Annotated in this window: 48 protein-coding genes and 1 riboswitch (1 of these 49 running past the window's edge); of the genes, 28 read left to right on the top strand and 20 right to left on the bottom strand. The window is 66.7% G+C overall.

The features are described from left to right. On the top strand, positions 1 to 145 hold the 3' portion of the coding sequence (locus ACZ6YI_RS01955) for a hypothetical protein (RefSeq protein ID WP_465777189.1). It extends 65 nt beyond the left edge of the window; only the last 145 of its 210 coding nucleotides appear in the window; its start codon lies off the left edge, out of view; its stop codon occupies positions 143 to 145. A 28-nt stretch (positions 146 to 173) separates the two neighbouring features. On the opposite strand, the gene ACZ6YI_RS01950 is transcribed toward ACZ6YI_RS01955, so the two are convergent. Next, positions 174 to 584, bottom strand: a complete 411-nt coding sequence (locus ACZ6YI_RS01950; RefSeq protein ID WP_465777188.1) for a cupin domain-containing protein — start codon at positions 582 to 584, stop codon at positions 174 to 176. Positions 585 to 844: 260 nt separating this feature from the next. Here ACZ6YI_RS01950 and ACZ6YI_RS01945 point away from each other — a divergent pair, with 260 nt between their 5' ends. The 12 genes from ACZ6YI_RS01945 (at position 845) to ACZ6YI_RS01890 (ending at position 12,691) form a co-directional block, all read left to right on the top strand. Further along, the gene (locus ACZ6YI_RS01945; RefSeq protein WP_465777187.1) at positions 845 to 1,297 is read left to right on the top strand and encodes an SUF system Fe-S cluster assembly regulator; all 453 of its coding nucleotides are present in this window, start codon (positions 845 to 847) and stop codon (positions 1,295 to 1,297) included. Between the two features lie 14 nt (positions 1,298 to 1,311). Next, positions 1,312 to 2,772, top strand: a complete 1,461-nt coding sequence (sufB, locus tag ACZ6YI_RS01940) for a Fe-S cluster assembly protein SufB (RefSeq protein ID WP_465777371.1) — start codon at positions 1,312 to 1,314, stop codon at positions 2,770 to 2,772. A 3-nt stretch (positions 2,773 to 2,775) separates the two neighbouring features. Beyond that, positions 2,776 to 3,183: an ACT domain-containing protein gene (locus ACZ6YI_RS01935; protein ID WP_440323935.1), complete on the top strand. Its 408-nt coding sequence runs from the start codon at positions 2,776 to 2,778 to the stop codon at positions 3,181 to 3,183. Positions 3,184 to 3,203: 20 nt separating this feature from the next. Further along, complete coding sequence (sufC, locus tag ACZ6YI_RS01930) at positions 3,204 to 3,989, top strand: Fe-S cluster assembly ATPase SufC (RefSeq protein WP_465777370.1); 786 nt, start codon at positions 3,204 to 3,206, stop codon at positions 3,987 to 3,989. Then, complete coding sequence (gene sufD, locus ACZ6YI_RS01925) at positions 3,986 to 5,311, top strand: Fe-S cluster assembly protein SufD (RefSeq protein ID WP_465777186.1); 1,326 nt, start codon at positions 3,986 to 3,988, stop codon at positions 5,309 to 5,311. The genes sufC and sufD overlap by 4 nt, the downstream gene beginning before the upstream one ends. A gap of 15 nt (positions 5,312 to 5,326) precedes the next feature. Further along, on the top strand, positions 5,327 to 6,574 hold the full coding sequence (locus ACZ6YI_RS01920; protein WP_465777185.1) for an aminotransferase class V-fold PLP-dependent enzyme: 1,248 nt from the start codon (positions 5,327 to 5,329) through the stop codon (positions 6,572 to 6,574). Positions 6,575 to 6,672: 98 nt separating this feature from the next. Continuing rightward, a complete protein-coding gene (locus tag ACZ6YI_RS01915; protein WP_465777184.1) occupies positions 6,673 to 7,206 on the top strand; it encodes a GNAT family N-acetyltransferase in 534 nt (177 codons plus the stop codon). After that, the gene (locus ACZ6YI_RS01910) at positions 7,203 to 7,517 is read left to right on the top strand and encodes a non-heme iron oxygenase ferredoxin subunit (protein ID WP_465777183.1); all 315 of its coding nucleotides are present in this window, start codon (positions 7,203 to 7,205) and stop codon (positions 7,515 to 7,517) included. The genes ACZ6YI_RS01915 and ACZ6YI_RS01910 overlap by 4 nt, the downstream gene beginning before the upstream one ends. Positions 7,518 to 7,686: 169 nt before the next feature. Further along, a complete protein-coding gene (locus ACZ6YI_RS01905; protein WP_465777182.1) occupies positions 7,687 to 9,384 on the top strand; it encodes a type IV secretory system conjugative DNA transfer family protein in 1,698 nt (565 codons plus the stop codon). Positions 9,385 to 9,490: 106 nt separating this feature from the next. Further along, a complete protein-coding gene (locus ACZ6YI_RS01900; protein WP_465777181.1) occupies positions 9,491 to 10,039 on the top strand; it encodes a hypothetical protein in 549 nt (182 codons plus the stop codon). Positions 10,040 to 10,048: 9 nt separating this feature from the next. After that, entirely contained in the window at positions 10,049 to 11,833 is a 1,785-nt protein-coding gene (locus ACZ6YI_RS01895) for a phospholipase effector Tle1 domain-containing protein (RefSeq protein WP_465777180.1), read from the top strand. A gap of 78 nt (positions 11,834 to 11,911) precedes the next feature. Further along, positions 11,912 to 12,691, top strand: coding sequence for a lysostaphin resistance A-like protein (locus ACZ6YI_RS01890; protein WP_465777179.1), 780 nt, complete (start codon positions 11,912 to 11,914; stop codon positions 12,689 to 12,691). A 7-nt stretch (positions 12,692 to 12,698) separates the two neighbouring features. Here ACZ6YI_RS01890 and ACZ6YI_RS01885 read toward each other — a convergent pair whose 3' ends face one another. Further along, on the bottom strand, positions 12,699 to 13,463 hold the full coding sequence (locus ACZ6YI_RS01885; protein WP_465777178.1) for a MipA/OmpV family protein: 765 nt from the start codon (positions 13,461 to 13,463) through the stop codon (positions 12,699 to 12,701). Between the two features lie 141 nt (positions 13,464 to 13,604). On the opposite strand from ACZ6YI_RS01885, the gene ACZ6YI_RS01880 reads away from it, so the two are divergent. Genes ACZ6YI_RS01880 through ACZ6YI_RS01865 form a run of 4 tightly spaced genes read left to right on the top strand, consistent with a single transcriptional unit; the run spans position 13,605 to position 17,632 of the window. Further along, positions 13,605 to 14,312, top strand: coding sequence for an MtnX-like HAD-IB family phosphatase (locus tag ACZ6YI_RS01880; protein WP_465777369.1), 708 nt, complete (start codon positions 13,605 to 13,607; stop codon positions 14,310 to 14,312). Beyond that, positions 14,309 to 15,712, top strand: a complete 1,404-nt coding sequence (locus ACZ6YI_RS01875; protein ID WP_465777177.1) for an aspartate aminotransferase family protein — start codon at positions 14,309 to 14,311, stop codon at positions 15,710 to 15,712. The genes ACZ6YI_RS01880 and ACZ6YI_RS01875 overlap by 4 nt, the downstream gene beginning before the upstream one ends. Before the next feature lie 17 nt (positions 15,713 to 15,729). After that, positions 15,730 to 16,794 (top strand): GNAT family N-acetyltransferase, encoded by a 1,065-nt coding sequence (locus ACZ6YI_RS01870; RefSeq protein WP_465777176.1) that lies wholly within the window; start codon positions 15,730 to 15,732, stop codon positions 16,792 to 16,794. Then, complete coding sequence (locus tag ACZ6YI_RS01865; RefSeq protein WP_465777175.1) at positions 16,769 to 17,632, top strand: arginase family protein; 864 nt, start codon at positions 16,769 to 16,771, stop codon at positions 17,630 to 17,632. The genes ACZ6YI_RS01870 and ACZ6YI_RS01865 overlap by 26 nt, the downstream gene beginning before the upstream one ends. 86 nt (positions 17,633 to 17,718) lie before the next feature. Here ACZ6YI_RS01865 and ACZ6YI_RS01860 read toward each other — a convergent pair whose 3' ends face one another. Then, positions 17,719 to 18,732 carry a YeiH family protein gene (locus ACZ6YI_RS01860; RefSeq protein WP_465777174.1) on the bottom strand — a complete coding sequence of 338 codons (1,014 nt, stop codon included), beginning with the start codon at positions 18,730 to 18,732 and terminating at the stop codon, positions 17,719 to 17,721. A 94-nt stretch (positions 18,733 to 18,826) separates the two neighbouring features. On the opposite strand from ACZ6YI_RS01860, the gene ACZ6YI_RS01855 reads away from it, so the two are divergent. Next, positions 18,827 to 19,705: a LysR substrate-binding domain-containing protein gene (locus ACZ6YI_RS01855; RefSeq protein ID WP_465777173.1), complete on the top strand. Its 879-nt coding sequence runs from the start codon at positions 18,827 to 18,829 to the stop codon at positions 19,703 to 19,705. Here the strand turns inward: ACZ6YI_RS01855 and ACZ6YI_RS01850 are convergent. From ACZ6YI_RS01850 to ACZ6YI_RS01830, 5 genes are all read right to left on the bottom strand, one after another. Next, entirely contained in the window at positions 19,698 to 20,687 is a 990-nt protein-coding gene (locus tag ACZ6YI_RS01850; protein WP_465777172.1) for a diguanylate cyclase domain-containing protein, read from the bottom strand. The genes ACZ6YI_RS01855 and ACZ6YI_RS01850 overlap by 8 nt on opposite strands. Next, positions 20,684 to 21,253: a chemotaxis protein CheB gene (locus ACZ6YI_RS01845; RefSeq protein WP_440323965.1), complete on the bottom strand. Its 570-nt coding sequence runs from the start codon at positions 21,251 to 21,253 to the stop codon at positions 20,684 to 20,686. Before ACZ6YI_RS01845 ends, ACZ6YI_RS01850 begins: the two co-directional genes overlap by 4 nt. Then, the gene (locus ACZ6YI_RS01840) at positions 21,250 to 22,089 is read right to left on the bottom strand and encodes a CheR family methyltransferase (protein ID WP_465777171.1); all 840 of its coding nucleotides are present in this window, start codon (positions 22,087 to 22,089) and stop codon (positions 21,250 to 21,252) included. Before ACZ6YI_RS01840 ends, ACZ6YI_RS01845 begins: the two co-directional genes overlap by 4 nt. Before the next feature lies 1 nt (position 22,090). Further along, positions 22,091 to 25,750 (bottom strand): response regulator, encoded by a 3,660-nt coding sequence (locus ACZ6YI_RS01835; protein WP_465777170.1) that lies wholly within the window; start codon positions 25,748 to 25,750, stop codon positions 22,091 to 22,093. Between the two features lie 97 nt (positions 25,751 to 25,847). Continuing rightward, complete coding sequence (locus ACZ6YI_RS01830) at positions 25,848 to 26,753, bottom strand: lysostaphin resistance A-like protein (protein ID WP_465777169.1); 906 nt, start codon at positions 26,751 to 26,753, stop codon at positions 25,848 to 25,850. A 134-nt stretch (positions 26,754 to 26,887) separates the two neighbouring features. Here ACZ6YI_RS01830 and ACZ6YI_RS01825 point away from each other — a divergent pair, with 134 nt between their 5' ends. Continuing rightward, entirely contained in the window at positions 26,888 to 28,549 is a 1,662-nt protein-coding gene (locus ACZ6YI_RS01825; RefSeq protein WP_465777168.1) for an FAD-dependent oxidoreductase, read from the top strand. 88 nt (positions 28,550 to 28,637) lie between these two features. Here the strand turns inward: ACZ6YI_RS01825 and ACZ6YI_RS01820 are convergent, their stop codons facing one another. Together ACZ6YI_RS01820 and ACZ6YI_RS01815 are read right to left on the bottom strand one after the other, a co-directional pair. Beyond that, entirely contained in the window at positions 28,638 to 30,242 is a 1,605-nt protein-coding gene (locus tag ACZ6YI_RS01820) for a peptide chain release factor 3 (protein ID WP_465777167.1), read from the bottom strand. Between the two features lie 48 nt (positions 30,243 to 30,290). Next, positions 30,291 to 31,307: a cysteine synthase A gene (locus ACZ6YI_RS01815; protein WP_465777166.1), complete on the bottom strand. Its 1,017-nt coding sequence runs from the start codon at positions 31,305 to 31,307 to the stop codon at positions 30,291 to 30,293. Positions 31,308 to 31,491: 184 nt separating this feature from the next. Next, positions 31,492 to 31,607, top strand: a riboswitch (SAM riboswitch). Positions 31,608 to 31,693: 86 nt separating this feature from the next. Here ACZ6YI_RS01815 and metX point away from each other — a divergent pair. The 3 genes from metX to ACZ6YI_RS01800 are packed head-to-tail and all read left to right on the top strand — an operon-like array spanning position 31,694 to position 34,988. Next, positions 31,694 to 32,728: a homoserine O-succinyltransferase MetX gene (metX, locus tag ACZ6YI_RS01810; RefSeq protein WP_465777165.1), complete on the top strand. Its 1,035-nt coding sequence runs from the start codon at positions 31,694 to 31,696 to the stop codon at positions 32,726 to 32,728. A gap of 2 nt (positions 32,729 to 32,730) precedes the next feature. Then, positions 32,731 to 33,927: a cystathionine gamma-synthase gene (gene metB / locus ACZ6YI_RS01805; protein WP_465777164.1), complete on the top strand. Its 1,197-nt coding sequence runs from the start codon at positions 32,731 to 32,733 to the stop codon at positions 33,925 to 33,927. Further along, positions 33,924 to 34,988, top strand: coding sequence for a homoserine dehydrogenase family protein (locus ACZ6YI_RS01800; RefSeq protein ID WP_465777163.1), 1,065 nt, complete (start codon positions 33,924 to 33,926; stop codon positions 34,986 to 34,988). The genes metB and ACZ6YI_RS01800 overlap by 4 nt, the downstream gene beginning before the upstream one ends. Positions 34,989 to 35,066: 78 nt before the next feature. Here the strand turns inward: ACZ6YI_RS01800 and ACZ6YI_RS01795 are convergent, their stop codons facing one another. After that, positions 35,067 to 36,734, bottom strand: coding sequence for an APC family permease (locus ACZ6YI_RS01795; protein WP_440326928.1), 1,668 nt, complete (start codon positions 36,732 to 36,734; stop codon positions 35,067 to 35,069). A 158-nt stretch (positions 36,735 to 36,892) separates the two neighbouring features. Between ACZ6YI_RS01795 and ACZ6YI_RS01790 the strand changes: the two genes are divergently transcribed. Further along, a complete protein-coding gene (locus tag ACZ6YI_RS01790) occupies positions 36,893 to 37,273 on the top strand; it encodes a hypothetical protein (protein WP_331645574.1) in 381 nt (126 codons plus the stop codon). A gap of 86 nt (positions 37,274 to 37,359) precedes the next feature. On the opposite strand, the gene ACZ6YI_RS01785 is transcribed toward ACZ6YI_RS01790, so the two are convergent. Beyond that, positions 37,360 to 38,742, bottom strand: coding sequence for an L-serine ammonia-lyase (locus ACZ6YI_RS01785; protein WP_465777162.1), 1,383 nt, complete (start codon positions 38,740 to 38,742; stop codon positions 37,360 to 37,362). Positions 38,743 to 38,818: 76 nt separating this feature from the next. Here ACZ6YI_RS01785 and ACZ6YI_RS01780 point away from each other — a divergent pair, with 76 nt between their 5' ends. Beyond that, positions 38,819 to 39,043 (top strand): glutaredoxin family protein, encoded by a 225-nt coding sequence (locus ACZ6YI_RS01780; RefSeq protein ID WP_465777161.1) that lies wholly within the window; start codon positions 38,819 to 38,821, stop codon positions 39,041 to 39,043. Positions 39,044 to 39,204: 161 nt separating this feature from the next. On the opposite strand, the gene ACZ6YI_RS01775 is transcribed toward ACZ6YI_RS01780, so the two are convergent. From ACZ6YI_RS01775 to ACZ6YI_RS01755, 5 genes are all read right to left on the bottom strand, one after another. Next, positions 39,205 to 40,551 (bottom strand): DUF697 domain-containing protein, encoded by a 1,347-nt coding sequence (locus ACZ6YI_RS01775; RefSeq protein ID WP_465777160.1) that lies wholly within the window; start codon positions 40,549 to 40,551, stop codon positions 39,205 to 39,207. 3 nt (positions 40,552 to 40,554) lie between these two features. Continuing rightward, on the bottom strand, positions 40,555 to 41,115 hold the full coding sequence (locus ACZ6YI_RS01770; protein WP_465777159.1) for a YceI family protein: 561 nt from the start codon (positions 41,113 to 41,115) through the stop codon (positions 40,555 to 40,557). Then, positions 41,112 to 41,696 (bottom strand): cytochrome b, encoded by a 585-nt coding sequence (locus tag ACZ6YI_RS01765; protein ID WP_440326936.1) that lies wholly within the window; start codon positions 41,694 to 41,696, stop codon positions 41,112 to 41,114. The genes ACZ6YI_RS01770 and ACZ6YI_RS01765 overlap by 4 nt, the downstream gene beginning before the upstream one ends. Beyond that, complete coding sequence (locus ACZ6YI_RS01760; protein ID WP_465777158.1) at positions 41,680 to 42,309, bottom strand: YceI family protein; 630 nt, start codon at positions 42,307 to 42,309, stop codon at positions 41,680 to 41,682. The genes ACZ6YI_RS01765 and ACZ6YI_RS01760 overlap by 17 nt, the downstream gene beginning before the upstream one ends. A gap of 103 nt (positions 42,310 to 42,412) precedes the next feature. Beyond that, positions 42,413 to 43,867 (bottom strand): GTPase, encoded by a 1,455-nt coding sequence (locus ACZ6YI_RS01755; RefSeq protein ID WP_465777157.1) that lies wholly within the window; start codon positions 43,865 to 43,867, stop codon positions 42,413 to 42,415. A gap of 156 nt (positions 43,868 to 44,023) precedes the next feature. Between ACZ6YI_RS01755 and ACZ6YI_RS01750 the strand changes: the two genes are divergently transcribed. After that, the gene (locus ACZ6YI_RS01750; protein ID WP_465777156.1) at positions 44,024 to 47,479 is read left to right on the top strand and encodes a hybrid sensor histidine kinase/response regulator; all 3,456 of its coding nucleotides are present in this window, start codon (positions 44,024 to 44,026) and stop codon (positions 47,477 to 47,479) included. A 10-nt stretch (positions 47,480 to 47,489) separates the two neighbouring features. Here ACZ6YI_RS01750 and lptG read toward each other — a convergent pair whose 3' ends face one another. Continuing rightward, positions 47,490 to 48,587 (bottom strand): LPS export ABC transporter permease LptG, encoded by a 1,098-nt coding sequence (gene lptG / locus ACZ6YI_RS01745; protein ID WP_465777155.1) that lies wholly within the window; start codon positions 48,585 to 48,587, stop codon positions 47,490 to 47,492. Then, the gene (lptF, locus tag ACZ6YI_RS01740; RefSeq protein WP_465777154.1) at positions 48,587 to 49,690 is read right to left on the bottom strand and encodes an LPS export ABC transporter permease LptF; all 1,104 of its coding nucleotides are present in this window, start codon (positions 49,688 to 49,690) and stop codon (positions 48,587 to 48,589) included. The genes lptG and lptF overlap by 1 nt, the downstream gene beginning before the upstream one ends. Positions 49,691 to 49,787: 97 nt before the next feature. On the opposite strand from lptF, the gene ACZ6YI_RS01735 reads away from it, so the two are divergent. Further along, positions 49,788 to 51,275 (top strand): leucyl aminopeptidase, encoded by a 1,488-nt coding sequence (locus tag ACZ6YI_RS01735; RefSeq protein ID WP_465777153.1) that lies wholly within the window; start codon positions 49,788 to 49,790, stop codon positions 51,273 to 51,275. A gap of 9 nt (positions 51,276 to 51,284) precedes the next feature. Further along, entirely contained in the window at positions 51,285 to 51,707 is a 423-nt protein-coding gene (locus ACZ6YI_RS01730; protein ID WP_465777152.1) for a DNA polymerase III subunit chi, read from the top strand. A 193-nt stretch (positions 51,708 to 51,900) separates the two neighbouring features. On the opposite strand, the gene ACZ6YI_RS01725 is transcribed toward ACZ6YI_RS01730, so the two are convergent. Continuing rightward, complete coding sequence (locus tag ACZ6YI_RS01725; RefSeq protein WP_465777151.1) at positions 51,901 to 54,657, bottom strand: valine--tRNA ligase; 2,757 nt, start codon at positions 54,655 to 54,657, stop codon at positions 51,901 to 51,903. 79 nt (positions 54,658 to 54,736) lie between these two features. Here ACZ6YI_RS01725 and ACZ6YI_RS01720 point away from each other — a divergent pair, with 79 nt between their 5' ends. After that, the gene (locus ACZ6YI_RS01720) at positions 54,737 to 56,650 is read left to right on the top strand and encodes an ATP-dependent DNA helicase (protein WP_465777150.1); all 1,914 of its coding nucleotides are present in this window, start codon (positions 54,737 to 54,739) and stop codon (positions 56,648 to 56,650) included. The last annotated feature ends 112 nt before the right edge of the window (positions 56,651 to 56,762 follow it).

Below are 56,762 nucleotides of genomic sequence, written 5' to 3'. Positions count from 1 at the left end.
CCGCGCGCGCCGCCGCGCATGGTTTGTCGAAGACCCGATCGCCCAGCTCGGCTTCCGGACTGCCGAAGACCTTGTCGCGGCTGGTGAAACGCGCCGCCTGATCGCCATGATCCAGGCCATCCGCGCTCATGAGCGGGGGCGCTGAATAAAGATCTGTCATAGCCATCGCTCGCTTACTTGTCGGGAGTCGTCAGCTTGCTGTCGCCGCTATCCGCGACAAAGACGGCGAGCAGCTTGGCCGGCTCGGTCGCGCTGCCGTTCCGGCTGACCTGGTGGTGCGACCCGGGTGTCTCGTAGAAGCTCTCGCCGGCCTTGTAGGTGCGCTCACCACCGCCGTTCACTTCGCTGACGATCGTGCCGGACACCACGTACGCATAAATAAATGCCGAGCCCGCGTGGTGGTGAGGGGCTGAGGCGGCGCCGGGTGGGTAGGTGACCTCGACGGCGGTGAGCTTCTTTCCGGGCACATTCGGGAGATCGTGCGAGAAGTTCACGCTCACCTGTTCGCTGGGTGCGGCAGGGGCGGCCGCCATGCCGGCGAAGGGGAAGAGGAGGGCGAGCAAGGCGAGATGGGGGAGTTTCATGGGAGGGCTCCTGGTGGGAGACGCCAGCATGCGCCGCAGTGAAGTGCACCGGAAAGCACCAAAATCCTCGCAAATCGCTGTACCAAGACGGCGCCGCCTCGTGGGAGCGCGCTTGCGCGCGATACAGGCCGCGGCAAGCCCCATCGCGCGCAAGCGCGCTCCCACAGCCCGGGTGGCCGCGCGCCGCCGCCCGCTGCATTGCAAAATCGGGTCGGAAACAGTACCATTTTGGTCCGGTTTCCCAATTCCCCCTTCCGCCGATGCTCCGCGTCAGCCGACTGACCGACTACGCCACCGTGGTGATGACCGTCATCGCCACCCACCCCGCCGACGTTCTGAGCACTGCCCAGATCGCCGATGAGGCGCGCCTGGAGCTCCCGACGGTGTCCAAGCTGCTCAAGCTGCTGGGGCACGCCGGCCTGGTGGAGTCGTTCCGCGGCGTGAATGGCGGCTACCGCCTGGCCCGGCCGGCGGAAGCGATCAGCCTGGCGGATATCGTCGAGGCGCTGGAAGGGCCGATCGGGCTTACCGAATGCAGCATCGCCCAGGGCCATTGCGACCGCCAGTCGCAGTGCGGCGTCAGCGGAAGCTGGCGCTCCGTCTCCGGGGCCATCGATGGCGTGCTGCGCGGTATGACCCTGGCACAGATGCTGGCCGGGCGCCCCGTGGCGCCGGCGAAGGGCGCGGCCGATGCCGCGCAGGCAAACGCATGAACGAGAGCGAGAACATGACACGCGACGTGGCAGACCCGGTGCGCGATAACGCCGAAGTCGTAGAGGCACTCAACCGCCGCTACGAAGCCGGCTTCGTCACCGATATCGAGTCGACCAGCCTCCCGCCCGGCCTCAGCGAGGACATCGTCCGCCAGCTGTCGGCCATCAAGGGTGAGCCGGAATGGATGACGGAGTGGCGCCTGGCCGCCTACCGCCACTGGCTGACCATGCCGGAGCCGGACTGGGCCAAGCTGGATATCGGCCCCATCGACTACCAGTCGGTCAGCTATTACTCGGCGCCCAAGGCGGGCCCGAAGTCGCTGGATGAGGTGGATCCGAAGCTGCTCGAGACCTACGAGAAGCTCGGCGTGCCGCTGCATGAGCGCGCGAAGCTTGCCGGCGTGGCCGTGGATGCCGTGTTCGACTCCGTGTCGGTCGGCACCACGTTCCGCAAGGAACTGGCTGAAGCGGGCGTGATCTTCTGCTCGATGTCCGAAGCCATCCGCGAACATGGCGACCTCGTGCGCCAGTACCTCGGCAGCGTGGTTCCGGTCGGCGACAACTACTTCGCGGCGTTGAACTCGGCGGTCTTCTCCGATGGCAGCTTCGTCTTCATCCCCAAGGGCACGCGCTGCCCGATGGAACTGTCGACCTACTTCCGCATCAACGCCATCAACACCGGGCAGTTCGAGCGCACGCTGATCGTGGCCGAGGACGACAGCTACGTATCGTACCTGGAAGGCTGCACCGCGCCCATGCGCGACGAGAACCAGCTGCACGCGGCCGTCGTCGAACTGGTCGCGCTGGATCGTGCGCAGATCAAGTATTCCACTGTGCAGAACTGGTACCCCGGCGACGAGAACGGCGTCGGCGGCATCTACAACTTCGTGACCAAGCGCGGCGATTGCCGCGGCGTGTCGTCGAAGATCAGCTGGACCCAGGTGGAAACCGGCTCGGCGATCACCTGGAAGTACCCCAGCTGCGTGCTGCGCGGTGATAACTCGGTCGGCGAGTTCTACTCGGTGGCGCTCACCCACCACCGCCAGCAGGCCGATACCGGCACCAAGATGATCCACATCGGCAAGGGCACCAAGTCGAAGATCGTGGCCAAGGGCATCAGTGCGGGGCGCAGCTCCAACAGCTACCGTGGCCTGGTCAAGATCGAGAAGGGTGCGGATGGCGCGCGCAACTACACGCAGTGCGACTCGCTGCTGATCGGCAAGAAGTGCGGCGCGCACACCTTCCCGTACATGGAAGTAAAGAACCCCGGCGCGATCGTCGAGCACGAGGCCACCACCTCGAAGATCTCCGACGACCAGCTGTTCTACTGCCTCTCGCGCGGCATCGGCGAGGAAGATGCCGTGTCGATGATCGTTGACGGCTTCTGCAAGCAGGTGTTCCGCGAGCTGCCGATGGAGTTCGCCGTGGAAGCCAAGAAGCTGCTCGAAGTCTCGCTTGAAGGGGCGGTGGGCTAAGCGATGGGTATCGTTGGCTCCGCCCCGGCCCCGACCGACCTGCGTGCGCTGCTCGCCGCGCTGGATCCGGCCGTCGATCCGGTACCGAAGCGTTTCATCCACGTGTCGCACGATCGTGCCCGCGAGCGCATGGCCGATGCGCTGATGATGTTCCGCGAGGACGAGGGCACCACGCTCATCGTCGACGTGACCGAGGACGACCGCAGTGGCGATCGCATGCTGTGGGCATGCATCACCCTGCGCGTGCAGTCCAGCCTGACCGCTGTCGGCATGATGGCCGCCGTTTCCGCCGCGCTCGCCCGGTGCGGTATTCCCTGCAACCCCGTTTCCGCGTTCCTGCACGATCACATCTTCGTGCCGTGGGACCGCCGCGACGAAGCGCTCGATGCGCTCTCGCACCTGACGCCCTGATGGACAGCACCGCCATGCACATGCTCAAGATCGAAAACCTCCATGCCCGCGTCGAAGGCAAGGAGATCCTGAAAGGCCTTTCGCTCACGGTGAACCCGGGCGAGGTGCACGCCATCATGGGCCCGAACGGCGCGGGTAAATCCACGCTCGGCAACGTGCTCTCGGGTCGCGATGGCTACGAGGTGACCGAAGGCTCGGTGACCTTCGACGGCCGCGACCTGTTCTCGCTGGAGCCGGAAGAGCGTGCCGCGGTCGGCCTGTTCCTCGCCTTCCAGTATCCGGTCGAGATCCCTGGCGTTAACAACACCTACTTCCTGCGTGCCGCTCTCAACGCGCAGCGGAAGTTCCGTGGCGAAGACGAGCTGGATTCCATGCGCTTCCTGAAGCTGGTGCGCGAGAAGCTGAAGATCATGCAGATCTCCGACGAGCTGCTGCACCGCGCGGTCAACGAAGGCTTCTCCGGTGGCGAGAAGAAGCGCAACGAGATCTTCCAGATGGCCGTGCTCGAGCCGAAGCTCGCCATCCTCGACGAAACCGATTCCGGCCTCGATATCGATGCGCTGAAGCAGGTGGCCGAGGGCGTGAACGCGCTGCGCTCGGCGGAGCGCTCGTTCATCGTCGTGACCCACTACCAGCGCCTGCTTGACTACATCGAGCCCGATTTCGTCCACGTGCTGGCTGGCGGCCGCATCGTCGAAAGCGGCGACAAGAGCCTCGCGCTGAAGCTCGAAGCCGAGGGCTATGCCTGGCTCGCCGACAAACACCCGCACCTGCGCAAGGCCGACCTTGCCGGGGAGCCGGCATGACCAGCTCGCCGTCGCCGTTCGTGCGGGCGGCGCTGGATGCCGCCGCCGGCGTGCCCGCCACGGGCATCGCCTGGCTCGACGCAGCGCGCCGCGAAAACCTCGAGGCGTTCGCCGAAACCGGCTTGCCGGAAGGGCGTAACGAAGCCTGGAAGTACACGCCGCTGCGTGCGCTCTCGCAGCGCGCCTTCGCGCTTACCGATGCCGGCGTAGCCGCGTCGGCGGATATCGCGCCTGCGTCGTTCGCGTTGCCGGGCGTCGATGGCGCGCGGGCGGTGTTCGTGGATGGCGTGTACCGCGCCGATCTTTCTTCGCTGGATGCCGGTAGCGGTGTCGAGCTTCTCCCGCTCGGCGGGGCGCTTGCCTCCCATGCGGAACCGTTGCGTTTCGCCCTGGCCAACCGTTACCGCCGCGGCGCTGCCGATGCGTTCGCCCACCTCAACGCCGCGCTCGCCAGCGACGGCGTGGTGCTGCGCGTGGCCGACGGCGTGACGGCGACGAAGCCCGTCCACATCGTCCACGTCACCAGTGGAGTGCAGCCGGAAACGGCATGGCACGCACGCGTGCTGGTGGAAGTGGGGAAGGGCGCCTCGCTCGACGTCGTCGAACACTTCGTTGCCGCCGGCGATGCCGTGCAGCTCGGCACGGTCGTGGCGGATCACGTCGCACGCGAAGGTGCGAAGCTGGGCCTCGTGATCCTGCAGGATGCATCTCCGGCCACGACCCTCGTGCGTCGAGGCAACGTCCGCCTGGATGCCGAGGCACATGTCACCGTGCATGCACTGGAACTGGGCGGCGCGCTGGTTCGCCACGAACTCACCGCCGAGGTCCTCGGTGACCGCGCGCGCTTCGATACGCGTGGCGTGTTTGCGCTGGCAGGCCGCCAGCACGTGGATACGCAGCTGGAAGTGCACCACAAAGCGCGTGACACCGCCTCCGAAGCGCTGTGGCGCGGCATTGCCGACGGTCGCTCCCGCGGCGTCTTCCGCGGCGCCATCGTGGTGGCCGAAGGTGCCGACGGCACCGATGCGTCGCTGAGCAACAAGAACCTGCTGCTCTCGGGTTCGGCCGAGATCGACACCAAGCCGGAACTCGAGATCTACGCTGACGAAGTGAAGGCTGCCCACGGCGCTACGATCGGCCAGCTCGACGAGCGCTCGCTGTTCTACCTGCGTTCGCGTGGTATCCCGCTGGTGGAGGCGCGCAGCCTCCTTACCCTGGCCTTCTGCCGCGCCGCGCTCGAGTCGCTGCCGAACGAAGCCTTGCGCGAGCACCTGGGCGAGCTGCTTGTCGCCCACCTGCCGACCAGCACCGCCAACGATTAAGTCCGGAGCCAAGCCATGAACGCCAGGGCCGAGACCGCCCCCCTCCCGCTCGACGTAGAGCGCATCCGCGCCGACTTCCCGCTGCTCTCGCGCACGGTGCACGGCAAGCCGCTGATTTACTTCGACAGCGCGAACACCTCGCAGAAGCCGGTGTCGGTCATCGAGGCGGTCGATCGCCACTATCGCGAGCACAACGCCAACGTGGCGCGCGCGGTGCATACGCTGGGCGAAGAGGCGACGGCGGCTTACGAGGGTGCGCGCGACGCGCTGGCACGCTTCATCAACGCGCCCTCGCGCGATGAAGTGATCCTCACCTCGGGTACGACCCAGGCGATCAACATGGTGGCGTACAGCTACGCGCTGCCGCGCCTGAAGCCGGGCGACGCGATCGTCACGACGGTGATGGAACACCACGCCAACATCGTGCCGTGGCAGCTCGTCGCCGAGCGCACGGGTGCGACGGTGAAGGCGGCGCCCATCGATGAGAAGGGTGAGCTGATCCTCGAGGAGTACTTCAAGCTCCTTACGCCGGAAGTGAAGCTCGCCTGCGTGGGCCACGTATCCAACGTGACCGGCACGGTGAACCCGGTGCGCGAGATTGCCCGCGAATGCCGCAAGCGCGGCATCCCCTTGCTCGTGGATGGTTCTCAGGCCGCCCCGCACCGCAAGGTGGATGTCCAGGCGCTGGGTTGCGACTTCTACGCCATCACCGGCCACAAGATGCTGGCGCCCACGGGCACCGGCGCGCTGTGGGCGAAGCGTGAGCACCTCATGGCGATGCCGCCGTTCTTCGGCGGTGGCGAGATGATCCGCGAGGTGCGTTTCGAAGGCACCGTGTTCGCCGACCCGCCGCACCGCTTCGAAGCGGGCACGCCCAACATCGCTGGCTTCGCTGGCATGTCGGCCGCGATCGATTACCTCGAAGGCATCGGGTTCGACCGCCTGAAGGCGCACGAGCAGGACCTGCTTGCCTATGCGACCGAGGCGATCTCGGCGCTGCCGGGCGTCCGTATCTTTGGCCAGGCGAAGGAGAAGGAGCCGGTCATCTCGTTCCTGCTCGAAGGCGCCCATGCCAATGACATGGCGACCCTGCTGGACCTGCAGGGCGTCGCCGTGCGCTCCGGCCACCATTGCGCGCACCCGCTGATGCAGTGCTTCGGCGTCCCCGCGACGCTGCGCGCCTCGCTGGCGTTCTATAACACCCGCGCCGAAGTCGACCAGTTCATCGACGCCGTGGGCCGGGTCCGCAAGCTCCTGCTCTGACGGCCCGCCAATCGCGCGCAAGCGCGCTCCCACTGGCGGCCGTGCCCGTGTGGGAGCGCGCTTGCGCGCGATACTGTCCCGGCGCCTAAAATGCGCCCATGACCCCGAAACACACCTTCCGCACCGCCACCCAGGCTGATGCCTCCGTTATCGCCAGCCTCGTCGAATCCGCCTACCGCGGTGACGCCAGCCGCGCCGGCTGGACCACCGAGGCCGATTTCCTCCACGGCCGCCGCACGGACGTCACCGAGATCGAAGAGCTCCTCACCGGGCCGAACGGCCGCTTCGTGCTGTTCGAACGGGACGGCCTGGTCGCGGCCTCGTGCTACATCGAGCGCCAGGACGAGATCTGCTACTTCGGCATGTTCTCCGTGCACCCCCCGTTCCAGGGCACCGGCATCGGCCGCCTGGTGATCGAGGAAGTCGAGCGCATCGCCGTCGAGGAATGGGCGTGCACGCGGGTCGAGATGACCGTGATCGATATCCGCGACGAACTCATCGCCTGGTACGAGCGCCGCGGCTACGCCCGCACCGGCCGCACGAAGCCCTTCCCGTATGGGGATGAGCGCTTCGGGCTGCCGCAGCGCGACGACCTGCGTTTCGAGTACCTCGTGAAGGAACTCCGGGCGTGAACGGCTGGGTCAAGGTCGGCACCCGCAGCGAACTGCTGCCTGGCGAGTTCAAGGTGGCCTGGGATGGCGATACGGCCATCGCGGTCTACAACATCGATGGCGACCTTTACGCCATCGAGGACGTCTGCACCCACGATGGCGGTGAACTGGCCGGTGGCCCGGTGCACGGCTTCGAGGTGGAATGCGTTCGCCACGGCGCACGGTTCGACCTGCGCAGCGGCGACGTGACCTGCCCGCCGGCATACGAGCCCGTGGCCGTCTTTCCCGTGCAGGAAGCCGACGGCTTCATCTGGACGCGCGACGACCGCTGAGCGCGGGCGGTTTGAGGCATCTCTGAATCGCGAATTCCCTGACGCGGTTTGTCAGGAAAACCTTGCGCGCCTATAAGCTCAAGTACTACATAGGGTTGCGAATTGCCTTGTTGAATGACACCTGATCCGTGGCAAAGAATCGTTCTTCGATTCGAGTGGATGAAGTGTCATGCGTACATGGAAGGTTGCGATCGCTGCGGCGATCGTCGTGGGTGCCGCCGCGTGGGTCCCCTGGCTGGCGGCGTACCTGACGGACCGGTTGCTCGGCGTGGATTCCGGGCCGCGCTGGTGGATGGCGTGGTGGGGCTACTACCGGCATCTGGATGAGCCGGCCTACCAGCCGATCGCGTGGCGGATCTGGCTGGCCGGCGGCCTGGGCGCCGGGGTGCCGCTGCTCATCGCAGGGGCAGCGCTCGCCCTCACGTTCCGTTCGTCGAAGAAGGCGCTGCACGGGAGCGCACGTTTCGCGTCGAACCGTGACCTCGCGCGCCATCGCATGTTCAAGCCGTCGCCGACGGCCCTGGTGGTGGGCCGTCGCGGCCGCCGCCTGATCTACATGTCGGGCCAGCAGTTCGCGATCCTCGCCGCGCCGACACGCAGCGGCAAGGGCGTTGGCATCGTCGTCCCGAACCTGCTGAGCTACGAAGGCTCTGTTGTCGTCCTCGACATCAAGCAGGAGAACTTCGACCTCACCAGTGGCTGGCGCAAAGCGCAGGGGCAGGCGGTCTATCTGTTCAACCCCTTCGCGGAAGACCTGCGTACGGCGCGGTGGAATCCGCTTCACTACGTCTCGGACGGTTCGTTCCGCGTCTCCGACGTCATGTCGCTCGCCGAGACGCTGTATCCCGACGGCGGTGGCGAACAGGGCTTCTGGGTCAGCCAGGCCCGCAACGCCTTCGTCGCGTTCACGATGTACCTGTTCGAGCGGCGCGACGCGGCCGGGGAGGGCAGCCGCCTGCAGACTCCGCGCGAGCCGACCCTTGGCGAGGTCTTCCGCATTTCGACTGGCGACGGCGAAGACCTGAAGAGCTACCTGCAGGGTCTGTCGCGCGAAAGCTTCGTCAGCGACACCACGCAGAACGCCTTCAGCAACCTGCTCTCGCAAGCCGACGACACGTTCGCCTCGATCATGGGCACGTTCCGCGAACCGCTGAACATGTTCCTCAACCCGGTGCTCGACGCGGCGACGAGCGGCAATGACTTCCTGCTCACCGATGTCCGCCGCAAGAAGATGACCATCTACATCGGCATCCAGCCGAACAAGCTGGCCGAGAGCCGGATCATCATCAACATGTTCTTCAGCCAGCTGGTGAAGCTCAACACCCGCGAGCTGCCGATGCACGACGCGACGCTGAAGCACCAGTGCCTGCTGCTCATGGATGAGTTCACCGCGCTCGGCCGCGTCGACATCCTCGCGAATGCCGTCTCCTTCATCGCAGGCTACAACCTGCGCCTGCTACCGATCATCCAGAGCCTCTCCCAGCTCGATGCTGTCTATGGCCCCGACATCGCGCGCAGCTTCGTCACCAACCATGCCCTGCAGATCGTCTACACCCCGCGCGAACAGCGCGACGCCAACGACTACTCCGAGATGCTCGGCTACACCACGGTCCGCCAGAAGAACATCACCCGCGGCCACGACGTAAGCATCAGCCACCACGAAGAACGCCGCGCCCTGATGTTGCCCCAGGAACTCAAGGCCATGGGCGCCGACAAGCAGGTGTTCTTCTACGAAGGCATCCCCCATCCGGTGATGGCGGACAAGATCCGCTACTACCAGGAGAAGTACTTCACCAGGCGGCTGAAGCCGAAGGTGGAGATTGAGATCTTGAAGGTGAAGGGCTTGAAGCCCTCGAAGGGAGTGTGATGAAGACGGGTAAAGGGAAAGCGTCGGCCGCCGTCGGCACTCGGTTTGTACTTGTTGATTGCGCTACATCCGATGACCTGCGCAGCAGCAAGAAGGGCCTCGTCGAATGAAACTAGGACTCTTATCGCTGGCGGCGATAGCCTTGTTGGCATCAGGATGTGGCTCGGCTGATTCGCAGAAGCGACCGCCAAGGCAGACGCACTTTCGCCATCACGCATTTTCCGCGGAATGCGGTAACACGCGTAGTTGCAGAGTGCTATACGCGAATCGATACCAGGTCGATCAGCTTGAAGGTGATGCGGTATCGAAGTTGATGGACGGCGTCATAAGGAGCGCGAGGCACGCGCAGATCGCAATACGAAACTTTCCTGATCCGGCCATCGTTTCCTGGCAATCCATGGATGGCGATAAGCATGAGGCCGAGATTGATATCGCCTCACTCTTCAAGAATCGGGTAGTCCTCCATGCGGAGCCTGTAGAGGAAGTCGAAGAAGACAGCGTGAACGGCGAGCCCACGATTATGTTGGTCGTCAATGATCGAACCGTTCAGGTGTATATGCAGTCGATGGTTTACCTGAAGAAGGCTCCCGGTAAGCAGGACGAAAGATATAAAGCTCGTCACGATTCAGTTCTTGCCTACTCGAAGACGTATTAAAGGAATGCAATGAAAGTCAAGGAAACTCACAAGATCGGTCGCGATGGAAGGCGGATAGATGGCGTGTCCACCAATCCCTCAACCATTCATGATTTGCGGTCATATGACGCCGCCGGGCATCTCCTAAGATCGATGAGGGTGCCGGTCCTTTTGCACGCAGATGATCCCCACGAGCGGCTCTTCATCGCGAATTTCGACGGGACTGGTAATGACGCGGATGGGGACCCGAATCACATGACGAATGTGGGGCGCTTCGCGAAGCAGATCGAGTCACACAATGACCCTCGCGTATCCACGTTCTATGTTGCGGGCCCCGGTACGCAATCGGGCTTCGTTCGGCGGCTGGTCGACGGCGCCATAGGATATTCCCATGACGAGCGCGTGGAGATCATGCGGCGCCATCTTTCCGCGAAAGTCGACGAATGGCTGGAACAGGATCCTCAGGCGCGCATCCGCGTTATCTCGACAGGCTTTAGTCGTGGCGGCGAGGAGGCAATGTCCTTCTCAGGAGACCTGCATGCGAACGGCGTGTATACGAAGGTCGGCCGACAACGAAACCAGTTGATTGAAGCAGGAACCGTTCCGCAAGCCGTTGCGCTGTTTGACCCGGTGGCGACGGGTCACCCAACCCGTCACGATCGCCGCGTGTCGCCATCAGTAGTGGCTGGCCTCCAGATTGTGGCCAAGGACGAGCGTCGGAGTCAGTTCCCGTCATCCATGATCATTCCGCAGGGACTCTCGGCCGACGGAAGGCTGCTTGCTATCACGGTGCCCGGGGCACATTCGGATGTTGGCGGGAGTTACCACGAAGACGGCTTGGCTCGTGCGAACGGCAACTTCGGGATCGACTTCATCAATGGCCTCAGTGAAACGAAGCTGCTTGACCGCTATCAGCTCTATGACGACATTCACCGGTATCCCGGTCATCGTTCGGAAGAGCACTCGTTCATCTACGACACGCGCGTGCACGATCGTCTGGGGACTCGTGGGGTGCGTGGTGCGCAGAAGGGAGCGCCAGATTGCCGTCCCGTGGTGAAGTGCGCGTTGCCCGAAGAGACGAGTGAGGAGGTCCTCGCCGAGGTTCCTGATAGGGCACGCGTGCAGGTGGGTCCGGTGCCTTCCGACGTCATGGACCTTGATCGCCAGTTTGGGCTCCAGTTGGAACAGGATTCGGATCAACCCGTGCGTCAGGAGGCTCACGAGCATGCGCCCGAAAGAGAGGACCGTCTAAGCCGGGCGGACGTGTTCGCAGAGCAACAGAGCCAGCCCATCCTGGATTCGGATGGCCGCATCGACGCTGCCCACGACAACCGCATCGAGTTCAGCCGTTTCCCCCGCCTCGACCCGGAGACTCCCGCCAGCCCTTCCCCCACCAGCCCAGCCCACCCAACCCACCGCGACCACCACCTCTACAACTCCATCCACGACCAGCTCAGCACCGTCCACAAGGAGGAGGGCATCACCCTAAGCCCCCAACAAATGGACCGCCTGGCCCATTGCTCGGTAGCCACGGCAAAGCAATGCGGCATGAGCGACGTGAGCCATCTTTCCCTCGGTCAGGACAAGCAGGGCAACCTGTTGCCGGAGGTGCACCTCTACCAGGCGTTCCGCGGTGACGTGGACGATCCGCGGACGAAGTGGGGCAAGCTCGATGCGCTGGAGGCGTTCCAGACGCCTGTCGAGACAGCGTCCCGTGACCTGCAGGTGGCGAACCAGCAGATGGACCAGGTCCAGCAGGATCAGCAGATGCGCATGGCCCAGCAGCAGGAGCAGGGGATGTCGATGTCCCGCTGATTCTGCGGGCCAGGCCTATGGCGCCCAAGGGCCCCAAGGCCCTAAGCTGTGCCTCGCGCCATCCTTACCGGGGAATCCATGCCTGCCGTCGACCGCAAGCACGTCGTCATCGCGTTCGTTGTGTTGCTTGTCCTCTACCACGCGGCAGAGGGCCTGGGCGGGCATGTTTTCCATAGCCTGCTGGTCAGCGGCATCTTCCTGGTGGCCATGCTCGCCGTGGCGTGGCCGCTCGGGCGCTGGCTTGGCTTCAAGGGCTACGACGCGTACGCGCTCGAGTGGCGTCGCAGCACGCCACTATTGCTCTGCGGTGGCCTGGTCCTCTCGCTGCTGCTGAAGTACGTATCGGTCTGCGTGGGTATGGGGCTCGGGGTCTTCCTGGCACGGCCACCGGAGACGGCGGCGGCTGCCGTCATGTCGTTCGTTTCGACGCTCCCCATGGCGCTCGCCATTACCTTCGTGCCGTCCATCGCCGAAGACATCCTCACCCACGGCTTCTTCTACCGCGCCACGCGTATTACCTGGTCACCGCGGGTGTTCGTGGTGATCTCCGCCGTGGTGTACCTGCTGAACCACGTCTACCGCCTTGGTGCAGGTCCGGGCGAATGGATCATGCTGTTCTGCTACGGCCTGGCTTACGCCACGGCCGTGGTTCGCACGGGCAACCTCTGGCTCGCGGTCGGCCTTCACTGGGGCTGGAACCTCGCCAACCAGCTGATCGACACGGTGCTGCCTTACGACAACGCGATGCCGCAGTGGTCGCCGTTGCTCTCGGCGGCGGCCCACGTCGTGATGCTCGGCATGCTGTTCGCGATCCCCGCCAATATCGAAGGCGACGACCTCCACCCCGATCCGGTCTGACGCCGGCTCAGAAGTGGACGACGAACGCCAGGGTCGTGGTCACCTGGCGACGCGAACCGAAGTCGCGTACGAGCGGACTATCCGCCGCATTGCCATAGAGCCGCGCATACGACACAGCCACGGCAAAGCCGGTGTGCTGCGAGGTCGGCACGAACGCGTCGTACTCAAGATTCGCCGAGTGCCAGCCCGCGCCCGGCTGGTACGGCGCCGTGCCAATCGCCTGGGCTTCGGTCGGGGTTATGCCAAAAAAGCGGCTCATGCCCGCGCCGTTCATGCCTTCGACCTGGAACTCCAGGGAGTGCTGGATATACCAGACATCCGGCAGCTGCCAGTCGGCATACAGGGCCGCGTAGGCACCCGCACCGTTTGTATCGTGCGCGACGTGGCCGCCCACGCTGAACTTCTTGTCGAACGCGTATTCGAGATACCCACCGCCCTGCCAACGCGGTGACAGCGAGGCGACCTTGCCGCCCAGCTGTGGGCCCAGTTCGTTGTGCGTGCGGCCCCAGAGCCAATTGCCGTACAGGCCGCCGTGCCAGTGTTCGCCATGGATCAGATCGATCGTGAGGCCGTCGGTCGTCGATATTTCCCCGACCCCGGGCAGCTCGATATCGATGTAAGGCACCGGCTGGTTGCGCGTGTGTTTCGACCCGGGCCAGCCTGGCATGCGTTGCACGCCCGCGCCGAACGCGTAGGTCGGCGTGTCGTCATCGGCATGCGCGGCGGGTATCAACACGAGCGCGGAAAGCAGGGCGAAGCACGTGCGGCGCATGCGGGCAATATGACAGGGCGAAGACACGAGCATGCCGAAAAGTCCTTACAAAATGCTTTCGCAAAAGGGAAAGGGGCTCGAAAGGATCTGCCCCTAGCCTTCGCAGCATCCTGAGAAACGGCTGCTTAGCTCGTGCTTACATTGCCAGACTGGAACATCCTGTGCGACTTCGACGGCACCATCGCCGTGGAGGACGTCATCGATTCGCTGCTCGACCGTTACGGCCGCCCGGGTTGGGAAGTGCTGGAGCGCGACTGGCGCGAAGGGCGCATCGGTTCGGCTGTATGCATGGCCGGGCAGGTCGCATTGCTCGACATGAGCGAAAGCGAACTGGCGACGCACCTCGATAGCCTGCACATCGACCACGGCTTTGCCGCTTTCGTGAAGGCCACGATCGACCTTGGCATTCCGCTGGAGATCGTGAGCGACGGCCTGGATCACGCGATCCACGCCATCCTGGCGAACCATGGCATCGACAGCCTGCCCACCGTCGCCAACGACCTGCGCCAGGCGGCTCCGCGTGCATGGAACCTGACGTCGCCGTTCAGCGCCGATGGCTGCCGCAGCGGCACCTGCAAGTGCGCGCGGGTCGAGTTAGCCCGTGCGCATGGTGGAAAGACCCTGCTTATCGGCGACGGCGCTTCCGACTTCTGCGCGGCTGACCGCGTGGACTTCGTGTTCGCCAAGAACCGCCTGATTGAACACTGCCGCGCCGCCGGCATCCCCTATGCGCCGATCGCCAGCTTCGACGAAGCCCTGGCGCTGCTTCCGGACCTGCTCGACGGCCGCCTGCCGCCGAAGACCGTCCTGCCCACTTCCGTGCCGAACATCGTGGACCTGCCTGCATGAACATCCTTACGCGCAACCCCGCCGTCGTCATCGATGACGAAGCCCTGCTTGCCGACGAAGCGAAGTACTGCTCGTTCGGCGATACCGTCCATTACGTCGATCCGCCGAAGATCTTCCGCCATGCGGAAGGCAGCTACATCTACGACAGCGAGAACATCCCGTTCCTCGACCTGCAGATGTGGTACTCGGCCGTGAACTTCGGTTACGGCAACCAGCGCCTCAACGACCGCCTCAAGGCGCAGATCGACCTGCTGCCGCAGGTGGCCAGCCAGTACCTGCACCAGGGCAAGATCGAACTCGCCAAGACCATCGCCGTAGATGCGAAGCAGAAGTTCGGTCTGGATGGTCGCGTCCACTTCAACGTCGGCGGTGCGCAGGCGGTGGAAGATTCGCTGAAGCTGGTGCGCAACGCCCGCGGCGGCAAGAGCCTGATGTTCGCTTTCGAAGGCGGCTACCACGGCCGCACGCTTGGCGCGTCGTCCATCACGTCCAGCTACCGCTACCGTCGCCGCTTCGGCCACTTCGGCGAGCGCGCGCAGTTCATTCCGTTCCCGTATCCGTTCCGCCGCCCGAAGGGCATGACGCCGGAAGAGTATTCCGATGCCTGCGTGCGTCAGTTCGAGCGCCTGTTCGAAACCGAATACAACGGCGTGTGGGATCCGAAGGTCGGTGAAGCCGAATACGCCGCGTTCTACGTCGAGCCGATCCAGGGCACGGGTGGCTACGTCATCCCCCCGAAGAATTTCTTCATCGACCTGAAGAAGGTGCTCGACAAGTACGGCATCCTCATGGTCGTCGACGAGATCCAGATGGGTTTCTGGCGCACCGGCAAGCTCTGGTCGATCGAGCACTTCGGCGTGACCCCGGACGTCCTCGTGTTCGGCAAGGCGCTCACCAACGGCCTGAATCCGCTGTCGGGTATCTGGGCTCGCGAGGAGCTGATCAATCCCACCATCTTCCCGCCGGGCTCGACCCACTCGACGTTCAATTCCAATCCGCTGGGTACCGCCCTCGGCCTGGAAGTGATCCAGATGGGTTACGAACTCGATTACGAGACCCGCGTGGCGGAGAAGGGCAAGCACTTCCTGGAGGGCCTGCGTGACCTGCAGAAGCGCCACAAGGAAATCGGTGACGTGGACGGCCTGGGCCTCGCCCTGCGCGCCGAGATCTGCACCGAAGATGGTTTCACGCCGAACAAGGCGCTGCTCGACTGCATGGTCGACATCGGCCTGGCCGGCGGCCTGACTCACGAAGGCAAGAAGATCGGTCTCGTGCTCGATGTTGGCGGCTGGTACAAGAACGTGATCACGTTCGCCCCGTCGCTCGACATCAGCCACGACGAAATCGACCTCGCCATCGCGTTGCTTGACCAGCTGCTTACGCTGGCCAAGCGCGGCTGACACCGGGTTGGTCTGCGATGGCCTTCGTGAACCAGCTTGAGCCGGATGCCCTGCTCAAGCATTTTGAGCGCCATCCGCCGCAGGGATTCTCACCCCTCCGTGCGGTGGATGGTGCTCCGCTTTTCGCGGCGGATTTCGATCTGCTGACGACCGCGGACGATGCACTGCGCCAGCGTGTCGCAAGACTTCCGCTACAGGCACTGGTCAGGCGCGCGCTCACGGTGCGCGCCTGCTTTGCCGGGACCACGGTCTCCGAGTATTCACTGTTCAGCAAGGCGAGTGATCCGGTGAAGGTTGCCGCGGACCTCGCTGATGCACAGGGCCGCACGCATCCCCTGCTGATCGTGAAGGACCTGGCCGTCGATTCGCCGCTGACCTCCGTCGCCGAACGTGGCTGGACGGCGCGCTTCGTCGATGCCGCGCGAGCGAAGGGCTATCTGATCGTCGAGGGTCAGGCCCTGGCGTACGTACCGATCGATTTCTCTTCCGTCGACGATTACCTCTCGCGGCTTTCCTCGTCCCGGCGGAAGAATCTCCGCCGCAAACTGCGCTCGCGTCAGCACCTGGAAGTCGCGTGCGTACCGACGGGCGACGCCTTCGCCGACGACGCGACGGTTGACGCCTTCTACACCCTCTTCGAGAACGTGTACGCCCAGAGCGACGTGCACTTCGACAAGCTTTCCCGCGACTTTTTCGCGGCCACCCTGCGTGAGCCTGGCGGGGTGGTATTTACTTACCGGCATGAAGGCCGGCTCATCGGCTGGAACCTCTGCTACGAGCACGGCGGGAAGCTGGTCGACAAGTACATCGGCTTTGCCTATCCGGCGGCGCGTGAGCTCGACCTGTACTTCGTCAGCTGGTTCGTCAACCTCGAGTACGCACTTGCGCGGGGGCTGACCCACTATGTCGCCGGGTGGACCGATCCCGAGGTGAAGCGGAGCCTGGGGGCGCGCTTCCACATGACGCGACATGCCGTCTATATCCGCAACCCGTTTCTCCGGGCGGTCGCCTCTCGCCTTATCCATCACTTCGAACCCGATATGCACTGGGCATCCGATGACCTCGCAACCCATCGTCCTTGATCTCGACGGGTCGGTCGGTGAGCTACCGGACCGTCTGGTACTGCCGCTGCGGGAGCACGAGGAGGGCGTGCGCTTCGGCTGTTCGCTCGGCAAGCTTCGACGCTTGGGCCAGACCCTCGACGCCTCGTTGCCTCGTGAGCACGGCACGGTGTTCCTGGGTAGCGGGGATTTCCATCATCTGACCTGGCCGCTGGTGGCGCGCGTCCGTGGCGAGCAGGCGTTCCAGGTCGTGGTGCTCGACAATCATCCTGACAACATGCGCTTCCCGTTCGGCGTGCACTGCGGCTCATGGGTGCGTCGGGTGGCCGCGCTGCCACGGGTCAGCCATGTCCACGTCGTCGGCATCACCTCGCAGGATATCGGCAAGGGCCATGCCTGGGAGAACTACCTTGCCCCGCTGAAGAACGGCAAGCTCACGTACTGGTCGAATGGGGTGGATACGGGCTGGGCTAACAGGCTCGGTGTGGGCGACGCGTTCCGCTCGTTCAGCAGCAGCGACGCGATGGTGGACGCGTTCGTCTCTTCCCAGACCCGCGCAGGGCAACCGGTGTACCTCTCGATCGACAAGGACGCCTATGCGCCCGAGGTGGCGACGACCAACTGGGACCAGGGCACCCTGAGCGAAGACGGCGGCGCGGCGATCATCCACAGCCTGCGCGGCCGCATCCTCGCCAGCGATATCACGGGCGATATCTCGCGCTACACCTACAAGACATGGTGGAAGCGGCGGCTCAGCGCCATGGACGATCAACCCGACATTGACCCGCTACGCCTGCGCGACTGGCAGGAGCAACAGCACGCGTTGAATCTCCGCCTGCTCGCGGCGATTCATGCTTAGGGACTCGGTTTAGAAGCCGCAATACGTCGAGGGCGGCCTGCATGTAGCCAATCGCGCTACGAACGTAACCGAATTGGCTACGTTCGTTACCAGCGCCCGATCAGATGCTGCACAAGAAGGCTAACCAGCGCGACAGCAGCCCACGTACCAAGGCCGAGCAGGATGGGCCGCGGGCCGGTTTTCGCCATGCGGCGCAGGTCGGCGGAGAGGCCGATGGCGGTGAGCGCGACGATGATCAGGCACTCGGCGATGAAATGGATCACCGGGACGATCGATTCCGGTACCAGTCCGGCGGTACGCACACCCGAGGCGACCAGGAACCACAGGATGAACCAGGGAAAAATCTTGGCGAGGCTGAAGTCGCCGGCGCCGCCGCGCTTCTGCTTCCATGCCACGATGAAAGCGATGGCGAGGCTGATGGGAATGATCAGCGTGGCGCGGGTGAGCTTCACGATGGTCGCGTAATCGCCCGCGGCGTGGCTGTAGCTGTAGCCGGCTGCGACCACCGACGAGGTGTCGTTGATCGCCGTGCCCGCCCACAGGCCGAAGCCGAGGTCGGAGAGGCCAATGGCATGGCCAAGCAGCGGGAAGAGCAGCACGGCAACGAGGTTGAACAGGAAGATGGTGCTGATGGCGAACGCCGTGTCATGGTCGTCCGGCTTGATGATCGGCACGACGGCGGCGATGGCCGAGCCGCCACAGATGGCGGTACCTATCCCGATCAGCACCTGCAGCTTGTCGTGCACGCGTAGCACGCGGCCGAGTATCCAGGCGGTGAGCCCGGCGGCCGCCACGGTGGCGAGCGTGACAGAAAGTGACTCGAGGCCCGTCTTCGCGACCTGGTTGAGGCTCAGGCCGAAACCAAGGGCAATGATCGACCACTGCAGGATCTGCTTGCCGGCGAAACGGATGCCTGGCTGGAACCGGGCCGAGGGTGCCGCGAAGTGCCGCACGAGGATGCCGAGGACGATGCCGCAGACGGCACCGCCAACCAAGGGCATGAGGCGGCCCAGACCGAACGCAACGGCTGCGACAGCGAGGGCGAGGGCGAGGCCGGGGAGGCGGGATTCGGGTTGGGGTGCGGCGGTAACGGCGGACACGGGCAGAGCCTTTTCACTTGGGACGCCGATATTGTCCCGCCAGCCATCCCATAAGCATATTGAAAATAGCTGATCGGATGCATAAGGTTCGCTTATGCACGCCTTCAGCCCGCGCCAGCTCGAAGTCTTCGTCGACATCGCAACCACCGGTAGCGTGCGCGCCGCCAGCGAGCGCCTCCACCTCAGCCAGCCGGCAGCGTCCATGGCGCTGGGTGAGCTGGAGCGCCTGATCGGCGAGCCGCTGTTCGACCGGGAGCGTGGCCGCCTGCGCCTCAACGACCGCGGCCGCAGCCTGCTACCGCTCGCGCGTGAACTGGTCGAGCGCCATGCGGAATTCGCCCGCCGCGCTTCAGGCGCGGTCACGGGCCTCGCCGGCGAACTACGCGTGGGCGCGAGCAACACCGTGGGCAATTACCTCGTCGGTGACCTCGTCGGTCCGTTCGTCGATACGCACGCCGCGGTGGCCTTGCGCCTTACGGTAGCCAACACCGACCGCATCGCCCGCGGGGTGCTGGATCACGACGTGGACATCGGATGCGTCGAGGGGCCAGTCACGCACCCCGCGCTCGAAGCACGACCGTGGCGCGAAGATCGCCTGGTCGTCTGCGCGCGCCCCGGCCACGCCCTCACAGGAAAGAAGCGGCTGAAGCGCGAAGACTTCGCGGGCGAACGTTGGGTGCTTCGTGAGCGAGGTTCGGCCACGCGCGCCCTGAGCGAACGCGCGCTGGCCGAGCTTCCGGAAGGCCGGACCGTGCTGGAGCTGGACCAGTCCGAGGCCATCAAGCAGGCGGTGATCGCCGGCCTGGGCATCGCATGCCTGCCGGAGGTGGCCGTCGTGGACGCCGTGGCGACCGGGCGCATGGTGGTGTTGCCGACGCCGTTCCTCGACCTGCGCCGGACGCTGTCGGTGCTGCTACACCGGCAGCGATACCGCGGCGCGGTGCTGGAAGCGTTCCTGGCGACCCTTACCTGAGGACGCAGCGGTTCTTGCCGCCACGCTTGGCCTCGTACATGGCCTCGTCGGCGGTTGAGACGAGACGGTCGTATGCATCGCCCGGCTGGAACAGCGTGACGCCGATGCTCGCGCCGATTTTCGCCGGGATACGCAGGTCCGCGACATTCAGCGTGTAGGGCTCGGCGACGGTATCGCACAGCGACTGGCAGCGGGCCAGCGCCGCGCTGCCGTCACCCGTGTCATGCAGGAGCACCGCGAACTCGTCACCGCCGAGGCGAGCCACCGTATCGGTACCCCGCGTGCGCGCATCGATGCGCGCGGCGATCGCCTTCAGCAGTTCGTCGCCGGCGGCATGGCCGTGGCCATCGTTGACGCCCTTGAACCCGTCGATATCGATATACGCGAGGGCGAAGGGCGCGCCGCCCGTATTCGCCGCGGCCAGTGCGGCTTCGAGCCGCTCGCGGAACAACACGCGGTTGGGCAGGCCGGTGAGCGCATCGTGCGTCGCCTGGTGGCGGACCAGCTGTTCCATGCGGGTGCGCTCGGCGACCTCGCTGGTGAGCTGCTGGTTGCGCACGGAGAGCTCATCGAGCGCATGCTGCAGAAGCGCGCGCGCCCGGTACAGCTCGAGGAAGATCTTCACCTTCGACTGCAGGATCGCGTCGTTGATCGGCTTGGCGATGTAATCCACGGCGCCCGCCGTATAACCCTTCATCCGGTTGATATCGTCGGCGTAGGCGGCCGTGACGAAGATGATGGGGGTCTCGCTCAGGTGCTCCGTCTCGCCGATCAGCTCGGCGACTTCGAAGCCATCCATACCCGGCATGTTCACGTCGAGCAGGACCAGGGCGAACTGGTGGTCGAGGCAGAGCGCGAGGGCATCGTTGCCATTCGCGGCCTCGAAGATATCGGCGTCCGCGCGGGCCAGCAGGCGGCGCATGGCGACAAGGTTGGCCGGCGTATCGTCGACGACAAGGATCTTGGGGCGGATCGGGGTCATGGCATGCACAGTTCGTTGAGTCTTTGCGCGATCTGGTCGAGGGGCAGGCAGGCGTCGGCGCCCGCGATATCGAGTCCGGCCCGCGGCATCGCATCGGATACCGCTGTTGCCGGGTCCTCGACCACCGCGTAGCCACCCGCGTGCCTTACGGCCTTCAGGCCGTTGGCGCCATCCGAATTGGCGCCGGTCATCAGCACGGCCACGAGGCCGTCTTGCCATGCACCGGCGGCTGTTTCGAACAGCACGTCGATCGATGGCCTTGCATAGGTTACCCGCGCATCCACGCTAAGCGAAAAATGCGCGTTCGGTTCCACCAGCAGGTGGTAGCCGCTGGGTGCCACGTGCACCACGCCCGGGTCCGCCGGCGCGCGCTCCGCGGCTTCCACGACGGGCAGGGCAGAGACACGGGCGAGCAGTTCCACCAGCAGCGAAACATCCGCCGAGCCCGTGTGGCAGCAGACGACCACGGGCACGGTCAGCCGCTTGTCGAGCCGCGGCAGCACGTGCTGCAAGGCGGCGAGGCCGCCGGCGCTACAGCCCATGGCGATGGCGGTACGCGGCTTCATCGCGCCAGTGGCCTCGCGCTGGTACCACCGGCCTGGTAGATCCGCAGCCCGGCATCGATATCGACGAAGCTGCTGGCCGCCGGCGAGAAGTCGATGTTCTCGCGCGTCCCGAGGCAAAGGAAGCCGCCGCGGACCAGGCTGTCGCGGAACAGGGCCAGCGTGCGGTCCTGCAAGGCGTTGTTGAAATAGATGAGCACGTTGCGGCACAGGATGAGGTGTGCCTCGCAGAACACCTCATCGGTGACCAGGTTGTGGTTGAAGAAGGTGACGTTACGGCGCAGGCGCTGGTCGAGCTTGATGAAGTCGTAGCGCGCGCTGTAGTAGTCGCTGAAGGACTTCAGTCCACCGGCTTCGATGTAGTTGCGCGACCAGTCGCGCGCATCGCGGGTGGCATAGATGCCCTCCGCGGCCGCCTGCAATGCGGCGTCGTTGAAGTCGGTGGCGTAGATCCGCATGCGGTCGTAGAGGCCGGCCTCCTCGAGGAGGATGGCCAGCGAATAGACTTCCTGCCCATGCGCGCAGCCGGCCTGCCAGATGTTGATCTCCGGATACGAGGCGAGCACCGGCAGGACCTTGTCACGCAGCGCACGGAACACCGGCGGGTCGCGGAACATCTCCGACACGGGCACGGAAAGGCCTTCGATGACCCGGGTGACGAAACCATCCTCGTGCAGCAGGCGCCGGTTCAACTCACTGATGGTGCCCGCATCATGCGTGCGCACGAGTTGCTGCACGCGCCGCTTCAGTGAAGCGGGCGCGTACTCGCTGAAGTCGTAGCCGTGCGCGCGCTGCATGGCGCGGACGAACAGCTCGATTTCGATATCCTCGATATCCACCTCAGACCCGGGCCGGCAGCCAGACGCGGATCATCGAGAGCAGCCGGTCCACGTCGATCGGCTTGGACAGGTAGTCGTTAGCGCCCGCTTCGAGGCACTTCTCCCTGTCCCCGCGCATGGCTTTCGCCGTGAGCGCGATGATCGGCACGTTGGCCACCGCGGGTTTGGCGCGGATCGCCCGCATGGTGTCGTAGCCATCCATCACCGGCATCATGATGTCCATGAGCACGAGTTCCAGCTCGGGATCCTTGTCCAGCGCGTCGAGCGCCTTCTGGCCGTCCTGCGCCATGACGACATCGATGCCCTTGCCACGCAGCACCTTCGACAGCGCGAACAGGTTGCGCATGTCGTCGTCGACCAGCAGCAGGCGTCGGCCACGCAGGTCGCCTTCATCCATGCCGCGCGCCGCCGTCGGCCGTTCCGCCGCCGCCGCTGCGCCACCGTGGCGGATCGAGTGCAGGAACAGGCTCACCTCGTCGAGCAGGCGGTCGGGCGAGCGGGCGCCCTTCACCACGATGCTGTCGGTGTACTGGCGGATCTTCATGCTCTCTTCGCGCGAGAGATCGCGCCCGGAGTACACGACCACGGGCGGCGTGTGCCCGGATTGGGAAAGCTGCTCGAGGAACTCCATGCCCGACATGCCGGGGAGGCCCAGGTCGAGCACGATGCAGTCGTAGGCCGTTTCCTGGGTCTTCGCGAGCGCCTCTTCGCCGGACCCGGCTTCCTCGATCACCACGTTGTCGTCTTTCAGCAGGGTGCGCACGGCCGCGCGTGCGCTGGCGTCGTCATCGACCACCAACAGGTGGCGGGTACGCCCCTCGGCGAAATGGAGCAGGCGGTCGAACGCGGTGGCGATCGATTCGCGGCTCACCGGCTTGGTGAGGAAGCCGACGGCGCCCAGTTCCATGCCGCGGCTCGCATCGTCCGTGGCCGAGATGAAATGGACCGGGATGTGCCGCGTGGCGGCATCGTGCTTGAGGCGGTCGATGACGGTCCAGCCATCCATGCCGGGCAGCATGACGTCGAGCAGGATGCCGGTCGGGCGGTACTGGCGGGCTAGCGCGAGCCCGGTCTCACCGTCCGCGGCGGCCAGCACGCGGTGGCCCTTGCGGTGGATCATGTCGGCCAGGATGCGCGCGAAGGCGGGATCGTCCTCGACCACGAGGATGATGGTGTCGCCCGGTGCCAGCGCGGCGCGGTCGTCGTCGATCGATTCGGCGATGAGCGATGGCGATAGCGGCAGGGTCGCCTCCGCGGCCGCCTGTTCGCGGGAGACCGGGTCGGTGCGTTCACCGGCGGAATCGGGCGCATCCTCCGGCAGGAAAATGGTGAAGGTGCTGCCCTGGCCGACAGCGCTTTCCAGCGTGATGTCGCCGCCCATCAGCATCGCGATGCGCCGCGAAATGGCGAGGCCGAGGCCGGTGCCGCCGTACTGGCGGCTGGTGCTCGCATCGACCTGTTCGAACGCGTGGAATACCCGCTGGAATTTGTCAGGCGGGATGCCGATGCCGGAGTCGGTCACCGCGATGCAGATGGCGCGCTCCGGATCGAGCCCGGCGGGCAACGCGGCGCCGCGCGCGGGGCGGGCGATGTGCAGGCGCACGCTGCCATGCGAGGTGAACTTGAACGCATTGCTCAGCAGGTTGTTCACCACCTGCTCGAGCTTGCCCCCGTCCGTACGGATAGTGGCCGGCAACCCATCCTCGAGCTTCACCTCGAAAGCCAGCTTCTTTTCCTGTGCCACGTGGTTGAACGTGCGGCCGAGCGTGCGCGCGAGGTCGGCCAGCGGGAGCGTGTCGACCATCAGCTCCATCTTGCCGGCCTCCACCTTCGACAGGTCGAGGATGTCGTTGATCAGGCGCAGCAGGTTGGAGCCGGCGTCGTGGATGATCCGCGCGGACTCGACCTGTTCACCGGTGAGGTTCTCTTCGTCGTTATCGGCGAGGCTGCGCGACAGGATCAGCAGGCTGTTGAGCGGCGTACGCAGCTCGTGCGACATGTTGGCGAGGAACTCGGACTTGTACTGGCTTGCGCGGGCCAGCTCCTCGGCCTTCTCGTGCGTTTCCTTCTGCAGGGCCTCCAGCGCATCCTTCTGGTGGTTCAGGGTCAGGCTCTTTTCGCGGAGTTCCTCGTTCGAGGCATGCAGTTCTTCCGTCTGCACGCGCAACTCTTCCTCGGACGCGATCAGCCGCTGCGACTGCTCCTGGAGCTCCGCGGTCTTCGCATGCAGCTCGCTGTTGGTCGTCTGCAGGGCATCCTGCTGGTGGCGCAGCGCCTCTTCGGACGCGCGCAGTTCATCGGCCTGGCTCTGGGTCTGCCCGAGCAGGTCATGCGTGCGCAGGGCGCGCGCCAGGTTTTCCAGCGAAAGCGCAGCGATCGGCATCAGCTCGTCGAGCAGGCGTTCCTGCAGGCCGGTGAGGTGTTCGAAGCTGGCGATCTCGATGACGCCGAGCAGGGTGTCACGGGACATCACGGGCACGACGACGACGCTGCGTGGTGCGGCCTCACCCGTGCCGGAGTGGATCCGGGTGTAGTCGTCCGGGATGTCCTGGAGGGTGATGGCATGGCCGTTGGCGGCGGCCTGGCCCACCAGGCCCTCGCCGAGCGCGTATTCCGTGGTCACGTGGCGGCGCTGGCGGAAGCCGTAGCTCCCGGTCAGCTCGAGGCGCCGGGTGTCCTCGCGGTAGATGTAGAACACGCCGACGCCGGCCTTCAGCGACGAGACCAGTTCCGACACCAGCGCCTCGGCAAACTCGCGGTACGTGGTGCACTCCTGCAGGCGGTTGGAGATCGTAGTGATCGCGGACTTGAGCCAGGTCTGGCCGGCCGTCTCGATCGCCATGGTCTTGAACACCTGCAAGGAGCGGGCGATCTCGCCGATTTCGTCGCGGCGGGTCAGCTGGCGCACTTCGATCGTGTGGTCGTGGGCGGCCAGGCGCGTCATCAGCTCGGTCATGCGCACGAGCGGCCGCGTGATGAGGCGGAAGGTCATGGCGATGACGAGCCCGCCGACCAGCAGGCACAGCAGCAACGAAATGATGTCGACGGCCTGGGTCGTCGCCAGGGTCGTGTCCAGCGCGGCGTTGCGCCGGTCGAGCAGGCCGCGTTCGGTCACGGCCATCTCATCGACGAGCTTGCGGATGTCGCTCATCACCACGGTCCGGCGGGCGAAGTAGTCCCGGCGGATGCCATCACGGGCGAGGGCGCCTTCGGGCGTCACCGCATTGCCGATGGCTCGCATGGGCTCCATGCCGGTCTTCACCGCCTCGGTCTTCCACCGATCGAGCATGTCGCGGAGCCGGTCAAGCCGGCCCTCCTGCAGCGGGTTGTCGACGGTGAGCTCGCGCAGCTTCGCCAGGCTTGCCGACAGATCCCGGTCGGCGGCCTCGAAGTCCGCATATTCGGTATCGTTCTGGGTCAGCATGTAGCCGCGCGCGGCGACCTGCCTTTGCTGCGCGTCCGCGCCCACATCGGCCAGGGTGAGCAGGACCACATAGGTGTGGGTCGCCCAGGCACGGGTATCCCTCTCGCGTCCCAGGGAAACCAGGTTGGCGATGCACGCCGCCACGAACAGGGCGAGCAGGGCGCCGATGGCGAGGATGATCTTGCGCTGGAGGGGCTGGTCGGCCAGCCAGTTGCGCTGCTTGTCGGTGGAAGTCATGCGATGACCGGTAGTGGGACGGGGTGCGGCGCTTCGCCGTAGTTAGTACTACGAATCAACAGGCGCCTTCCTTGGCGGGCAACACAGTATCGGCAGGTTATGCGACGGGCTTGATGCGGCGGCGTGCCCAGAACGGCGGGACCAGGGTCCCACGGCGGATGGCGATGGCCAGCAATATCGCCGTCAGCGTGGAGCAGATGCAAAGGGCGACCACCGATGCCTCGGCGCCGAACTCGCCGCCGGTGAGCCAGTCCGGCCCCTGCAGGGTCGAGGCGAGCCAGCCCTTCTGCGCGAAGCCCGATACCGCGATGCCATAGAACGGCCCCTGGGTGACGTTCCAGGCGGCATGCAGGCCCATGCACAGCCACAGGGAGCGGGTCACATGGTAGATCAGGCCAAACAGCAGGCCGGCCTCCAGGGCGATCGCGAGGGCGCTCCAGACGGTGGCATGCGGGTTCCAGATGTGCAGGAAGCCGAACACCGCGGCTGACAGCAGGAGGGCGATCCACGTGCCCAGGCCTTCCTCGATGATGCGGAACAGGACGCCGCGGCTGACGATCTCCTCGAGCACGCCGGGTCCCACGCCAAGCCCCAGGATGAGGCCCAGCCAGGGGACGTCCGGGTTGGTGCCGTGGACGACGTAGGCGCCGAGTGCCCACAGCGCGCCGACCACCAGCGAGAACAGGACGAAGCCGCCGACGATCCCGGCCAGTACGTGCGGGGCGAACTTGCGCGCCGCCAGCTCGTCCACCCGGCGGTTCTCGATCGAGCGCACGAGCAGCCAGTAGGCGAGGACCACGGGGAGCAGGTGGAAGACCTCGTCCAGCACGGTGATCTCGCCGGACGTGGCCGCGCCGCCCGAAGGGCCGAGGCTGGCGTGGATGCGGCCGGTGACCATCCCGATCAGGAAGAGGCTGACGAAGAAGATCACGATGCGCGCCACCGGCGAGCGGAGCAGGCGGGCGGGGAGCGATGGTGGCGGGGCGGCTTCGTTGGCGGACATGGCTCGGGGCTTGTGGCGGATGCGTGGTGCAGTCTACGCAGGCATGATGGTGCTCCGATACAAGATCGTTCCCCGTCCGCCCGGTATCGTTCCGGAACGGAAGCGCACTGGCCCCGAAAACACCGGAATCACCGATGTCGACGCTGCAAGATAACGATCCTTCGAGCCCGATGAACCGGAAGGAGCAGACCTTCCCCCGCCTCAACGACGACATGGCGGCGCGCATCGTCCGCTACGGCGTCGAGGAGCTGGTCCCCAAGGGCACCATGCTCTTCCAGCGCGGCCAGCGCCGCATCGACTATTTCTTCGTCCTCGAAGGCAGCATCGAGATCTTCGACGTGGGCGATGACGGCCAGCCGCGCATCGTCGTCGTCCATGGCGTGCACCAGTTCACCGGCGAGGTGGATCTGTTCAGTGGTCGCCAGACCATGGTGAACGGCCGTGCCGGCGTCGACTCGCGCCTGGTCCGTGTCGATCCCGCCGGGTTCCGCCGGCTGGTCACGGGCGAGCCGGATATCGGCGAAGTCATCATGCGGGCCTTCATCCTGCGCCGGGTCGGCCTGATCCAGAGCGGCCAGGGTGGCGTGCTGCTGGCGGGTTCGGCGCATGCCGCGGATACCGTGCGGCTGCGCAGCTTCCTCATCCGCAATGGCTATCCACACCGCCTGCTCGATACCGACCGGGATGACGACGCGCGCCACCTGATCGAAGGTTTCGGCCTGCAGCCGGATGAATGCCCGGTGGTGATCCTTCCGGACCGGCGGGTCCTGCGGTGTCCCGCGACCGCCGAGCTGGCCGACGAACTGGGGATCACGATCGAGCTGGACAGCGACCATGTATACGACGTCGCTGTGATCGGTGCGGGCCCAGCGGGTCTTGCTGCCGCTGTGTACGCCGCCTCCGAAGGCCTGGACACCGTGGTCCTCGAGGGGCTGGCCCCGGGTGGGCAGGCCGGTACGAGTTCGAAGATCGAGAACTACCTTGGGTTCCCGACTGGCATCTCGGGTCAGGCGCTCGCGGGGCGCGCCCAGGTCCAGGCCATGAAGTTCGGCGCGCACATGGCCGTGGCGCGGGAAGTACGCAACATGGATTGTTCCGCGCATCCCTACCGCCTCCACCTGTGCAACGACACCGTGGTGACCGCGCGCGCGGTGGTGATCGCCACGGGCGCCCGTTACCGCAAGCTGGCCCAGGTGGATTACGAGCGCTTCGAAGGGCAGGGCATCCAGTACGCCGCCACGGCGATGGAAGCCACGCTCTGCGCCGGCGAAGAGGTCGTGGTGGTCGGTGGCGGCAACAGTGCCGGCCAGGCCGCGGTGTTCCTTGCGCGGACGGCAAAACACGTACATATCCTGGTCCGCGGCGAAGGCCTCGCCTCCACGATGTCGGATTACCTCGTGCAGCGCATCCTGCAGTCGCCCAGCATCACGCTGCACCCGTACTGCGAGATCGACCATCTCGATGGCGACGCGTACCTGCGCGAAGTCGGCTGGTATTGCGTGAAGACCAACCTACAGACGCGGGTGACGGTGGCGGCGCTGTTCGTCATGATCGGTGCCGAGCCCAACACCGCATGGCTGCAGGGCTGCCTCGACCTCGACAAGAAGGGCTTCGTGCTCACCGGCCGCGATGCCGATGGCTACGCCACGCCATCACCGTATGCGACCACCTTGCGTGGCGTCTTCGCGGTGGGCGATGTGCGCTCGGGTTCGGTCAAGCGCGTGGCGGCAGGAGTAGGCGAGGGCTCGGTCGTGGTCCACGCCATCCACCGTTTCCTCCACCCCTCACCGGTCTGACCCTGCTGTTGTGGGAGCGCGCTTGCGCGCGATGGGTGCTTGCCGCACCCCCGATCGCGCGCAAGCGCGCTCCCACGACGGCGATCGATCAGACGTCGATCGAAGCCGCGTGCTCGCGCGTGGCTGAGAAACGCACCTGCGGCCAGCGCTCCTGCGCAAGCTGGAGGTTGACGCGGGTGGGTGCGAGGTAGACCAGCTCGCCGGCCGCATCGATCGCGAGGTTGGCGGCGTTCTTTTCCTTGAACTCCTCCAGCTTCTTCTCGTCGCTGCAATGCACCCAGCGGGCGGTGGCCACACCTACCTGCTCGAACGACGAATCGACGTTGTATTCGTCCTTCAGGCGGTACGCGACCACATCGAACTGCAGCACGCCCACCGCGCCGAGGATCAGGTCGTTCGACATGAGCGGGCGGAAGAACTGCGTTGCGCCTTCTTCGGACAGCTGGGCCAGGCCCTTCTGCAGCGCCTTCATCTTCATCGGATCGCGCAGTCGCGCGCGGCGGAACAATTCCGGCGCGAAGTTGGGGATACCCGTGAACGACAGGCCTTCGCCTTCGGTGAACGTGTCACCGATGGTGATGGTGCCGTGGTTGTGCAGGCCGATGACGTCACCCGGATAAGCACGCTCGACGATTTCACGATCGCTCGCCATGAAGGTCAGCGCGTTCGCGATGCGCACTTCCTTGCCGGTGCGCGTCTGCTGCATCTTCATGCCGGCGGTATAAGTGCCCGAGCAGATGCGCATGAACGCCACGCGGTCGCGGTGCGCCGGATCCATGTTCGCCTGGATCTTGAAGACGAAGCCGGTGAGCTTTTCTTCCTGCGGCAGCACTTCACGCGTGAGCGTATCGCGCGAGCGCGGCGAAGGCGCGTGCTCCACGAAGAACTCGAGCAGCAGCTCCACGCCGAAGTTATTCACGGCGGAGCCGAAGAACACTGGCGTCTGCTTGCCTGACAGGTACGCGTCCACGTCGAACGGGTTGGATGCACCGAGCACGAGCTCGAGCTCGTCGCGGGCTTCCTGCAGCGCCGCTTCGCCAATGCGCGCGACCAGTTCGGGGTTGTCCAGGCCGCCCTTGAAGATCGTCGAATCCTGACGCGTGAAGTTCTTGCCCGGCTCGAAGATGTGCACCTCATCGAGCAGCACGTGGTACACGCCCTTGAGGCGCGAGCCCATGCCGATCGGCCAGGTCACCGGCGCGCAGGCAATGCCCAGCACCGACTCCACCTCATCGAGCAGTTCGATCGGCGAGCGGCCCTCGCGGTCGAGCTTGTTGATGAAGGTCATGATCGGCGTATCGCGCAGGCGGCACACTTCCATGAGCTTGATGGTGCGTTCTTCCACGCCCTTCGCGCAGTCGATCACCATCAGCGCGGAGTCGACCGCGGTGAGCACGCGGTAGGTATCTTCCGAGAAGTCCGCGTGGCCCGGGGTGTCGAGCAGGTTCACGATGGCCCCGTTGTACGGGAACTGCATGACCGAGGAGGTGACCGAGATGCCGCGTTCCTTTTCCAGCGCCATCCAGTCGGAGGTGGCGTGGCGGGCCGCCTTGCGGCTCTTCACCGAGCCGGCCATCTGGATCGCGCCGCCGAACAGCAGCAGCTTTTCGGTCAGGGTGGTCTTGCCGGCGTCAGGGTGGCTGACGATGGCGAAGCTGCGCCGCCGCTTGGTCTCGGTGAGGTGTGAAGACATGGAATCTGGGGTCGCGTCGAAGGGCTAACCCCATATTCTAGCGCGGAATTACCCCTTGAAGGCCGCCTCAAGCCAGTCCGGCACGGCGATGCCCTTTTCGCGCAGGAAGGCGGGGTTGAACAGCTTGGCCTGGTAGCGCATGCCGCTGTCGCACAGGGCCGTGACCACGGTGTGGCCGGGGCCCAGGTGGCGGGCCAGGCGGATGGCGCCGGCGATATTCACACCGCTGGACAGGCCGACGCAGTAGCCCTCCTGGCGGAGCAGGGCGTGGATCTCGGGGACGGACTCGGTATCCGGGATGCTCCAGGCCAGGTCGATCGGGGCGTCGAGAAAATTGGCGGTGAGCCGGCCATTGCCGATGCCTTCGGTGATCGAGCTGCCTTCGGCCTTCGCTTCGCCGGTGTTGATGTAGCTCGCCAGGGCCGAGCCGGCGGGATCGGCCAGCGCCACCAGGATGTCCTTGCGCCGGGCCTTCAGGGCCCGGCCCACGCCCGCGATGGTGCCACCCGTCCCGGAAGCGCTGGCAAAGCCATCGATCTGGCCGCCGGTCTGCTCCCAGATCTCGGCGCCGGTGTGGTCTTCGTGCCACTGGCGGTTGGCGAGGTTGTCGAACTGGTTGGCGAACCATGCGCTGCCCGTGTCCGCGGCGTTCAGCTCCGCGGCGATCCGCCGGGCGGTGGCGGCGTAATGGTTCGGATCGGTCCAGGGCGCGGCCGGCACGAGCCGGACATCGGCGCCCGCGGCACGCAGGGCGTCGATCTTCTCGCGGCTCTGGGTGTCCGGCATGACGATGATGGTGCGGTACCCGCGGCTGTTGCCCAGCAGGGACAGGCCGATGCCGGTGTTCCCCGCCGTGCCTTCGACCAGCGTGGCCCCGGGCCGGAGCAGGCCCTGCCGCTCGGCGTCGTCCAGCAGGCCCAGCGCCGTGCGGTCCTTCACCGACCCGCCCGGGTTCAGGAACTCGGCCTTGGCCAGGATCTCGCAGCCGGTGGCCTCCGAGGCCTGGCGCAGGCGAAGGAGGGGCGTGTGGCCGATGCCGGCGCTGAGGGTGGGGTAGGTAGCCATGGCCCCGATGTTAACCCGCCATGGCCCCCAGTTCCCTGTGGGAGCGCGCTTGCGCGCGATGGCCCTGGCGGCAACCCCCATCGCGCGCAAGCGCGCTCCCACAACGACGTACCGCAAGAACTTTGGATGTTTAGACGTCTATACGGCTGTTGACATGCATGGTGGTGGCGCGTAACCTCGGTTCCACTCATCGAGACCGGCTGAGGGACAGGCCCTTTGAAGCCGGGGCAACCTGCGGATTTCCGCAACGGTGCCAACTCCTGCGGTGCGTGGTTCGCCACGCAACCCGATAGATGGGCATGTCCAGACCGGGCGCGATTCCGCGTGCCGTGCCTGGCAGTCCGGCTACAGGTCTCCGCAGGGCTCGACCCGACAGGAACCCGGACATGCCAGCAGAGCCCCTCACCGTGATCCCCCTCCCCGAAGTGGCTGACGCCGCCGCGCCACGTGGCGCTGCCGATCTCACCGAGCAGCGCGGCACCCGCCGCGTTTCCTTCACGCCGAAGTACGGCAGCGAAGCGATCCAGGCCGACGTGCGTTACCTCTGGTGCGGCGCGCCGAACGCACCGACGGTGATCGTGCAGGGCGGTATCTCGGCGACGCGCGATGTCTGCGCCGGTCGCGAGCGCCAGGGCTGGTGGCAGGAGCTGGTATCCGAAGGCGGTGCCATCGACCTCACCCAGTGCCGCGTGCTCTCGATCGACTGGCTCGTGCCGGCCGACATCGGCGGGGTGGATTCGGTCTCAAGTGAAGACCAGGCCGCGGCGCTTGCCGCGCTGGTCGACGAACTGGGCATCGGCCGCGTGCATGCCTTCATCGGTTCCTCGTACGGCGCCATGACCGGCCTCGCATTCGCCGCGAACCACGCCGACAAGGTGAAGTCGCTCGTGTTGCTGGCCGGCGCGCATCGCCCGCACCCGCTCTCCACCGCGCAGCGTTCCGTGCAGCGCGGCATCGTTCGCCTCGGCATCGAGTCCGGCCGCACGGATGAAGCGCTGGCGCTCGCCCGCCAGCTGGCGATGACCACGTACCGTGGCAGCGAGGAGTTCTCGCGCCGGTTCGCTGCTGGTCCCGAACTGCGCGACGGTCGCTTCTATTTCCCGGTCGAGGATTACCTCGAGCATGCTGGCCGCCGCTTCGTGGAGCGCTTCGATCCGCAGCGCTTCCTCGCGCTTTCCGAATCGATCGACCTGCACGACATCGCGCCGGAGCGCGTGCATGCACCGACGACGCTGGTGGGCTTCCCTTCCGATCGCCTGGTCCCGCTCTCCGACCTGTGCGAACTCCAGCGCCGCATCGGCGGCACCGCGACCCTCGAAGTCGTGGATTCGCCCTATGGCCACGATGCCTTCCTCAAAGAAACCGTGCAGCTCGCCCCCGTGCTGCGTCACGCACTCAACGACTGTTGCGGAGCCCTCTGACCATGACCCGTGAAACCCGCCTGTGTACCCGTGCCGTCCGCGCCGGCATCGAATCCGACACGCAGCATGGCGCCGTCGTACCGCCGCTGCATCTCTCCACGAACTATGCGTTCGAAGGCTTCGGCCGCAAGCGCGCCTATGACTATTCGCGCAGCGGGAACCCCACGCGCGACCTGCTGGCGGAAGCGCTGACCGAGCTGGAAGAGGGTGCTGGCGGGGTCGTCACCAACACCGGTATGTCGGCCGTCGCGCTGGCGCTTGAGCTGGTACCGGCGGGTGGGCTCGTCATCGCGTCGCACGATTGCTACGGTGGCACGTGGCGCCTGCTCGACGCGTGGGCGAAGAAGGGCCGCTTCAGCGTGCGCTTCGTGAACTTCAACGACCCGACCGCGCTGGCCGAAGGCCTCGCCGCGAAGCCCGCGCTCGTGTGGATCGAGACCCCGTCGAATCCGCTGTTGCGCATCACCGATGTGCGCCACGTTTCACAGGCCGCGCATGCGGTGGGCGCGCTGGTGCTGGTCGACAACACGTTCCTCTCGCCGGCGCTGCAGCAGCCGTTGAAACTCGGTGCCGACGTGGTCCTGCATTCGACGACCAAGTACATCAATGGCCATAGCGACGTCGTGGGCGGTGCGGTGATTGCCGCCGACCCGGCGGTCGCCGAACAGCTGAAGTGGTGGGGCAACTGCAACGGCCAGACCGGTTCGCCGTTCGACAGCTTCCTGACCCTGCGTGGCGTACGCACGCTCGCCGTGCGCCTGCGCGCCCACGAAGAGAACGCGCGCCGTATCGCCGATCGTCTGGAAGGACATGACGCGGTGGAGCGCATTTACTACCCGGGCCTGGTCTCGCATCCTGGTCACGCGCTGGCGGCGCGCCAGCAGAAGGGCTTTGGCGCGATGCTCAGCTTCGAACTCCGCGGTGGTGACGATGCCATCGAAGCCTTCGTCGATGGCATCCAGTACTTCTCGCTGGCGGAATCGCTCGGTGGCGTCGAGAGCCTTGTAGCCCACCCCGCGACGATGACCCACGCCGCCATGGCGCCCGAGGCACGTCGCGTTGCGGGTATCGCCGACAACCTGCTGCGCCTCTCCATTGGCATCGAGGATGGTGACGACCTGATCGACGACCTCGAGTCCGCGCTCGCACGCGCCGCCGCGGTCGCCAACATCACCTCGAAACGCAAGGTCGGCGCATGAGCGCGGTGGTGGCTCCCCTCGCGCCGGAGGCGCCGCAGACCGCCGTGGTGTTGCTGGGCACCGGCGTGGTCGGTCGTGCGCTGCTGACCCTGCTGGCCACGCCTGCCGCAGGCACGCTTCGCCTGGTCGGCGCAGCCAACTCGCGTCGCCAGCATGTACTCGCCGATGGTCTACGCCCTGCCGACGTGGCCGATGCGCTGGCGAAAGCCCGCGACGGTCGCGACAACGGCCCGCTGCTCGCCGCGCTCGACGCGAGCGGTGCCGGGCGCAAGGTCGTCATCGATGCCACGGCGTGTACGAAGGAGGCCACGCGGCATGCCGAGTGGCTGGAACGTGGATACCACGTGGTCACCGCCAACAAGGCCCTTGCGGGCGGCCACCTCCAGGGCTGGCGCGCGCTGCAGGCGGCTTCGGCCCGCGGCGCCATCTATGGTGATGCCGCCACGGTGGGCGCGGGTCTCCCCGTGCTCTCCACGCTGCGCCGCCTGCGCCGCTGCGGCGATAGCCTGCTCACCCTCGAGGGCGTCTTCTCGGGTTCGCTCTCCTGGCTGTTCAACCAGTACGACGGCTCGCGTCCGTTCTCTGCGCTATTGAGCGATGCGCGCCGCCTTGGCTTCACCGAGCCGGATCCGCGTTCGGATCTGTCGGGCGAGGACGTGGCGCGCAAGCTGCTGATCATCGCGCGGCACGCGGGCTTTGCGCTCGGCACCGACGAGGTCGAAGTCGAGAGCCTCGTGCCTGAAACCCTGCGCGGCCTGGAGACCCGTGCCTTCCTCGAGCGCCTGAAGGAACTCGACGAGCCGCTGGCGCGCCGGCATGCCGAGGCGAAGGCCAACGGCAAGGTGCTGCGCTACCTCGCACGCCTGAACCAGCGCGGCCGCGCGCGCGTGGGCCTGGTCGAAGTCGGACCCGAACATCCTGCAGCGCGGTTGTCCGGCACGGACAATCAATTCGCCCTGACCACGACCCGCTACCACTCGACGCCGCTGGTGATCCAGGGGCCGGGGGCAGGGCCGGAGATCACGGCGCAGGCGCTGCTGGGCGATGTCCTCGCCATCTGATTCAAGGACGTTGGACGTAGCAGTCGCGCCCGGAAATGCATGACGAAAAAAAGGGCGCCCATGGGGCGCCCTTTCTCGTCAACGGTGGCCGGTAACCCGCTCGGCCTCATCCGCGCTTGGCGGAAGTGCCGGTTCACCCGGCTCCTCGTCGTGGTCGAACCGTGCGGCTTCCACCATCGGCGTGCGCCAGCCTGAGGACACGCCCCAGAAATAGAACACCGCGCCGAACACCGCGACGATCGCAAGGTCCCAGCCGTACGGGATGTAATCGTGGCCGCCGAAGGTCTTGCTGCCGGCCCACGAGATCACCGCCATGATCGGCAGGTAGGCGATGAGCCACCACGCGCCCTTGAGGTGGCGACGGAAGTCTTCCCAGCCACTCTTCGCCGTGTAGTAGAAGTACAGGGGCAGTGCGACGACCATCAGGAGGATGATCTCGCCCGTGAGCGGCCACTTGGCCCAGTACAGCAGCTCGGTGGCGAAGATGAAGGCGAGCGCGGCGAGGATCGGCAGGCCGGCGATGCGCAGCGGACGCTTGAGTTCCGGTGCCGTGCGGCGCAGCGTCATGACGCTGACCGGGCCGGTGAGGTACGAAATGATCGTCGACACCGAGATAACGGCCGCCAGCGTGCCCCAGCCGCGGAAGAAGAACAGGAAGATGAAGCTCACGACGAGGTTGAGCCACATCGCCGGGCGCGGGATGCCGAAGCGCGGGTTGATATGACCGAAGATCTTCGGCAGGTGGCCGTTGCGCTCCATGGCGTAGATCATGCGCGCCGTGGTTGCCGTGTACGTGGCGCCGGTGCCGCTGGGGCTCACGAACGCATCGGCGTACAGCAGGATCGCCAGCCAGTTGATCAGCAGCGCGGTGGCGAGCTGCGCGAACGGCGAGGCGTACTCGAGCGCGGCCCAGCCCTGGGCGAGCTGGTCGGGCGGCACGGCGCCGATGAAGGCGACCTGCAGCAGGACATAGACCACGGTAGCCAGCAGGATCGAGCCGATCACGGCGAACGGCACGCTGCGGCCCGGGTTGCGCGCTTCACCGGCGAGGTTCACCGGGCTCTGGAAGCCGTTGAAGCTGAAGACGATGCCCGAGATGGCGACCGCGGTGAGGATCGACGAGATGTCGATGGCATGCGTGCCACCGTGCGCGCCGATGTGGAAGTTGCCGCTGTTGAAGCTGGTGCAGATCAGCGCGATACCGGTGGCGGCGGGCACCACCAGCTTGAACACGGTGATCGCCGTGTTGCTCTTCGCGAAGAGCTTCACGCTCCAGAAGTTCAGGAAGAAGTACACGAACACCAGGACCACCGCGATGGCCAGGCCGGGCGGGGTGAGTTCGCCATGGCCGCCGGTAACGACGTAGAGGTCCTTCGTCCATTTCGCCCATTCCCACGGCCAGGAGGCCATGTACTGGACCGAGGCCTCGGCCTCGACCGGGATGACCGAGACGATGGCGATCCAGTTGGCCCAGCCGGCGATGAAGCCCACCAGCGAACCGTGCGAATAGTGGCCGTAGCGCACCATGCCGCCGGATTCGGGGAACATGGCGCCGAGTTCGGCGTAGGTCAGGGCGATGAACAGGATGATCACCGCACCGATGATCCAGGCGTAGATGGCGCCGGGGCCGGCGAGCTGGGCAGCGTGCCAGGCGCCGAACAGCCAGCCGGAGCCGATGATCGAGCCCAGGCCGGTCAGCATCAGGGCGAAGGCGCCGACATCGCGGCGGATATGGTGGTGGGACATGGGTACTCCGGTCGGACGGGCCGGGGTTACCCGGCCCAGGGCGGCACAAGGGCCGGATGATGACAGCCCCCGGCCGCCCTGTCAGCCAGCGATCCCCTACGCAAACGATGGGCACATCGATATACACTGGCCGATGCGGTAAGGAAGAAGGGGTTCGAATGCGATCGAAGGTAGTCGTCAACGGCATATGGCTTGTCGCCATATCGGTATGCGGCATTGCCGCAGCCGAGACGCCGTGGAGCGACAAGGGCCGGCTGATCGATTCGGAGTCATATGACCGTACAGCCAAGGGTTTTTACTTCACCCTGTACCCGGGCGAAGACCCGGTCGAGTCCGTGCGGCGCTGCGCCATAACCATGCGCGAACTGGGCCACCTGGCCTCGGTTTCCTGCTTCGCCTATACCAGCAAGCCGCGTTTCGACACCCGCAAGGGCAAGCTGCGGATCTGCTACACGGCCGTCGCCAACTGGTGGGGACAGGACGAACCGGTGCGCGTTGAGACCGTTGAGCGGCTGCCCAGGGCCTGCCCGACCAAATAATCACAGCCTTGTGGGAGTGAGCTTGCGAACGAAGCTCCTCCGCGGCCCCATCGCTCGCTAGCTCGCTCCCACAAGTGCTCGGCGGCTCAGCACTCGATGACGTTGACCGCCAGGCCGCCGCGCGAGGTTTCCTTGTACTTATCCTTCATGTCGCGGCCGGTGTCGCGCATGGTGGCGATGACCTTGTCCAGCGAGACGTGGTGCTTGCCGTCGCTCTTGAGGGCCATGCGGCTGGCGTTGATCGCCTTCACGGCGCCCATGGCGTTGCGCTCGATGCACGGGATCTGGACCAGGCCACCGATCGGGTCGCAGGTGAGGCCCAGGTTATGTTCCATGCCGATCTCGGCCGCGTTCTCCACCTGGGTCACGCTGCCGCCCAGCGCCGCGGCGAGGCCGCCGGCGGCCATGGAGCAGGCTACGCCGACTTCGCCCTGGCAGCCGACCTCGGCACCGGAGATCGAGGCGTTCTCCTTGTAAAGGATGCCGATCGCGGCCGCCGTGAGCAGGAACGTGATGACACCGTCCTCGCTCGCGCCCGGGCAGAAATGGCGGTAGTAGTGCAGTACGGCCGGGACGATGCCCGCGGCGCCGTTGGTCGGCGCGGTGACCACGCGGCCACCGGCGGCGTTTTCCTCGTTCACCGCCAGGGCGTAGAGGTTCACCCAGTCCAGGATCGTCAGCGGATCGCGCAGCGCCGCTTCCGGCTGGGCGCGCAGCTCGGCCGCCATGGCCGGCGCGCGGCGGTTCACCTTCAGGCCGCCTGGCAGGGTGCCCGGCGAGCGCAGCCCGCGGGCGACGCAATCCTGCATGGCCTTCCAGATGGTGAGCAGGCCCGCGCGGGTTTCTTCCTCGGTGCGCCAGATGCTCTCGTTGCGCATCATGAGCTGGGCGATCGTGAGATTGTTCTCAGCGCACAGGGCCAGCATCTGGTCGCCGGTGGAGAACGGGAAGGGCTGCTCGCTGGTATCGGCCACGATGCGGTCTTCCGCCGCCTCGTCCGGGTTCACCACGAAACCGCCGCCCACCGAGTAGTAATCGCGCGTCGCCAGCTCGTTGCCCTCGGCATCGTAGGCGGAGAAGCGCATGCCGTTGGTGTGGAACGGGAGCTTCTGGCGCTTGTTGAACACCAGGTCGGCCTTCTCGTCGAAGGCGATCTCGTGGCGGCCGAGGATGCGGATGCGCTTCGTCGAACGGATGCGCTCGAGCGTGGCCTGGATCCCGTCCGGATCGACCCGGTCGGGCCATTCACCCTCGAAACCCAGCAATACCGCCTTGTCCGTGCCGTGGCCGCGACCGGTCATGGCCAGCGAGCCGAACAGCTCGCAGCGCACGCGCGCCACGCGCTCGAGCACGCCTTTTTCCTCCAGCCAGTGCTCGGCGAAGCGCGCGCCGGCGCGCATCGGGCCGACGGTGTGCGAGGAGGACGGACCGATGCCGATCTTGAAGAGGTCGAAAACGCTGACTGCCATGGCTGGACGTGGGGTTGGCTATGGGGAATAGCCGGTTATTCTACGCCCGACCACTGACTGCCCCATACACCCCCGCATGTACGCGTTCACACTGTTCCAGCGCGATGACTGCCACCTCTGCGACCAGGCCCTGGATGTGCTGGCCGGTGCCGGCTTCCCGGAGTTCTCGTCGGTATGGATCGACGAGGACGACACGCTGGAAGCCCGCTATGGCGCGCGCGTGCCGGTGTTGCGGCGCAGCGACGGCGTGGAGCTGGACTGGCCGTTCGATGCGGTGGCGGCGCGGGAACTGGCGGGCTGATCGCGCGCAAGCGCGCTCCCACAAGAGCCCGCACGCCCCAACCACCGTTAGCCCCTTGTGGGAGCGCGCTTGCGCGCGATGGGTATCCCACACCCAAGAGCCCGCACGCCCCCACCTCCGTTAGCCCCTGTGGGAGCGCGCTTGCGCGCGATTGAGCACCCTCAGCGCTTAAGCCGCCGCAGGATCTCCTCCCGCGCCTCACGCAGGATCGAATCGCGGTCGAGGCTCGCGACGACATCGGCGACGGCGCGCTTGGCGCCATGGTCACCCCACGACTTACCCGCCACGAGGTAGCGTTCCGCCGCGCGGCCGATGAGTACGGTGGCGTACCAGCCCAGCGCGCCCTGTGCGGCGGCGGTCACCACCACGGAGAGCCCGCCACTCAGCCCCTTCAGCGCGGAAGCAACCAGTTGCACGCCCCACACGGCACCCATCAGCGCGGCAAGCTGCGTACCGATCACCGCCACGAGACGGCCGGACTCCGCCCGGGTCAGCGGCAAGCCGTACACACGGCTTAACTGCACGACCATCGCGGCATCCAGCCCGCCGGCGAGCAGCAAATCAGCCACGGGCACCGGGTTCAGCGCGACCGCGACGGCCTTGGCGATGCAGTACTGGCGAATGACGCCGGACGCTACTTCGCGCCGTGCGGTCGCGATGCGCGCCGTCACCTGGTCGGTCAGGCGGCCCGCGAACAAGCCGGCATGGATGGCCGCCAATGCCTTGCCCTCGCGTTCCGCGATCGCCACGAGGCGCTGCTTCAATGCGGCCACATCGGCCGGGCGCGGCTCGCTCGTCACGGTCTCCTGCCCGCGCGCATCCACGCTTACGACCGTGCGCGGCGCAGGCCGTGCCGCCACTGCCAGCACGTCCTCGCGACGAACCAGGCCCGCAGCGTGCTCGCGCAGGCGTTCGAGCAGTCCATCGCGCTCTTCATCACCATAGCGGTCGGCCTTGTTCAGCACGAGCAGCAGCGGCCGAGCGGTCGCGGCCAGCGTGCGCAGGGCGTCACGTTCCTCGCGGGTGAGGTCACCATCGGCCACGAACACGATCAGGTCGCTGACTTCGGCCACTTCATACGCCAGCTTTTCGCGCGCTTCCCCGCCGAGTTCGTTGATGCCCGGCGTATCGATCAACACGAGGCCCGCGTGTGCCGCTTCGTCCAGGCGCACCGCGTCGGCCTCCGTGGTCGTGCCGTGCAGCACGCCCATGGCGAACGCATCGCGCCCGAGCAGTGCATTGCCGAGTGCCGACTTACCGGCAGATACCCGGCCGAACACGGCGACGTGCAATTCCTCGCGCTCGATGCGTTCGAGCATCGTTTCCACGCGTTGGAAATCGGAAGCCATGGCCGCGCGCACGTCGGCCGGGATCGATGCATCGTCGAGCAGGCTGCGCAGGCTCGCGCCCACGGCACCGCCGCGCGTATCCGCCGTGGACGCGGCGGGCGCGTCACGGCGGAAGCGGCCGGCAAGGCCGCGCAGGCGGTTGCGCCAGCTTTCGCCCACGACTTACTTCGGCAGCAGGTTCAGCGTGCCATTGACCAGCACGTCATCGGCGATGGTGCCGGTGTCCTTGTACTCACCGCTGCCCACGCCGAAATCGAGGCGCTTCAGGCTGCCGGTGACCGACAGGCGTGCACCACCCGCGGCGGGGTTGAACACCACCTTCAGCTGCACGGGCTTGGAAACGCCATGCAGGGTCAGCGTGCCGTTCGCGACGACGTTGCCCTTCGCATCCTTGGTGAAGCCCGAGGTGACGTAGTGCGCCTTCGGGAATTTCGACGCATCGAAGAAGTCCGCCGTCGGCAGTGCCTTGTCGCGGTCGCTGTCACCGGTCTTCGCCGTGGCGACGTCCACCGTCACATCGAACTTCGCCGTCGCCAGGTTGGCCGGGTCGTAGCTGATCGCGGCATCGAACTTGCCGAACGAGCCATCGAACTGCTGGCCCTGGAACTTGCCGCTGAAGCCGAGCGTGCTGCCGGGGCCGACCTTGTAATCCGCCGCGGAGGCGGCGAACGGGAGGGCGAGGGCAAGGGCCAGAACCGAAAGGCGGCGGGTGGACAGGATCATGGCGTATCTCCGGGAGGGGTGGGGGCGTTCCGCCGGCCACGCCCGAACGGCAGCATGCGGCGGAGGGTGTCATCGCGGTCGATGAAGTGATGCTTGAGCGCGCCACCGACGTGCGCGACCAGCACCAGCAACAACAGCCAGAACAGATACACGTGCACCGTGCCGAGCGTATTGGAAAGATCTTCGTTCTTTTCCACGAGCGCCGGCAGGTTGAACTGCTTGAAATACTGCAGGGGGAAGCCGTGGGCGGAATTGAACGCCCAGCCGCTGAGCGGGATGGCCACGATCAGCAGGTACAGGAACCCGTGGACGACGTGCGCAGCGAGCTGCTGCCAGCGCGGCGCGGGTTCATCGGCTGGTCGGCGGTCGAACATCTTCCACGCCAGGCGCAGCACGAACAGCGCAAGCACGGTGAGGCCGATCGACTTGTGCAGCGCGAACATGTTGATCTTGTTCAGCGAGGGCTTCAGGCCGTCCATCCACAGCGCGAACGCGCCGTTGCCAAGGATCAGCAACGCCATGAGCCAATGGAAAGTCTTGGCGACGGTGCTCCAGCGGGTGGGCTCACTGCGCATGGGCATCGGGTGTTTCCTTGTCGTGGCTGGCGGGGCTTTCGCCACCGCGGATGGCTTCGATTTCCAGCCAGACCGTCACTTGCGTGCCGACCGAGCCGGTGTTGGAGGTCATGCCGAACTGCGTGCGGTCGAGCACGATGCTGGCCGAGAAGCCCGCGATGGTATGCAGGCCGTAGATCGTCTTGCCGACGCGGTTCACGCGGAAGGGAATGTCGAGCGGTACGGTGACACCGCGCAGGGTCAGCTTCCCGTGCAGGGTGCCTTCCTCATCCGTGCGCTTTTCCACCGAGTCGCTGGTGAAACGTGCCGTCCGCGCATGCTCGGTATCGAGCAGGCTGCTGCCCCGTACCGCCTTGTCCCACTCGGCATCGCCCATGTTGACCGACGCCAGGTCGATCGTTGCATCCACCGACGACGCGGCCCAGTTCGCAGGATCGAACCTCAGGGTACCGTCGGTAATGCGCAAGCGGCCGAATGCGCGGGAAAAACCGTTGTGGTCAACGTTGAACACGACCGAGCTGTGCACGGGGTCGATCTGGTAGGCCTGGGCCTCGGCGTGGGCACCGCCCGTAGCCGAAAGGGCGGCCAGGGCCAGCATGCCGGCGAAGAGATGTCGCATCAGGGGCCTGCTCCATCGCGGGGCCGCCAGGGCGGCCGATGGGAAAGAGTGTGGCCGACGGCGCCGGCCTTGTCAGCCCGTGCGCCGCGAACGGATTGTTCACTCAGCGATCCCGCAGGGCATCGGTGGTGAGTTCCGCCAGGCGCCGCAAGCGGTTGCCCCGGGTATCCGCAAGAAGTTCGCGCATGCGCTCGCCGGCCTCGGCCTGGTCCAGCGTATGGTGTGCGGCCAGCGTGGTGGCCAGCGCCTTGCCCAGGCTATCGAAGACCAGCGCGTAGGCGAACGCATGCAGTACGCCACCGCCCAGGGTGCCCAGGCCCGGGAACGCCTTCAGCGCGTTACCGGCCACCGCCAGCACGACGGAGGTGCCCGTGCGTACGGTCAGGCGTACCTGCTTGAGCAGCGCCTCGATCTCTACGTCGGTGACCCGTACGCCGTACAGGTCGGCCAAAGCGCGGACGAGCCCCGTGGCGAGCACGCCCTGGATCACGAGGTCGGTCCCGGGGGCCACGGCCGCCATCGCGCCGACGATGGCGCGCCGGGCATAGCGCGTGACGATCCGTTCGGCCTCGGCGGCACGCTGCGCCTGCTCGAGCGCCGACGTCCGTTCGTGCAGGCCGGCGAGCACTGCATTCTCGCGTGCCGGTTCCAGCGCGTCGGCGCCGATGGAGACCAGCCGTTGCACGGCGGATACCAGCTCCGCTACATCCGGCTTGCGCTGGCGCCGGACCTCTTCGCTGCTGCCGTCGGCCAGCTCACGGGTAAAGCGTTCCTCACCGCCTGCGCTCGCAAGTACCACCGCATCGGGCAGGCCCGCGGTCGTCGCCCGCAGGTGTTGCGTGATGTGCGCGCGTTCGTCGGCGCTCCACTGGTCGGCCTTGTTGAGCGCAAGGACCAGCGGCTTGCCGAAATCGCCGAGCCATTGCAGTTCACTGGCTTGGGCGCGGGTGAGGTCGCCCGCGCAGAGATAGATCACCGCGTGGGCGCGCAGGACCTCGTCGCGTGCCATCTGCTCACGGGCTTCACCGCCCGCCTCGGCGCTGCCGGGAACATCGGCGATGACCCATGCCGTGCCATCGGGGGCGGTGCCGGTGTAATGCGCCACCTCGCGCGTGGTGCCGCCACGCGCGTCGCCCTGCACGGCTGCGTCCGGAACGAGCGCCTTGATCAGTGTCGATTTGCCGGTCGAGATCTCGCCGAACACGGCCAGGTGCACGGTTCCCGTCGCGCGTCGTCGGTCGAGTTCGCCGAGTTCGCTGCGAAGTTCCTCAACCTCGGCGCCTGATGAGCGCAGTTCGGCGAGGCGTGATTCCAGCGATGCACGGTCGGGAGCCTGAACGGGCGCGCGCGATGTGCGCGGGCGAAGCCACCAGGCACCGAGCGCGATGCCCGCCAGGACGATGACGGCGAGCAGGCCACCGACCAGCCAGCGCAGGCCTTCGGGAAGCGCCATGAAGCGCTGTGCCAGCGCGATCGCGCGCTCCAGCGTGGCGACGAGCAGCCAGGCGAGGGCGGCGATGCCGACGGCCGCCACGAGCAATCGAAGTCGACGAGACATGTCCCGCATTCTACGGGCAAGCGCGTCGGTGATGCCTTACATGAATAAAGGGCCCGGGCCGGGTCTGTCGCGGCGGCCTCGCGTGGCATCATCCGTGCCGGACTAGGAACTAGGCGTATGCACCACACGCACTTGGCGAGATGGATTCTCGTGGCAATGGCTTTCGCCGTTGTCATCATGCCCGCGCGGGCGAGCAGCATGCCGCCCGTTCCCACGCCGCAGTTCCGCAGTTACGGGCTGCACGAGGGCCTGCCGAGCAGCAAGGTCAACGCGGTCGCGCAGGACGGGCCTGGCTTCGTGTGGGTCGGCACCGCATCGGGGCTTTCCCGCTTCGACGGCGTCTCGTTCACCACGCCGCCCCTGGGGCCGGACGCAGCGCACGCGCTGCCGGCCGCGGCGGTTACCGCCCTGTTGGTGGACAGGGAAGGACGCATCTGGATCGGCGGCGCCGAACTTGGCCTGGGCCGCTACGATCCCGCGACCGGCGGCTTCATCCACTGGCGCGATGGCCTGGTCGATCCCGACGTGCGCGTGATCGCGCAGACCCGCGACGGCTCCATCTGGGTGGGCACGGCGGATGGCCTCGACCGGATCGGGCCCGACGGCAGCGATCCCGAACACTTTGGCGCAGGGCCCGGTGAACTCGGTTCGACATCGGTCCACGCGCTGCGTGCCGACGACGACGGGCGGCTGTGGATTGGTACGGACCAGGGTATCGATGTGCTGGAAGCCGACGGACGCAAACTGCAGCACGCCTCCTTCGATGATGGCGAGGCGCCGCGCGTGCTGGGCATCGATGTGCATGGCCCGGATGTCACCGCCGCCACGTCGCTGGGCCTCTACCGGCGAGCGGCGGACGGCACCTTCCGACGGGACCGGCGCATTCCCGCCATGCCGGTGTACGGCACGCTTGCCGATAGCCATGGAACCACCTGGATCGCCAGCATGGACGGCCTGCTGATGCTCGACCGCCATGGCCGCGTGCACGGGGTCGCTGGTGCGTGGACCGCGCAGGGCGGGCTGCCGGGCCGATCGGTGCGCGGCCTGATGGAGGATCGCGAGCACGGCCTGTGGTTCGCCTTGAACGATGGCGGGCTGGGCTACCTTGGCCCCAGCTGGGAAGACTTCACCCGCTTCGCCCACGTGGCGACCGATCCGCAGAGCCTGCCGGGCCGGACGGTGACCGCGGTCGCCGAACACGGCGATGGTCATCTCTGGGTCGGCGGATTGCGCGGCTGGGTGCGGGCGTTCGATCCCGCGACGGGGCGGACCGGGCGTGCGTTCGACATCGGCACGGCGCGGATCCAGGCGTTGCTGGAGACGCGCATGGGCGACGTGCTCGCCGGTACGGTGGATGGCCTGACCCGTATCCACGCCGGGCGCGTCGTGCCCTGGCTGCGCGATGAGATCACCCGGCCGGTTACCACGATGACCCAGGCCCCCGACGGCACCGTGTATGTCGCCGCCGTTGGCGAAGGCGTTTTCGCGCTTGGCCCCTCGCTACGGCATGCCGTGCCCCTGCTTTTTGACGAACCGCGCCGTGGCGCGTTCGACACTCGCCAGATAGAAATCGTCGGCGGCGACCTCTGGCAGGCGAGCCTCGCGGGGCTGGCGCGGCGCGACCGCTACGATGGCCGCATGCGTTTCATCACCGGTGTCGCACCGGGGCGCGTCAATGCCTTCGAGCCCGATGAGGACGGCTTCTGGGTCGTAAGGCCCGGCGTGCTCGAGCACTACACCTGGGAGGCCGGCCGCGCCGTCCTCGATCGTTTGCTCGGGGGCGCGCAAGGTTTCCCGTCCGCCGACATCCTCAACATCCGCCGCGATGCCACAGGCCGGCTGTGGATGTATGGGCAGACGGGGGTGTGGCGTTTCGATCCACGCACGGGTGGCTTCCGCCCGTTCGGCCTCGCCGACGGCCTGGCGAATGGCGAGTTCACCCATGCCACCACGGTGCGGCTCGCCGATGGCACCACGTATGGCGCGACGCTCGGCGGCCTGGTGGGTTTTCGTCCGGACCGCCAGCGCGACCATTCGCGCAAGCCCGGGGTCGCGGTGCTCGGCGCCAGCGTGTTGCGCGGCGGCAGGCGCATCGCGCTGGAACCCGACGGCGGTGTCTTCCGCCTTGCGTGGGACGACCGCGAACTCAGCGTGCGCGCACGCGCGCTTTCCTATGTGAACCCCGACCGCAATCGCATCGATTTCATCCTCGGGCGCGGCGCCGAGCGCAGCGTCCTCCGGACCGGCAAGGAAGGTGAGGGTCAGTTCGCTCCGCTGGCCCCGGGCGTGTATCGCCTGGACATCGTCGGCCGCGGTCGCGATGGCATCGATGGCGAACTGCCCGCACCGCTCGCCATCGAGGTCGAGGCGCCGCCGTGGCTCCGCTGGTGGGCATGGGTCGCTTATGCGCTCGTCGCACTGGTCGTGGTCGCCGCTGTCGTGCATGCGGCGCGCTCGCGGGTGGGCCAGGCGATGCGCGTGCAGCTCGCCGAACAGCAGCAACGGCTGGCGGAAGAGGCCAACGCGGCGAAAACTGAATTCATGGCGACGCTCGGTCACGAGATACGCACCCCGATGACCGGCGTGCTCGGCATGGCCGAGCTGATCTCGCGCACCCCGCTGGACGAGACGCAACGCGCTTATGTGGAGGCGGTGCGCCGCTCGGGTGCCATGCTGCTGCGCCTGGTGAACGATGCGCTGGACCTGACCCGGATCGAGGCACGCCGCCTGGTGGTCGAGCCGGAATGCACATCGCCGCGCGCGATCGCCGAGGCGGCGATCGACCTGGCCACCGCCGCTGCGCACGAGAAAGGGCTCGCGCTGATACTCGACGTGGACCCGCAGGTACCGCGAGCCCTGCGTGCGGACCCGGTGCGCCTGCGCCAGATCGTGCAGAACCTCGTGAACAATGCCGTGAAGTTCACCGAGCGGGGTGGCGTAACGGTGCAACTGGCCTGGCGCGATACCTCGTTCGAGCTGGTCGTACGCGACACCGGCCCCGGCATCGATCCGGCCTTGATGGGGCGCCTGTTCACACGCTTCGAGCAGGGCGGCACGAAACAACGTGGCGAAGGCTCGGGCCTGGGCCTCGCGATCTGCCATGAGCTCTGCACACTGATGGGCGGCCACATCGCGGTGGATAGCGCGCCCGGCACGGGCAGCGTGTTCACGGTGCGCCTGCCGCTGCCCGAATGCGCGTGCAAGGGCCAGGCGTGTGCCGCGGGCGCGGCCGTGCCGGAGCGCGATGCGGGGCGCCGGGTCTTGCTCGTGGAAGACGATGCCGTCATCGCCGACGTCATCGCAGGGCTGCTGCGGCAGCGCGGGAACGAGGTGGCCGTGGTGGGCGATGGCCTGCAGGCGCTCGCCGAGCTGTCGCGCGCATCGTTCGATGTGATGCTGCTCGACCTGGACCTGCCGGTGATGGATGGCTTCCAGGTGGCGCGCATGGTGCGCCGGATGGAGCAGGCCGCGACCATGCCGATCATCGCCGTGACGGCGCGTTCCGCGGGCGATGAGGGAGAGGCGGTGCGCGAAGCCGGCATGGATGCGCTGTTGCGCAAACCACTGACCGGTGACGGGCTCGCGGCCGCGCTCGAGGGCGTGGCCGCGTGATCGGTGCGCGCTAGCCGAAGCGGCGGAAGTAAGCGAGCGCGCCGGCGACCAGCAGGCCCGTGGGCAACAGGTTGGCGAGGAGCGGCGGCAGGCCGTACACCGTGCCGAAGTTCACCATGGCGCCCTGCAGGAAGTACCAGCCGATCGCGAGGATGATGCCGATGAAAAGCCGCTTGCCGAAGCCGCCCGAGCGCAGCGAGCCGAAGGCGAACGGCATCGCGCAGAGCACCAGCACCAGCACGTTGAACGGGAAGATCACCCGGCCCCAGAACGCGACCGCGTAGGCGCCGGGGTTCTGGCCGTTGGATTCCAGGTAACGCATGTTCCGGCGCAGGTCGGACATGGAGAGGTATTCGGGGTGGATGATCGACTGCTCCAGCACGTGCGGGTTCAGTCGTGATTTCCAGGTCTGGGTCGGGGCGGTCAGCGAATGGATGCCGGCCGCGTCGCGCGTGCTCGTGCGGACGTTGGTCATGACCCACTGGTTGCCATCGTGGATCGCACTGTCGCCATGCGAGAACTCGGCGACCTGGCCATCAGGGGTGAACGAGAACACCCGCACGTCCACGAGCTTCACCGTGGTGAGGTCGCCTTCCTGCGTGGCGATGGCGGACTTCGCGTTGATGATCTTGCCGGCATCGCGTGCCCAGAGGCCGCTGCTGGTCGAGCCGAGGTTGCTCGAGCGCATGCGCACCTGGATGGCCTGGGCGTGCTGGTCGCCATAGGGCGCGGCCGTTTCGCCCATGATGACCACCAGCACGGTCAGCGCGGCGACCACGCCGACGGCCGATACGCCAATGCGCAATTTGGACATGCCCGCCGCGCGCAGCGCGGTGAGCTCGCCGGTGGCGGCCAGGCCACCCAGGCCCAGCAGGCCGCCGATGAGGGCGGCATTGCTGAACATCTGGTACAGGCGCCGCGGCACCGTCAGCATGATGTAGGCGATGGCGTCGTACAGCGTGAAGCCGTTCTTGCCGATGTTGCCCAGCTGGCGGACGAACTGGGTGAGCGCGTCGAAGCCGGTCAGCACCAGCCACACCAGCAGCAGGGTGCCAAGGACGCTGGCGCCGATGAGGCGGTCGGCACGCTTGATCGTGAGCGTGGCCATCAAGCGGTTCCCTTCACGCGGCGCGGCGCATTCTGCCGCCAGAAGATCCAGGCGGCGATGCTGAAGACAATGGCGTGGAGCACCCAGATCGGCGCCGACGTGCCCAGGCTGCCCTTGATGATGTGCGCGCGGGCGATGAGCTGCCACACCACGTACAGGAAGTAGGCCAGCACGGCGATCAGCAGGCGCCCGTAGCGCGCGTCGCGTGGCGCCTGCCGCGACATCGGCAGCACCATCATCATGAGCACCAGGGTCGACACCGGGGCGGCGAAGCGGGACACCAGCTCACCCAGGGCCTCGGCCGTCCCCGCCTTGAACAGCTGGACGGTGGTCGACTCGTGGGCCGGATCGGTGTCGTTGTCGTCGTCGCTGATGTTCGACAGGGACACGTCGTTGCGCTCGTACTTCATGCGCCGCCAGTTGTCGCCGGCGAGCGGGATTTCAAACTGCCAGCCATCGAACAGGGCGAGGAAGCGATCCTGGCCGTTGCTCTCCTGGTACATCTGGCCGTGTTTCGCGTTGACCACGCGAACCTGCGGATTGCCGTCGGAATCGACGCGGTCGGTCGCCAGGAAGGTCTTGCCCAGCACCGTGCCATCCCGGCTCAGGGAGTCGACGAAGATGATGCCGCCCTTGCCGGGCAGCTCGGTGAAGCGGCCGGCATCGAGGCCGGCGGCGATGACCGACTTGTTGGCCGTGGCGATCACCTGGTCCGCGGTGCGGGCCGACCACGGGCCCAGCCAGAGCGACAGCACGCCCACCGTGATGGTCGTGAACACGGCGAGCAGGGTGACCGGGCGGAGCATGCCGCGCGGGCCCATGCCCGACGAGGCCAGCACGTGCATCTCGCTCTCCCGGTACATCCGGCCCAGGGCGATCAGGGTACCGAGGAAGGCCGCCATGGGCAGCAGGGTGGAGAGCAGGTCCAGCATCTGCAGGCCCAGCACCTCGAACATGATGCTCGGCTGGATACTGCCGTTCGCCACCTTCTGGAGCACCCCCGCGAAGGCGCCACCGGCGAAGATGACCAGCAGCACAATGGCGGTCGCCAGGATGCCGTAGGCCAGTTCGCGGAGGAAGTATCGGTCGAGGATGCTGAGCATTTGGTAGAATTAGCGGTTGGAGCCGCGTCAGTCCCGGCCGGCAAACCTTAAGTCTAGCCTGTCCGCGCCCCGGACGGCTTTCGCAGGACAGTAAGTCATGACGGTTCAGTTCAGCCTTGGTTCCAATGCTCCCGAGTCAACCGCCACCCCGGTCGCCGTGGTCGGCGTCTATGAGAACGGTGTCCTGACCAGCGCCGCGGCCCGTATCGATACGGCCGCCAACGGCGCCATCAAGCGGCTTGTCGAAGCCGGTGACGTCACCGGCAAGGTCGGCAACGTGGTCACCCTGCTGCACCTGGCGGGCATCGCGGCAGCCCGCGTGCTGGTCGTGGGCCTGGGCGCCCAGAAGACCTTCGACGCCGCCCGCTACCAGCGCGTGACCCTCGAGGCCGCCCGCGCCATCGGCCGCCTGCCGGTCACCGAGGCGGCCAGCTGGCTGCCGGAAGTGGACGTCCCGGGCCGCGATGCCGCCTGGAAGCTCCGCGTCGCGGCGCTGGCCACCGACCATGCCGCCTACCGCTACACCGCCACGGTGAAGCCGCGCGACAAGGCCCAGCCGGAGCTCACCGCCATCACCTTCGCCGGCCCGGCCGATGCCGAGGCGGGCCTGGACCAGGCCCGCGCCATGGCCGAGGGCGTCCGCTTCGCCCGCGAGCTGGGCAACCTGCCGCCGAACATCTGCAACCCCAATTACATCGCCGAGCAGGCCCGCGCCTTTGCCGAGAAGCATGAGGGCGTCACCTACGAGGCCCTTGACCGCGCCGACATGGAGCGCGAGGGCTTCGGCTCGCTGCTCGCCGTGGCCCGCGGTTCGGCCAACGAGCCGCGCCTGGTCATCCTGCAGTGGAACGGTGGCAAGGACGGCGAGCGCCCCTACGCCTTCGTCGGCAAGGGCATCACCTTCGATACCGGCGGCATCAGCATCAAGCCGGGCCCGGGCATGGAAGAGATGAAGTTCGACATGGGCGGCGCCGCCGGCGTGCTCGGCGCCTTCGTGGCCGCGGTCGAGATGAAGCTCCCGGTGAATCTGGTCTGCGTGGTCCCGGCCGTGGAAAACATGCCGGACGGCAACGCCTACCGCCCGGGCGACGTGCTCACCAGCCTCGCCGGCATCACCATCGAGGTGCTCAACACCGACGCGGAAGGCCGCCTGATCCTGTGCGATGCGCTGACCTATACCGGCAAGCGCTTCGACCCGCACACCATGATCGATGCCGCCACGCTCACCGGCGCCTGCGTCGTGGCGCTGGGCAAGCACGCCTCGGGCCTGATGACCAAGGATGAATCCCTCTCGGCCGAACTGCTGGCCGCTGGCGAGGACACCCTCGACCGCGCCTGGCGCCTGCCGCTGTGGGACGACTACCAGTCGCAGCTGGAATCCGGGTTCGCCGACGTGGCGAACATCGGCGGCAAGTACGCCGGTGCCATCACGGCCGGCTGCTTCCTCGCCCGCTTCACCGAAGGCCGCCGCTGGGCGCACCTGGACATCGCCGGCACGGCGTGGGACGAGGGTCGCAAGGGTCTCGCCACCGGCCGCCCGGTGCCGCTGCTGACCCAGTGGCTGCTCGACCGCGTCAACGGCTGATCGCACCCGATGCCGCGCGCCGACTTCTACCTGATCGACAAGCCGCGTTTCCGCGAGGATCCGCTGCTGCTGGTCTGCGAGCTCGCGAAGCGGGCGTTCGGCGCGGGCCAGCCCACGCTGATCCTCACCCGCGATTTCGAGCAGGCCGAGGCGATCGACGAGTACCTGTGGTCGTTCGACGAAGACGCCTTCATCCCCCACCAGCTGGCGGGGGATGAGGACGACGAGAACACCGCCGTGCTCATCGTGCCGCCCGGCGTCGAAACCGCTGACCGGCCCATGGTGATCAACCTGCGCGATGTCTGCGCGCCGGGGCGGTTCGAGCGGGTGCTGGAGGTGGTAGCCGCGGACCCGGCCGAGCGCGATGGCTCACGAACGCGCTGGGCGGAGTACAAGCGCGGCGGGTTCGAAGTGAACAAGCACGATATGTAGAAAAGAAAACCCCGCCGAGGCGGGGTTTTTTCTTGGCGGATTCTGCGAGCACCCATTGCGTGCAAGCACGCTCCCACAACGGCTGTCGTGGGAGCGAGCTTGCGAGCGATCGGCCCCGCGGAAGAGCATCGTTCGCAAGCTCACTCCCACAAGGGCTGTTGTGGGAGCGCGCTTGCGCGCGATTGGGGGTGCCTCAGCCCCCCAGCTTGCGAGCCTGATCGCGCATGGCATCGGCCTGGCGCGTCCAGTCGGTGATGCGCTGGCGCTCCTGCTCCACCACTTCGGCCGGTGCATTGGCGACGAAGCTGGCGTTGCCGAGCTTGGCTTCGCACTTCCTGATCTCGCCTTCCACGCGGGCGATTTCCTTGGCCAGGCGGGCCTTTTCGGCGCTGACATCGATCAGGCCTTCCAGCGGGATCAGCGCGCGCATGCCGCCGACGATGGCGACCGCGGCGGCCGGCTCTTCGCCTTCAACCCACAGCGGCGACTCGACGCGGCCGAGGAACGCGATCTGGGCGGCGAACTTCGCGGCGCGAGCGCGATCAGCTGCATCGCCATCGGCGAACAGCAGCGGGATGACCTTGCCCGGGGCGATGTTCATCTCGGCGCGGATGCGGCGCACGCCGGTGAGCACGCCTTTCACCCATTCAATCTCGGCCGTCGCCGCGGCGTCGCCCGTGACATCCTCCGCCTCCGGGTAGGGACGCAGCATGATCGTTTCGCCCTCGATGCCAAGCACCGGGCGGACGTTCTGCCAGATCTCTTCGGTGACGAAGGGGATCAACGGATGCAGCGCGCGGAGCAGGGTCTCAAGCACGTGGACGAGCGTGTAGCGCGTCGATGCGATGGCGGCCTCGTCGGTGCCATTCAGCGCCGGCTTCGAGAGCTCGAGGAACCAGTCACAGAACTCGTTCCAGGTGAACTCGTACAGGGCCTGCGACGCGAGGTCGAAGCGATAGAGCCCGAGCTGCTCCTTCACCGTCGCCAGCGTCTCGGCAAGGCGGGTGAGGATCCAGCGCTCGGCTTCGGTCGTCGGCGCGACCTTGTGCACCGGGCCTTCGCCCAGGTTCATCAGCACGAAGCGCGATGCGTTCCACAGCTTGTTGACGAACGCCTTGTAGCCGGCGGCACGCTCCAGGTCGAACTTGATGTCGCGACCGTGCGTGGCAAGCGAGGCGAAGGTGAAGCGCAGGGCATCCGCGCCGAACGAGGGAATGCCCTCGGCGAATTCCTTGCGGGTGGCCTTCTCGATCTTCTCGGCCATCTTCGGCTGCATCAGGCCCTGCGTGCGCTTGGCCAGCAGGTCGTCCAGGCTGATGCCATCGATGATGTCGAGCGGATCGAGCACGTTGCCCTTCGACTTCGACATCTTCTGGCCATCCTTGTCGCGGATGAGGCCGGTGAAATAGACATCCTTGAACGGCACTTCGCCGGTGAAGTGGTCGGTCATCATGATCATCCGGGCGACCCAGAAGAAGATGATGTCGAAACCGGTGACGAGCACGTTGGTCGGCAGGTAGCGGTCGAAACCGCGCTCGGCCTGGGCCTGCGGATCGGGCCAGCCCAGCGTGCTGTGGCTCCACAGCGCCGACGAAAACCAGGTTTCCAGCACGTCGGCGTCGCGACGCAGCGCGCCGGTGTAGCCCTGTTCCGCGGCGAGCTTCGTGGCTTCCGCCTCGTCGTGCGCGACGATGATCGCACCGGCGTCGGTGTACCACGCCGGGATCTGGTGGCCCCAGGTGAGCTGGCGGCTGATGCACCAGTCCTGGATGTTGGTCATCCAGTGGCGGTAGGTGTTGATCCAGTTTTCCGGCACCAGGCGGACCTTGCCTTCCTCGACGATCTCGAGGCCGCGTGCCGCCAGCGTGTCCATCTTCACGAACCACTGCCACGTGAGGTACGGCTCGATGACCTGGCCGGTACGGTCGCCGCGCGGCACCTGCAGCTTGTGCTTCTTCGTCTCGACGAGCAGCTCCTGCGCCTCGAGGTCGGCGAGCACGGCCTTGCGCGCGACGTAACGATCCATGCCGCGGTACTTCGCGGGCGCAGCGTCGTTGATCGCCGCCTCGTCGGTGAGGATGTTGATCATCGGCAGGTTGTGGCGCTGGCCGATCGCGTAGTCGTTGAAATCGTGCGCCGGGGTGATCTTCACGCAGCCGGTACCGAAATCCTTCTCGACGTATTCATCGGCGATGATCGGGATCTGCCGGTCGGAAAGGGGCAGGGCGAGCATGCGGCCGATCAGGTGCGCATAGCGCTCGTCTTCCGGGTGCACGGCCACGGCGACGTCGCCCAGCATGGTCTCCGGGCGCGTGGTCGCGACGATCAGCTCGCCCGAGCCATCGGCCAGCGGGTAGCGGATCGACCACATCGAGCCGTCTTCTTCCTCGCTCACCACCTCCAGGTCGGAGACCGCGGTCTTCAGCACCGGATCCCAGTTGACCAGCTTCTGGCCACGGTAGATCAGGCCTTCCTGGTGGAGGCGGAAGAAGGTTTCGACGACAGCCTTCGACGGACCCGGGTCCATGGTGAAGACCTCACGGCTCCAGTCGCCGGACACGCCCATGCGGCGCATCTGGCGGCCGATGGTGCCGCCGGACTGGTGCTTCCACTCCCACACGCGCTCGATGAAGGCATCGCGCGTGAAATCGGCGCGCTGCTTGCCTTCGGCGTTGAGCTGGCGGGTCACCACCATTTCCGTGGCGATGCCGGCGTGGTCGGTGCCGAGCTGCCACAGCGTGTCGTAGCCGCGCATGCGGTGGTAGCGGACCAGCGTATCCATGATCGTGTGCTGGAACGCATGGCCCATGTGCAGCGTGCCCGTGACGTTGGGCGGCGGCAGCATGATCGTGTAGGGCGTGCCCTTGCCGGACGGCTTGAAGTAGCCGTTGGCTTCCCACTGGGCGTACCACTTCGATTCGATCAGGCTGGGCTCGAAACTCTTGTCCATGCGTAGGTTCCCGGCGCGCGCCCTGTAGGCGCGCTGTTTGACAGGCGAAAAGAGGGTGATTGTAGGCGATACTGGCCGGATGACTGAACACGAAGTGGCCGCGATCCTTGGCGCGGAGGGCCCGTTCGCCCGTGAAGTACCGGGATTCGCGCCCCGCGAGGCCCAGCAGCGCATGGCGGCCGCCGTGGCCGGGGCCATCGAGGAGCGCGACGTCCTGATCGCCGAGGCCGGCACCGGCACCGGCAAGACCTTCGCCTACCTGGTTCCCGCCCTGGAATCGGGCCGGAAAGTCATCGTTTCAACCGGTACCAAGGCCCTGCAGGACCAGCTGTTCTTCCGCGACCTCCCGCGCGTGCACCACGTGCTGGGCAGCCGGGCGAAGGTCAGCCTGCTCAAGGGGCGCGCGAACTACCTGTGCCTGTACCGGCTCGACCAGGCCGTACGCGAGGGCAACCCCGACCGCCAGCTCGCCACCCAGCTTTCCAGTATCCGTGCATGGTCGGCCCGCACCCGGCGGGGCGACCGGATGGAAATGGCCGATATTCCCGAAGATTCCCCGGTCTGGCCGCGGGTGACCTCCACCCCGGAGAACTGCCTGGGCAGCGAGTGCCGGTTCTTCGAGGACTGCCATGTCGTGAAGGCCCGGCGCGAGGCCATGGAGGCCGACGTGGTGGTGGTGAACCACCACCTGCTCATGGCCGACCTGGCGCTCAAGCAGGAGGGTTTTGGCGAGATCCTGCCCGGCGCGGATGCGTTCATCCTCGACGAGGCCCACCAGATTCCCGAGCTGGCCGGCCAGTTCTTCTCCCAGAGCATCGGCTCGCGCCAGCTGGTCGACCTGGGCCAGGACGCGCTCGCCGAGGCACAGGGCGTCACTGGTGCCACGAGCCAGCTGCTGGAGCCGGTGGAGGTCGTGCAGGACCTGGTGAAGCGCCTGCGCCTCGCGATGGATCCGCTGCCCAACCGCGGGCCGTTCGGCGCGCTGGAGCGGGACGCGGGCACCCATGAGCTGATCGGCGAGTTGCGCGACGTGGTCGCGGCGATGGCCGACCTCCTGGCCGGCCTGGGTGAGCGGTCGCGTGGCTTGGCAAATGTCCACGAGCGCGCGCAGATGCTCAGCCTGCGGCTCGACCGCATCGCCGAGGAGCACTCGGCGTCGGATGTGCGCTGGTACGAAACCTGGCCGCGCGGCTTCGCCTTGCACGCCACGCCGCTCGATCTCGCCTCGCCGCTCCGCGCGATGCGCATGGCGACGAACGCGGCGTGGATCCACACCTCGGCGACCCTGTCGATCGCTGGCGATTTCCAGCATTTCGCCCGCCAGCTGGGGCTCGAGGATCCGCGCACGCTGCACGTGGAAAGCCCCTTCGACTACGGGCGCCAGGCGCTGGCTTACCTGCCGAAGGATCTGCCGGATCCGTCGGCGCGCGACCACACGGACAAGGTCATCGCCGCCATCCTTCCCGTGCTCGAGGCGTCCGATGGCCGCGCGTTCCTGCTGTTCACCTCGCACCGTGCGCTGCGCCGTGCGGCCGAGTTGCTGGAGGGTCGGGTGCCCTGGCCGCTGTTCGTACAGGGCACCGCGCCACGCCATCGCCTGCTCGAGGAGTTCCGCCTGAGCGGCCGCGGCGTGCTGCTGGGTGCGGCCAGCTTCTGGGAAGGGGTGGACGTGGCCGGCGACGCGCTCAGCGTGGTGGTGATCGACAAGCTGCCGTTCGCCATGCCCGACGATCCGGTGCTCCAGGCCCGGCTCGAGGCGCTGGAGGAATCCGGCATCAACCCGTTCATGGGCTGGCAGGTCCCGACCGCGGTCATCGCGCTGAAGCAGGGCGCGGGCCGGCTGATCCGCGATGTGCACGACCGCGGCGTGCTGGTCCTGTGCGACCCCCGCCTCACCACCAAGGGCTACGGCCGCCTGTTCCTCGCCAGCCTCCCGCCGATGCCGCGTACGCGCGAACTCGCCGACGTCACGGCGTTCTTCAAGCCGACCTGAGCGCCGCCGCCGTCGTGGGGGGGGGGGGGGGGGGGGGGGGGGGGGGGGGGGGGGCCCCGCCCCCCCCCCCCCCCCCGCCCCCACGACGGGGGGGGCCCCGATATTAGGGGAG

Source organism: Luteibacter sp. NPDC104163, from assembly GCF_055584245.1.
The sequence above is the reverse complement of the archived record's forward strand: the minus strand, read 5'-3'. Positions and strand labels throughout refer to the sequence as shown.

Excerpts from the sequence above, each read along its gene's own strand:
- ACZ6YI_RS01950 (WP_465777188.1), bottom strand. The coding sequence starts at position 584 with ATGAAACTCCCCCATCTCGCCTTGCTCGCCCTCCTCTTCCCCTTCGCC.
- ACZ6YI_RS01945 (WP_465777187.1), top strand. The coding sequence starts at position 845 with ATGCTCCGCGTCAGCCGACTGACCGACTACGCCACCGTGGTGATGACC.
- sufB (WP_465777371.1), top strand. The coding sequence starts at position 1,312 with ATGACACGCGACGTGGCAGACCCGGTGCGCGATAACGCCGAAGTCGTA.
- ACZ6YI_RS01935 (WP_440323935.1), top strand. The coding sequence starts at position 2,776 with ATGGGTATCGTTGGCTCCGCCCCGGCCCCGACCGACCTGCGTGCGCTG.
- sufC (WP_465777370.1), top strand. The coding sequence starts at position 3,204 with ATGCTCAAGATCGAAAACCTCCATGCCCGCGTCGAAGGCAAGGAGATC.
- sufD (WP_465777186.1), top strand. The coding sequence starts at position 3,986 with ATGACCAGCTCGCCGTCGCCGTTCGTGCGGGCGGCGCTGGATGCCGCC.
- ACZ6YI_RS01920 (WP_465777185.1), top strand. The coding sequence starts at position 5,327 with ATGAACGCCAGGGCCGAGACCGCCCCCCTCCCGCTCGACGTAGAGCGC.
- ACZ6YI_RS01915 (WP_465777184.1), top strand. The coding sequence starts at position 6,673 with ATGACCCCGAAACACACCTTCCGCACCGCCACCCAGGCTGATGCCTCC.
- ACZ6YI_RS01905 (WP_465777182.1), top strand. The coding sequence starts at position 7,687 with ATGCGTACATGGAAGGTTGCGATCGCTGCGGCGATCGTCGTGGGTGCC.
- ACZ6YI_RS01900 (WP_465777181.1), top strand. The coding sequence starts at position 9,491 with ATGAAACTAGGACTCTTATCGCTGGCGGCGATAGCCTTGTTGGCATCA.
- ACZ6YI_RS01895 (WP_465777180.1), top strand. The coding sequence starts at position 10,049 with ATGAAAGTCAAGGAAACTCACAAGATCGGTCGCGATGGAAGGCGGATA.
- ACZ6YI_RS01890 (WP_465777179.1), top strand. The coding sequence starts at position 11,912 with ATGCCTGCCGTCGACCGCAAGCACGTCGTCATCGCGTTCGTTGTGTTG.
- ACZ6YI_RS01885 (WP_465777178.1), bottom strand. The coding sequence starts at position 13,463 with ATGCGCCGCACGTGCTTCGCCCTGCTTTCCGCGCTCGTGTTGATACCC.
- ACZ6YI_RS01875 (WP_465777177.1), top strand. The coding sequence starts at position 14,309 with ATGAACATCCTTACGCGCAACCCCGCCGTCGTCATCGATGACGAAGCC.
- ACZ6YI_RS01870 (WP_465777176.1), top strand. The coding sequence starts at position 15,730 with ATGGCCTTCGTGAACCAGCTTGAGCCGGATGCCCTGCTCAAGCATTTT.
- ACZ6YI_RS01865 (WP_465777175.1), top strand. The coding sequence starts at position 16,769 with ATGACCTCGCAACCCATCGTCCTTGATCTCGACGGGTCGGTCGGTGAG.
- ACZ6YI_RS01855 (WP_465777173.1), top strand. The coding sequence starts at position 18,827 with ATGCACGCCTTCAGCCCGCGCCAGCTCGAAGTCTTCGTCGACATCGCA.
- ACZ6YI_RS01850 (WP_465777172.1), bottom strand. The coding sequence starts at position 20,687 with ATGACCCCGATCCGCCCCAAGATCCTTGTCGTCGACGATACGCCGGCC.
- ACZ6YI_RS01845 (WP_440323965.1), bottom strand. The coding sequence starts at position 21,253 with ATGAAGCCGCGTACCGCCATCGCCATGGGCTGTAGCGCCGGCGGCCTC.
- ACZ6YI_RS01835 (WP_465777170.1), bottom strand. The coding sequence starts at position 25,750 with ATGACTTCCACCGACAAGCAGCGCAACTGGCTGGCCGACCAGCCCCTC.
- ACZ6YI_RS01830 (WP_465777169.1), bottom strand. The coding sequence starts at position 26,753 with ATGTCCGCCAACGAAGCCGCCCCGCCACCATCGCTCCCCGCCCGCCTG.
- ACZ6YI_RS01825 (WP_465777168.1), top strand. The coding sequence starts at position 26,888 with ATGTCGACGCTGCAAGATAACGATCCTTCGAGCCCGATGAACCGGAAG.
- ACZ6YI_RS01820 (WP_465777167.1), bottom strand. The coding sequence starts at position 30,242 with ATGTCTTCACACCTCACCGAGACCAAGCGGCGGCGCAGCTTCGCCATC.
- ACZ6YI_RS01815 (WP_465777166.1), bottom strand. The coding sequence starts at position 31,307 with ATGGCTACCTACCCCACCCTCAGCGCCGGCATCGGCCACACGCCCCTC.
- metX (WP_465777165.1), top strand. The coding sequence starts at position 31,694 with ATGCCAGCAGAGCCCCTCACCGTGATCCCCCTCCCCGAAGTGGCTGAC.
- metB (WP_465777164.1), top strand. The coding sequence starts at position 32,731 with ATGACCCGTGAAACCCGCCTGTGTACCCGTGCCGTCCGCGCCGGCATC.
- ACZ6YI_RS01800 (WP_465777163.1), top strand. The coding sequence starts at position 33,924 with ATGAGCGCGGTGGTGGCTCCCCTCGCGCCGGAGGCGCCGCAGACCGCC.
- ACZ6YI_RS01795 (WP_440326928.1), bottom strand. The coding sequence starts at position 36,734 with ATGTCCCACCACCATATCCGCCGCGATGTCGGCGCCTTCGCCCTGATG.
- ACZ6YI_RS01790 (WP_331645574.1), top strand. The coding sequence starts at position 36,893 with ATGCGATCGAAGGTAGTCGTCAACGGCATATGGCTTGTCGCCATATCG.
- ACZ6YI_RS01785 (WP_465777162.1), bottom strand. The coding sequence starts at position 38,742 with ATGGCAGTCAGCGTTTTCGACCTCTTCAAGATCGGCATCGGTCCGTCC.
- ACZ6YI_RS01780 (WP_465777161.1), top strand. The coding sequence starts at position 38,819 with ATGTACGCGTTCACACTGTTCCAGCGCGATGACTGCCACCTCTGCGAC.
- ACZ6YI_RS01770 (WP_465777159.1), bottom strand. The coding sequence starts at position 41,115 with ATGATCCTGTCCACCCGCCGCCTTTCGGTTCTGGCCCTTGCCCTCGCC.
- ACZ6YI_RS01765 (WP_440326936.1), bottom strand. The coding sequence starts at position 41,696 with ATGCCCATGCGCAGTGAGCCCACCCGCTGGAGCACCGTCGCCAAGACT.
- ACZ6YI_RS01760 (WP_465777158.1), bottom strand. The coding sequence starts at position 42,309 with ATGCGACATCTCTTCGCCGGCATGCTGGCCCTGGCCGCCCTTTCGGCT.
- ACZ6YI_RS01755 (WP_465777157.1), bottom strand. The coding sequence starts at position 43,867 with ATGTCTCGTCGACTTCGATTGCTCGTGGCGGCCGTCGGCATCGCCGCC.
- ACZ6YI_RS01750 (WP_465777156.1), top strand. The coding sequence starts at position 44,024 with ATGGCTTTCGCCGTTGTCATCATGCCCGCGCGGGCGAGCAGCATGCCG.
- lptG (WP_465777155.1), bottom strand. The coding sequence starts at position 48,587 with ATGGCCACGCTCACGATCAAGCGTGCCGACCGCCTCATCGGCGCCAGC.
- lptF (WP_465777154.1), bottom strand. The coding sequence starts at position 49,690 with ATGCTCAGCATCCTCGACCGATACTTCCTCCGCGAACTGGCCTACGGC.
- ACZ6YI_RS01735 (WP_465777153.1), top strand. The coding sequence starts at position 49,788 with ATGACGGTTCAGTTCAGCCTTGGTTCCAATGCTCCCGAGTCAACCGCC.
- ACZ6YI_RS01730 (WP_465777152.1), top strand. The coding sequence starts at position 51,285 with ATGCCGCGCGCCGACTTCTACCTGATCGACAAGCCGCGTTTCCGCGAG.
- ACZ6YI_RS01725 (WP_465777151.1), bottom strand. The coding sequence starts at position 54,657 with ATGGACAAGAGTTTCGAGCCCAGCCTGATCGAATCGAAGTGGTACGCC.
- ACZ6YI_RS01720 (WP_465777150.1), top strand. The coding sequence starts at position 54,737 with ATGACTGAACACGAAGTGGCCGCGATCCTTGGCGCGGAGGGCCCGTTC.